This window comes from Candidatus Clostridium helianthi (genome assembly GCF_045310795.1).
GTDB classification, from domain to species: domain Bacteria; phylum Bacillota; class Clostridia; order Clostridiales; family Clostridiaceae; genus Clostridium; species Clostridium helianthi.
The window spans coordinates 1-57671 of record NZ_JBJIAB010000016.1; the positions used below are offsets into that span (position 1 = coordinate 1).

General features: G+C 29.9%; 51 protein-coding genes, 2 pseudogenes and 1 riboswitch (1 of these 54 running past the window's edge). Of the genes and pseudogenes, 15 read left to right on the forward strand and 38 right to left on the reverse strand.

The features are described from left to right. Window positions 1-126: 126 nt before the first annotated feature. Together ACJDTP_RS13315 and ACJDTP_RS13320 are read right to left on the reverse strand one after the other, a co-directional pair. Window positions 127-330: pseudogene (locus ACJDTP_RS13315) on the reverse strand (isochorismatase family protein); the annotation flags it as partial. Between the two features lie 6 nt (window positions 331-336). After that, window positions 337-1593 carry a multidrug efflux MFS transporter gene (locus ACJDTP_RS13320; RefSeq protein ID WP_406761476.1) on the reverse strand — a complete coding sequence of 419 codons (1257 nt, stop codon included), beginning with the start codon at window positions 1591-1593 and terminating at the stop codon, window positions 337-339. A gap of 199 nt (window positions 1594-1792) precedes the next feature. Here ACJDTP_RS13320 and ACJDTP_RS13325 point away from each other — a divergent pair, with 199 nt between their 5' ends. Together ACJDTP_RS13325 and ACJDTP_RS13330 are read left to right on the forward strand one after the other, a co-directional pair. After that, on the forward strand, window positions 1793-2356 hold the full coding sequence (locus tag ACJDTP_RS13325) for a TetR/AcrR family transcriptional regulator (protein WP_173710069.1): 564 nt from the start codon (window positions 1793-1795) through the stop codon (window positions 2354-2356). Between the two features lie 245 nt (window positions 2357-2601). After that, window positions 2602-3132, forward strand: coding sequence for a hypothetical protein (locus tag ACJDTP_RS13330; RefSeq protein WP_077842564.1), 531 nt, complete (start codon window positions 2602-2604; stop codon window positions 3130-3132). A gap of 131 nt (window positions 3133-3263) precedes the next feature. Here ACJDTP_RS13330 and ACJDTP_RS13335 read toward each other — a convergent pair whose 3' ends face one another. The 16 genes from ACJDTP_RS13335 to ACJDTP_RS13410 all read right to left on the reverse strand — a co-directional run bounded on the left by ACJDTP_RS13335 (window position 3264) and on the right by ACJDTP_RS13410 (window position 21777). Next, on the reverse strand, window positions 3264-5276 hold the full coding sequence (locus ACJDTP_RS13335) for a methyl-accepting chemotaxis protein (RefSeq protein WP_406761477.1): 2013 nt from the start codon (window positions 5274-5276) through the stop codon (window positions 3264-3266). Between the two features lie 455 nt (window positions 5277-5731). Next, window positions 5732-7108, reverse strand: a complete 1377-nt coding sequence (locus ACJDTP_RS13340; RefSeq protein WP_406761478.1) for a sensor histidine kinase — start codon at window positions 7106-7108, stop codon at window positions 5732-5734. After that, window positions 7096-7758 (reverse strand): response regulator transcription factor, encoded by a 663-nt coding sequence (locus ACJDTP_RS13345; protein ID WP_406761479.1) that lies wholly within the window; start codon window positions 7756-7758, stop codon window positions 7096-7098. The genes ACJDTP_RS13340 and ACJDTP_RS13345 overlap by 13 nt, the downstream gene beginning before the upstream one ends. Window positions 7759-7821: 63 nt before the next feature. Beyond that, window positions 7822-8601: a lantibiotic immunity ABC transporter MutG family permease subunit gene (locus ACJDTP_RS13350; RefSeq protein ID WP_406761480.1), complete on the reverse strand. Its 780-nt coding sequence runs from the start codon at window positions 8599-8601 to the stop codon at window positions 7822-7824. 4 nt (window positions 8602-8605) lie between these two features. Beyond that, complete coding sequence (locus ACJDTP_RS13355; protein ID WP_406761481.1) at window positions 8606-9355, reverse strand: lantibiotic immunity ABC transporter MutE/EpiE family permease subunit; 750 nt, start codon at window positions 9353-9355, stop codon at window positions 8606-8608. 2 nt (window positions 9356-9357) lie between these two features. Further along, the gene (locus tag ACJDTP_RS13360) at window positions 9358-10062 is read right to left on the reverse strand and encodes a lantibiotic protection ABC transporter ATP-binding protein (RefSeq protein WP_406761482.1); all 705 of its coding nucleotides are present in this window, start codon (window positions 10060-10062) and stop codon (window positions 9358-9360) included. A gap of 212 nt (window positions 10063-10274) precedes the next feature. Next, window positions 10275-10910, reverse strand: a complete 636-nt coding sequence (locus ACJDTP_RS13365; protein ID WP_406761483.1) for a DUF975 family protein — start codon at window positions 10908-10910, stop codon at window positions 10275-10277. Window positions 10911-11302: 392 nt separating this feature from the next. Beyond that, the gene (locus ACJDTP_RS13370; protein ID WP_406761484.1) at window positions 11303-12640 is read right to left on the reverse strand and encodes a hemolysin family protein; all 1338 of its coding nucleotides are present in this window, start codon (window positions 12638-12640) and stop codon (window positions 11303-11305) included. A gap of 339 nt (window positions 12641-12979) precedes the next feature. Continuing rightward, window positions 12980-14203: a thioredoxin-disulfide reductase gene (gene trxB, locus ACJDTP_RS13375; protein ID WP_173710065.1), complete on the reverse strand. Its 1224-nt coding sequence runs from the start codon at window positions 14201-14203 to the stop codon at window positions 12980-12982. Window positions 14204-14210: 7 nt separating this feature from the next. After that, window positions 14211-14537 (reverse strand): thioredoxin family protein, encoded by a 327-nt coding sequence (locus ACJDTP_RS13380; protein WP_406761485.1) that lies wholly within the window; start codon window positions 14535-14537, stop codon window positions 14211-14213. Between the two features lie 242 nt (window positions 14538-14779). Next, complete coding sequence (locus tag ACJDTP_RS13385) at window positions 14780-16828, reverse strand: alkaline phosphatase family protein (RefSeq protein WP_406761486.1); 2049 nt, start codon at window positions 16826-16828, stop codon at window positions 14780-14782. 142 nt (window positions 16829-16970) lie between these two features. Next, on the reverse strand, window positions 16971-17798 hold the full coding sequence (locus ACJDTP_RS13390) for an ABC transporter ATP-binding protein (protein WP_103699292.1): 828 nt from the start codon (window positions 17796-17798) through the stop codon (window positions 16971-16973). Between the two features lie 15 nt (window positions 17799-17813). After that, window positions 17814-18854: a taurine ABC transporter substrate-binding protein gene (locus ACJDTP_RS13395; protein WP_406761487.1), complete on the reverse strand. Its 1041-nt coding sequence runs from the start codon at window positions 18852-18854 to the stop codon at window positions 17814-17816. Between the two features lie 98 nt (window positions 18855-18952). Then, window positions 18953-19762, reverse strand: coding sequence for an ABC transporter permease (locus tag ACJDTP_RS13400; protein ID WP_173710063.1), 810 nt, complete (start codon window positions 19760-19762; stop codon window positions 18953-18955). 611 nt (window positions 19763-20373) lie between these two features. Continuing rightward, on the reverse strand, window positions 20374-20712 hold the full coding sequence (locus ACJDTP_RS13405) for a hypothetical protein (protein ID WP_026888713.1): 339 nt from the start codon (window positions 20710-20712) through the stop codon (window positions 20374-20376). A 417-nt stretch (window positions 20713-21129) separates the two neighbouring features. Then, window positions 21130-21777 carry a TetR/AcrR family transcriptional regulator gene (locus ACJDTP_RS13410; RefSeq protein ID WP_173710062.1) on the reverse strand — a complete coding sequence of 216 codons (648 nt, stop codon included), beginning with the start codon at window positions 21775-21777 and terminating at the stop codon, window positions 21130-21132. A gap of 152 nt (window positions 21778-21929) precedes the next feature. Between ACJDTP_RS13410 and ACJDTP_RS13415 the strand changes: the two genes are divergently transcribed. Next, entirely contained in the window at window positions 21930-23597 is a 1668-nt protein-coding gene (locus tag ACJDTP_RS13415) for an MFS transporter (protein WP_406761488.1), read from the forward strand. Window positions 23598-23975: 378 nt separating this feature from the next. Here ACJDTP_RS13415 and ACJDTP_RS13420 read toward each other — a convergent pair whose 3' ends face one another. Genes ACJDTP_RS13420 through ACJDTP_RS13435 form a run of 4 tightly spaced genes read right to left on the reverse strand, consistent with a single transcriptional unit; the run spans window position 23976 to window position 25743 of the window. After that, window positions 23976-24281: a hypothetical protein gene (locus ACJDTP_RS13420; RefSeq protein ID WP_171771929.1), complete on the reverse strand. Its 306-nt coding sequence runs from the start codon at window positions 24279-24281 to the stop codon at window positions 23976-23978. Beyond that, the gene (locus tag ACJDTP_RS13425; protein ID WP_406761489.1) at window positions 24274-24801 is read right to left on the reverse strand and encodes a hypothetical protein; all 528 of its coding nucleotides are present in this window, start codon (window positions 24799-24801) and stop codon (window positions 24274-24276) included. Before ACJDTP_RS13425 ends, ACJDTP_RS13420 begins: the two co-directional genes overlap by 8 nt. Next, on the reverse strand, window positions 24782-25234 hold the full coding sequence (locus ACJDTP_RS13430) for a hypothetical protein (RefSeq protein WP_406761490.1): 453 nt from the start codon (window positions 25232-25234) through the stop codon (window positions 24782-24784). Before ACJDTP_RS13430 ends, ACJDTP_RS13425 begins: the two co-directional genes overlap by 20 nt. Then, on the reverse strand, window positions 25231-25743 hold the full coding sequence (locus ACJDTP_RS13435) for an RNA polymerase sigma factor (RefSeq protein WP_143329410.1): 513 nt from the start codon (window positions 25741-25743) through the stop codon (window positions 25231-25233). Before ACJDTP_RS13435 ends, ACJDTP_RS13430 begins: the two co-directional genes overlap by 4 nt. A 241-nt stretch (window positions 25744-25984) precedes the next feature. On the opposite strand from ACJDTP_RS13435, the gene ACJDTP_RS13440 reads away from it, so the two are divergent. Continuing rightward, a complete protein-coding gene (locus ACJDTP_RS13440) occupies window positions 25985-27034 on the forward strand; it encodes a galactose ABC transporter substrate-binding protein (RefSeq protein WP_078117437.1) in 1050 nt (349 codons plus the stop codon). Between the two features lie 141 nt (window positions 27035-27175). Here ACJDTP_RS13440 and ACJDTP_RS13445 read toward each other — a convergent pair whose 3' ends face one another. Next, the gene (locus ACJDTP_RS13445) at window positions 27176-27604 is read right to left on the reverse strand and encodes a PTS sugar transporter subunit IIA (protein ID WP_173708321.1); all 429 of its coding nucleotides are present in this window, start codon (window positions 27602-27604) and stop codon (window positions 27176-27178) included. Between the two features lie 109 nt (window positions 27605-27713). Between ACJDTP_RS13445 and ACJDTP_RS13450 the strand changes: the two genes are divergently transcribed. The 4 genes from ACJDTP_RS13450 (at window position 27714) to ACJDTP_RS13465 (ending at window position 32238) form a co-directional block, all read left to right on the forward strand. Continuing rightward, a complete protein-coding gene (locus tag ACJDTP_RS13450) occupies window positions 27714-28628 on the forward strand; it encodes a helix-turn-helix transcriptional regulator (RefSeq protein ID WP_406761491.1) in 915 nt (304 codons plus the stop codon). Between the two features lie 157 nt (window positions 28629-28785). Continuing rightward, window positions 28786-29907 (forward strand): DNA alkylation repair protein, encoded by a 1122-nt coding sequence (locus ACJDTP_RS13455; RefSeq protein ID WP_103697725.1) that lies wholly within the window; start codon window positions 28786-28788, stop codon window positions 29905-29907. 295 nt (window positions 29908-30202) lie between these two features. Further along, window positions 30203-31261: a galactose ABC transporter substrate-binding protein gene (locus tag ACJDTP_RS13460; protein ID WP_406761492.1), complete on the forward strand. Its 1059-nt coding sequence runs from the start codon at window positions 30203-30205 to the stop codon at window positions 31259-31261. Between the two features lie 593 nt (window positions 31262-31854). Beyond that, the gene (locus ACJDTP_RS13465) at window positions 31855-32238 is read left to right on the forward strand and encodes a desulfoferrodoxin (RefSeq protein ID WP_078117432.1); all 384 of its coding nucleotides are present in this window, start codon (window positions 31855-31857) and stop codon (window positions 32236-32238) included. A 271-nt stretch (window positions 32239-32509) separates the two neighbouring features. Here the strand turns inward: ACJDTP_RS13465 and ACJDTP_RS13470 are convergent, their stop codons facing one another. The 4 genes from ACJDTP_RS13470 to ACJDTP_RS13485 all read right to left on the reverse strand — a co-directional run bounded on the left by ACJDTP_RS13470 (window position 32510) and on the right by ACJDTP_RS13485 (window position 38018). Further along, complete coding sequence (locus ACJDTP_RS13470; protein ID WP_078117431.1) at window positions 32510-32926, reverse strand: MaoC family dehydratase; 417 nt, start codon at window positions 32924-32926, stop codon at window positions 32510-32512. 64 nt (window positions 32927-32990) lie between these two features. Further along, window positions 32991-34385, reverse strand: coding sequence for a GntP family permease (locus ACJDTP_RS13475; RefSeq protein WP_078117430.1), 1395 nt, complete (start codon window positions 34383-34385; stop codon window positions 32991-32993). 74 nt (window positions 34386-34459) lie between these two features. Further along, the gene (locus ACJDTP_RS13480) at window positions 34460-36004 is read right to left on the reverse strand and encodes an acyl CoA:acetate/3-ketoacid CoA transferase (protein WP_078117429.1); all 1545 of its coding nucleotides are present in this window, start codon (window positions 36002-36004) and stop codon (window positions 34460-34462) included. Between the two features lie 289 nt (window positions 36005-36293). Then, window positions 36294-38018: a sigma 54-interacting transcriptional regulator gene (locus ACJDTP_RS13485; RefSeq protein ID WP_173710057.1), complete on the reverse strand. Its 1725-nt coding sequence runs from the start codon at window positions 38016-38018 to the stop codon at window positions 36294-36296. Window positions 38019-38402: 384 nt separating this feature from the next. On the opposite strand from ACJDTP_RS13485, the gene ACJDTP_RS13490 reads away from it, so the two are divergent. After that, a complete protein-coding gene (locus ACJDTP_RS13490) occupies window positions 38403-39323 on the forward strand; it encodes a glycoside hydrolase family 18 protein (RefSeq protein WP_406761535.1) in 921 nt (306 codons plus the stop codon). Window positions 39324-39543: 220 nt separating this feature from the next. Here ACJDTP_RS13490 and ACJDTP_RS13495 read toward each other — a convergent pair whose 3' ends face one another. Together ACJDTP_RS13495 and ACJDTP_RS13500 are read right to left on the reverse strand one after the other, a co-directional pair. Next, window positions 39544-40386 (reverse strand): aldo/keto reductase, encoded by an 843-nt coding sequence (locus tag ACJDTP_RS13495; protein WP_406761493.1) that lies wholly within the window; start codon window positions 40384-40386, stop codon window positions 39544-39546. Between the two features lie 44 nt (window positions 40387-40430). Beyond that, window positions 40431-41066: a flavodoxin family protein gene (locus ACJDTP_RS13500; protein ID WP_406761494.1), complete on the reverse strand. Its 636-nt coding sequence runs from the start codon at window positions 41064-41066 to the stop codon at window positions 40431-40433. 354 nt (window positions 41067-41420) lie between these two features. On the opposite strand from ACJDTP_RS13500, the gene ACJDTP_RS13505 reads away from it, so the two are divergent. Both ACJDTP_RS13505 and ACJDTP_RS13510 read left to right on the forward strand, forming a co-directional pair. Beyond that, window positions 41421-41762 carry a winged helix-turn-helix transcriptional regulator gene (locus ACJDTP_RS13505; protein ID WP_406761495.1) on the forward strand — a complete coding sequence of 114 codons (342 nt, stop codon included), beginning with the start codon at window positions 41421-41423 and terminating at the stop codon, window positions 41760-41762. 626 nt (window positions 41763-42388) lie between these two features. Continuing rightward, window positions 42389-44106: pseudogene (locus ACJDTP_RS13510) on the forward strand (methyl-accepting chemotaxis protein). A 410-nt stretch (window positions 44107-44516) separates the two neighbouring features. Here ACJDTP_RS13510 and ACJDTP_RS13515 read toward each other — a convergent pair. The 4 genes from ACJDTP_RS13515 to ACJDTP_RS13530 form a co-directional block, all read right to left on the reverse strand. After that, on the reverse strand, window positions 44517-45362 hold the full coding sequence (locus ACJDTP_RS13515) for a hypothetical protein (protein WP_406761496.1): 846 nt from the start codon (window positions 45360-45362) through the stop codon (window positions 44517-44519). Between the two features lie 240 nt (window positions 45363-45602). Then, complete coding sequence (locus ACJDTP_RS13520) at window positions 45603-47063, reverse strand: sensor histidine kinase (RefSeq protein WP_406761497.1); 1461 nt, start codon at window positions 47061-47063, stop codon at window positions 45603-45605. A 5-nt stretch (window positions 47064-47068) separates the two neighbouring features. Further along, window positions 47069-47725 (reverse strand): response regulator transcription factor, encoded by a 657-nt coding sequence (locus tag ACJDTP_RS13525; protein WP_406761498.1) that lies wholly within the window; start codon window positions 47723-47725, stop codon window positions 47069-47071. 391 nt (window positions 47726-48116) lie between these two features. Next, window positions 48117-48806, reverse strand: coding sequence for a Crp/Fnr family transcriptional regulator (locus ACJDTP_RS13530; RefSeq protein ID WP_206490892.1), 690 nt, complete (start codon window positions 48804-48806; stop codon window positions 48117-48119). A gap of 129 nt (window positions 48807-48935) precedes the next feature. Here ACJDTP_RS13530 and ACJDTP_RS13535 point away from each other — a divergent pair, with 129 nt between their 5' ends. Then, window positions 48936-49628: a YjjG family noncanonical pyrimidine nucleotidase gene (locus tag ACJDTP_RS13535; RefSeq protein WP_406761499.1), complete on the forward strand. Its 693-nt coding sequence runs from the start codon at window positions 48936-48938 to the stop codon at window positions 49626-49628. 262 nt (window positions 49629-49890) lie between these two features. Here the strand turns inward: ACJDTP_RS13535 and ACJDTP_RS13540 are convergent, their stop codons facing one another. After that, on the reverse strand, window positions 49891-50397 hold the full coding sequence (locus ACJDTP_RS13540) for a phage tail protein (RefSeq protein WP_406761500.1): 507 nt from the start codon (window positions 50395-50397) through the stop codon (window positions 49891-49893). A 228-nt stretch (window positions 50398-50625) separates the two neighbouring features. Beyond that, window positions 50626-50797: riboswitch (M-box (ykoK) riboswitch) on the forward strand. A gap of 235 nt (window positions 50798-51032) precedes the next feature. Here ACJDTP_RS13540 and ACJDTP_RS13545 point away from each other — a divergent pair. Further along, window positions 51033-52322, forward strand: coding sequence for a magnesium transporter (locus ACJDTP_RS13545; protein WP_406761501.1), 1290 nt, complete (start codon window positions 51033-51035; stop codon window positions 52320-52322). Continuing rightward, window positions 52319-53560, forward strand: a complete 1242-nt coding sequence (locus ACJDTP_RS13550) for an Nramp family divalent metal transporter (RefSeq protein ID WP_077837690.1) — start codon at window positions 52319-52321, stop codon at window positions 53558-53560. The genes ACJDTP_RS13545 and ACJDTP_RS13550 overlap by 4 nt, the downstream gene beginning before the upstream one ends. A gap of 304 nt (window positions 53561-53864) precedes the next feature. Here ACJDTP_RS13550 and rodA read toward each other — a convergent pair whose 3' ends face one another. The 4 genes from rodA to ACJDTP_RS13570 form a co-directional block, all read right to left on the reverse strand. Continuing rightward, complete coding sequence (gene rodA / locus ACJDTP_RS13555; protein ID WP_406761502.1) at window positions 53865-54983, reverse strand: rod shape-determining protein RodA; 1119 nt, start codon at window positions 54981-54983, stop codon at window positions 53865-53867. A 469-nt stretch (window positions 54984-55452) separates the two neighbouring features. Then, complete coding sequence (locus ACJDTP_RS13560) at window positions 55453-55788, reverse strand: cupin domain-containing protein (RefSeq protein ID WP_078117419.1); 336 nt, start codon at window positions 55786-55788, stop codon at window positions 55453-55455. A 186-nt stretch (window positions 55789-55974) separates the two neighbouring features. Continuing rightward, the gene (locus ACJDTP_RS13565; RefSeq protein WP_406761503.1) at window positions 55975-56613 is read right to left on the reverse strand and encodes an RpiB/LacA/LacB family sugar-phosphate isomerase; all 639 of its coding nucleotides are present in this window, start codon (window positions 56611-56613) and stop codon (window positions 55975-55977) included. Window positions 56614-56628: 15 nt separating this feature from the next. Next, the gene (locus ACJDTP_RS13570) at window positions 56629-57432 is read right to left on the reverse strand and encodes a gluconate 5-dehydrogenase (RefSeq protein ID WP_077841847.1); all 804 of its coding nucleotides are present in this window, start codon (window positions 57430-57432) and stop codon (window positions 56629-56631) included. Window positions 57433-57635: 203 nt separating this feature from the next. On the opposite strand from ACJDTP_RS13570, the gene ACJDTP_RS13575 reads away from it, so the two are divergent. Continuing rightward, window positions 57636-57671 carry the start of an AraC family transcriptional regulator gene (locus ACJDTP_RS13575; RefSeq protein WP_171771947.1) on the forward strand. It continues 822 nt past the right edge of the window, so 36 of the gene's 858 nt are visible here — the first part of the coding sequence; the start codon lies at window positions 57636-57638; the stop codon falls past the right edge of the window.

Sequence of the window (57671 nt, forward strand, 5' to 3'; positions counted from 1 at the left end):
CTCCCGTTAAATACAGAAATCATCTTTTAAATTAGTCTATCTTTTTTTAAATTGTCCTTGACAAAGGGTACATTTTAATATGCATTGTACCTTTTTATAATTTTTTATTTCTAACTATTCTAATGCTTAAATTACCTCTTCGCTTGTTCTAATCCTTCCAATCCTAGGAAAAATATATTTGCAAACATAATCATGTTCCTCTTTTGTCACTGCTGTCATTGCATCTTCTACAAATATTTGATTGTATCCATGCTGGTATACTCCCCTTGCCGTAGTATCTACCCCAATGTTAGTAGAAATACCTCCTAATACTATAGTGTCAATTCCTCTACAAATTTATTTTCCACTGACTTGAAGTTTTCCATTTCCTATCCCCTTTTCATACTTCTCTATTCTATGATTATTATTTATATTAAGCTTATTGTACACTTTAAAATATACTAGCACTGCATTAATTAATAGTAATGCACTCGTTACAAAAAATACGCATTTTATTCCTAAATAACCTGCGATTTGTCCTCCTAGAACTGATCCTGCAAATACGCCTAGATATCCTGCTGCCATACTAAAACCAAATACTCTACCTGTAAGAGATGATGGAGTAATTTTCTTAACCAATATATTAACAGAAGGATTAAGGCCACCAGCTGTGAGTCCTAGTAAAAATCTAAGTCCCATAAGCTCCCAAGTGTTTGTTACAAATGCTTGAGGTATAAATATTATTCCAGCTATTATGAGACATATTAATATAACTTTATGTGCTCCTACTTTATCAGAGAGCCTTCCAAGCCTTGGAGCTGCAATTATATTAGCAAAACCTGATGCAGAAAAAGTTATTCCAGCTATTAATGCAATATGACTCGCTTCCTTAGATAGTTGAGTAACATAAACTGTTACTATTGGCTCTACCGAATACATTGCTACAGATAATATAAAAAAAGTTATAAACAAAGTAATGGTTAAGCCTTTTTCCGGAACTGTATTCCAAACTTCTTTGAAACTTAAAACTTTATTATCTTCACGACTAAAAGATTCCTTTACAAATAATACTGTAGTAATAAATGCAATGAACATAAGCCCGCCTGTTATAAAAAATACATTTTGCAAACCAAAAATTTCTCCTACAAATCCTCCAATTGTAGGTCCAAGTAACGAACCTGCAATATTAGCTGTTGAAATAGTTCCTAAAGCATATCCCGCATGTTCTTTATCTGTTTGAGTTGCAATTAAGGTAGTACAGGCTGTGCTATATCCTGTGATAGCTCCTTGTAACAGCCTAAGTGCTATTAATACATATACATTAGGCGCAAATCCCATACAGCTTATAACTATAGCCATACCAAGACTTGCTCTAAGTAGCATTGGTTTTCGTCCAAATTTGTCAGCAGCATGTCCCCAAATGGGTGAGAAAATAGCTGAAATAATAAACGTACTACCGAAAGCAATTCCAGAAAGCTTCTCTACCGAAGCTGCATCTTGAATTCCTAAATGCTGTATATACAGTGGCAATACTGGCGCTATCTGACTCATGCCTATTCCTGTCACAAACATTCCGAACCAACAAACTTTTAAATTTCTTTTCCACATTTCCATAATAAATTTATTCCTTCTTATAATTAGTTTTGTTATCTCAATACAATAACTTATATATATTGTATTCTAAATATAAGCATAGACTATAAATTATAATTTGTAAACTATATATTATAGTTTACAAATTATTTCCAATTTGATAAAAATAATCTCTCATGTTAAACTATCTTTATTAATCAGAATTGTAAGAGGTGATAAAATGGTTCAGAAACGAAATTTAACTAAGGAAAAAATTATTGAATCTTCTTTTTTATTAGCTGATGAAATTGGACTTAATCAGATTACTTTCCAAAAGATTGCAGAAAAACTGGATATAAAATATCCATCTTTATATAATCATTTTGCCAACATTGAAGATCTTAAAATAAAAATGACCATATACTTTTTAAATAATTTAAATTCAACTTTAATGGAACGATTAATTGGTAAAAGTGGAGAAATTGCTATCAGAGAATTTGCCTATGTGTATCGAGATTTTGCATTTGAAAACAAGAGTGGCTATAAGCTCTACGTGAATATTCCGAGTACTGAAAGTGATGAAGTTAAGCGTCTGGCTAGTGAAACTAATTCAATAATACGTAAAATTTTAGATTTTTATAGTGGTGATAAAATATTTATAATTCATAAAAGTAGGTCTTTAAGAAGTCTATTACATGGATTTGTTTCCTTGAGCTCTCACGGATATTTTCAAAATCCAGTCAACTTAGAAGATAGCTTTAAATTAATGATAGATGACTTTATTTTATCGATATCAGAAAAATAACTAAGAAAATTTTTATCTTAATTCAAAATGTTAACTACATATCTATGTTCCAAATAGTGACTTCTATGTTCAATTATTATTTTACAAAATAAAGCAGCATATCATAATGTAAATTTTGCTGTGCTGCTAATTTTTATATTATAACGTGCTATATTTTGCCTGTTTATAAAATATACTGTAAAAAAACTGGAACATTAACGTATATTTACAATATATTATAATGTAATAGTTTTTTAGGTGATAATATGCAGGAGAATTATAATGCTACCATACATTTTCCAACTGGTAACGATCAATTAGATTTAGAATTGCTTAACATAGAACTACAAACATCCTATGTTGATTTAATAGCGACTTTACTTGGTATCATTTCAGCAGTAAAAGCTAAGCAAATAATAATTCAGAGAATGATTCAGCAACAGCAATCCCCAAGTCAACAAGAACAACAAAATCAACAGGGTCAGCAACAAGACCAACAGCAAAATCAGCAAAATGGTCAGAATCAACAGAAGTCTGATGTACAACACCCAACTCCAAGTGAAATAGCTGCATTTGCAAGCTGTCTTGGTGTATATGTGATTCTTTCTTATACTAGAGTTTCATTTATAAGGCTTAATGAACTATATAGTAACATTCAATCAGGTAAAAGTAACTTTTCTATTACGCCTAACATAAATATAACTACTGGTTTTGTATACTCTTGTATTGGCACTTTGCTAAGAACAGTTGGGGCTATTCAAAGAGTAGAAGAAGAAGCCCAAATAACCATTCTATAATTAAAGTCATAAAATAATCTAGTAATTATTTTATGACTTTAATTATTCTTCTAACCAATATTCAAAAATATATTACCAGAATTTCAAATAAACCTGGCAATATACCTATTATTCTACTTTAACTCCTTACTCTATACATTAAACTTTCCAACTATTTGTTCTAATTTATCCGCAATATTCTTAAGCTCTATTACAGAATATGATATCTTTTCCATGGAATTAGATTGCTCTGAAACAGTAGCTGAAACTTCTTCAATTGAAGCTGCGGACTGCTCTGCTACAGCTGAAATTTCTTGAATGCTGCTTATTGCTGAATCTTTATTTTCATCTATAGACTTTATATTAGAAGTTAACTCTTCTATATTTTCTATAGTATCATCAAATGTACTATTTATAAGTTGGAATGTATTAATAGCTTCTTTGGTAGTTTTGCTTACTTCTGTCATTATAGTTTTTTCTTCATCCATACTTTTCTTAGCTGCATTTATCTCTCTTATAATTTCATTCACAATGCCTTCTATTTCCTTAGTAGAATTTGAAGTCTGTTCTGAAAGTTTTCGTATCTCATCTGCTACAACCGCAAATCCCTTACCTGCTTCCCCTGCTTTTGCTGCCTCAATTGCTGCATTTAATGCAAGAAGATTAGTTTGTTCTGAAATTGCTTGAATTGTATTTATTATTTTGCCTGCAGATCCCGATTTATTAGATAATAAGTCTATATTTCTAATTACTTTTTCCAAAGCTTCATTATTAGCATTGATATTACTCATAAGATCCCTTGAAGCACTAATTCCTTCTTCACTAATATGCTGCGATTTTTTTGAGAACTTTGTTACTAAATCCGCATTATTTGATGAAATGTCTATTTTCTCTCCAAGATGCAATAATTTTTCAGAAGTAAGTTCTGTATTCCTTGCTTGATCTAATGCGCCAACAGAAAGCTGATCTACCGTTTCAGAAATCCCCTGAATTCCCTGAAGCGTTTCATCAGTTGAAGCTGCAATTCCTTCTGAATGATCAAGTAACTCTTTTGATTTTTGCTTAAGAACTTCTATAGTTTCCCTTAACTCTTTTCTTAGTGATGTTACAGCTCTAGCAATAATTCCAATTTCATCTTTATTCTGAAGTAATTTTTCAAATTCATCTTCTTTCTTCATTTCTAAATCTAAGCTAGTAGTTTTATTTATCAAATTAGTCACCAATGAAATCGGTCTGGATATTTTACTTCCAAAATATAAAGCAACCATAGAAAAAATGATCATTAAAAATACAAACATGACAATAAAACTGATAATTAAACCTGTTAGCGGTTTTAAAAATTCAGCATTTGGAACTGCAATACCCATTGTCCATTTTGAAGAAGTAATAGGAGCTGTTGCAAAATATTTATTTATCCCATCATAATCTTTTAGCTTTACCACATTAGCTTTAGAACTATCTTTTCCAACCATGCTACTTAAACTTCCACTCAATACATCTCTAATATTCTTTAGCTTATCTGCACTTGGCTGAAACTCTTTATTTGGATGAATCACAAATTCATCTTTTTCATCTAATAAGAATCCATAACTGTTATTTATAGGTTGTGCCTTCTGAACTTCATTTGAAATATTTTCTATATTTATATCAGTACCTAAAACACCTATGACTGCTCCATCTTTTTTAACTGCTTTTGCAACTGTAACTACTAATTTCTTAGTTTCTGAATCTACATATGGATCAGAATAAATTACAGAGTCACTTTTTAATGCATCTTTATACCAATCTCTCTCTGTACAATTAAAGTCATTATCTGGTAGCCATCCACCTTCATCAACAAAACTTTTATCTTGAAAACCAAAATATATATCCATAATATCGGTATTTGACTCTGCTTTAACTTTCATATATTTCAAAAGGTTTGTACTATCATAATTATTGTTAAATTCGATGTTTTCAGCTGTTTCATTAACAAAGTTTCCTTGATTAGCCATCCATTTGTCTATAGTTTCTGCATATTTTTCAGATAGTACCCTTAGTTTATCCTTTGATTCAACCACAGTGGTTTTATAAAACAGATAATAACTTATCGTCGAAGAACATAATAAACTAAAAAAACAAACTGCTACGACCAAGAGAATAACTTTTGTCTTAATGTTTTTCATTTTAATTCACTTCCTGTTTGATTTTAAAATTTGTATAACAATGTTAAACATAAATATTCCTTATAATCAATACATTATATGTATTGATTGCTTTATCTTTAGTAACATGCAAAAATATCATTAACTTAAGTTACGCTTCTTATATAATTAATATATTTCATATAATTCGCCTTCTTTCTAAAAAACTGTTTTAATTTTAATATATATTCTAGAGTATACTCAAAGTCAATGTATAACTTTTACATATTTGGATTTTACAATAACTTCTCTTTTATAAAATAATCCTTTGTTTATTGTTTTATAAAATCACAAAACCAAGAGCAAAAATCTCCATGTTAACAGAGATCTATACTCTTGGTTCTTATTAGGTTTATAATTAGAAATATTAATTTTACTTAGGTTTAATAGTTGTTTGAATAATAAATAATTTCCTATTATTTAGCTAACTATTTTTATTAATTAAATAAAATAGGTAATTCTATAACAACTTTAGCCCCTCCAAGTTTTTCTGATTTTCCAAGTGAAATATTGCCGTTGTGTTTTTCCATAAATTTTTTTGCAATATATAAACCCATACCATAATGATTTTTAGAATTTCTACTCTTGTCACCTTTGAAAAACTGCTCTGTAGCTAACTGTAATTCCTCTTCTGTAAATCCTCTTCCTGAATCTTCAATGGTGAATCTTATATTATCATTATCTGAATCAACCCCAAATGCTATTTTTCCATTTTCAGAGCAATATTCAACCGCGTTCGAAATAACATTGCTTAAAGTTCGTTTTAAGGCTGATTCATCTGCTATAATAAATCCTGGAATATGTTTAATTTCACCTTTAAGCTCTATTTTTTTATTTATACCCATGGAAGCCCCTTGTTCAATTATATCCTTTATAAATCCTTCTAAATTTATCTTCTTTTTTTCTAATGTTGATTCTTTCTCAGCTTTCATAATTTCTATTAATGATTTAATATAATCTTCTATATTTTTAACCTCGTTTATTATACTATCGTTAAATTCAGCTTGATCTGCTTTTAAATCTAATTCACTTAAAAGCTCAGAGTTTCCCTTAATAATTGTTAATGGTGTCTTTATATCATGAGCCAATGCTGCCATTTGCTCTTTGCGTGCTTCTTCCATCTTCCATTGTTTACTTAGAGAATCATTTAACTCTGTCTTCATTTTATCAAGGGCAGAAATGACTTCATTGATTTCTAATATATTCGAATATTTCACCTCAAATTCTAAGTTTTCCATCTGTATATTTTCTGTAGTCTCTTTTAAAATCTGTAGTTCTTTAGATATTCTTCTTCTAAAACACCTAGATAGAATTATAATTTCAATACTAACCAAAACAACATATATAAAAACAAAACTAAGCTCAGCATTTTGAACATACCTTTTCAAAACAGGGCTAACAAAACTTGCCCCTATGGTGTATTCAACTACACATATTCCATTCTCTCTTGAAATAACTTTGTAATAATATTTCCCTTCACTTCTCTTATCACTTTGCACAAGATTCCAAATATCTATAGCTTTAGTTTCTGATATATTACTATAAAATACATTTCCAATAGAATCATAAACTGCATAATTGCATTCCTCAGGTATAAAGTCTTTTACTTTAATATCCTCTGCTTTTGCTATTTCTTCTCTCTGTTTTTCAATTTTTTGCTCATAGTAGTTTGCTGGTAAAATAAACCCACTATTCAAACCAATTTGAAATAGAATAAAATCAAATATAGCTAAAAGAATTGTAACTATACAAAAGAACATTATATATATTGCGAAAATCTTAGAAATGCTTTTTTGCTTCTTCACTCTTTCCATTTATATCCTATCCCCCAAACAGTTTCTATAGGGTTTATTCCTACCTTCTTAAACTTATTTCTTATATTTTTAATATGTTCCACAATCGCTGTAGTATCGCTACTTCCATCAAAACCAAATACACTTTCATATATTCTCTCCTTGGAAAATACCTGCCCATGATTTAGAGCAAGATATTCGCATATATTATATTCACTTTTTGTAAAAGGTACTAATTCTTCATTATAATAAGCCTCTTTTGAAGTTATATTAAATTTTATATCAGAAATAGAAAAAGCATTTTGTTTTTCCCTATGTTCACGTCTTAAATGTGCAGCTACCCTTGCCCGAAGCTCACCTATACCAAAAGGCTTTGATATATAATCATCTCCACCAATACTTAATCCCATTACAATATCTTGTTCCATAGTTTTTGCTGTCAAAAATATAATTGGGCAATCAACCAGACTACGTATCTCTTTGCACAGAGAAAATCCATCTATCTCTGGCATCATTACGTCAAGTAAAATTAAATCATATTTTACACACTGATCCTTTGATATATCAGTAGGATTAGAAACTATAGTTACATTATGTCCTTCTCTTTCTAACGCACCTTTTATAACCTTTAATATGCCTTGCTCATCATCTATCGCTAGAATATATGCCATTTCCATCCCTCCTACATCTATTATACCAATATTATCAGTTAATCTTTATTATTCTATAAATTATTATAACTTCTCTCCTCTACCTTCAAAAAAGTTAAACCAAATTCCAAGATAAAGCCCAAAAACAATTGTAAGTAAAACACAATTTCTAACCCCAATGGCACTATTACTAAATACGGTATTAATATCAGCCATTTTATTAAAATTATCTATAGAATTAGAAGCTTCTATAAAGAAATTATCACAAAACTTAACCGACCATCCACAAGGTATCCATTGCCATATTCCATCTCCAAGCCCTGTACTGAGCAAAGCTGATAATAAGCTTTCAACTATTCCCATCCCTATTGATGCTCCACTTCCAAACTTAATGCTCAACCATAAGTGAAATAAATAGAAGAAGATTTGAGCTCCAAATATAATAAAAATTATATTTAAGTAAAAATTTAGTGGTAGTGTATTTTGCCTTAAAACAAATTGAAATCCGGCGGAAAAAATGCCAACCGCTACACTAAGTGAAAATAAACCTGTAATAAGTAGAATTAATATTTTACTCAAAAGACACATTCCTTTTCCATATTCTATAGATAGCATTTCTTTAAATTTTCCAGCCATAACCTCCTGTTCTATAACCATAGAGCATACAATCCCTATTACCACTGGAAATGTTATTGATAATACTTCTAAATACCCACTTATTTTATTTACAGAATTCCAATTTGAAAATGAATAATATTTCAAAAAGATTATTGCTCCTATAATCGGTAAACAAATATGAATCCAATAAAAAGGTGTGTGCTTCATTTTTATAAAGTCTGCCTTCAATAAACGAAGAATTTTCATTATATTACTTCGCCTCCTGTCTCTCATACCATTTAGCTGTTAAATAAGTTATCAATATAAATAAAACTATAGAAATTCCGATACCAAGAGGTATACCCCAACTCTTAAGTAGCTCTGGTGTAAAAGTTTGACTTTCTGGTTTAGCTATCAAACCATTTGGTAATAATTTCAGAATCGGACACATTAGTCTAGATGTATACGAAAAGGGATTTATCCACCAAAACTCCTTTACTGCCATAACTATTGAAAATATATTAACTGCTAGGCTTAATACTATAGTTGGAAACAGTCCTATTTTATTTCCCAGAAAAAAGTATAATGGAACCTGCCACATTGAGGTTATAATGATCACTAAAGTTCCGGCTAAACCACTCAACATCGAAATATGTGATATACTATCCATTTTAATAAAGTACACACTTAACTCTCCAGCTATAAAAATAACTATACAAGAAATGGCTATATTCTTTACTCCAACCAATATTTTAGCGATCCATATTTTATCTAAATCTACTGGAAGTGTTATAACTGCTTTATTTTTCATAGAGCCATCAATCCTTGATAAAAGGCAACTGCCTAGCGAGATAACTCCAGGAAGTATTGATGCATACCACCAATTGTAAATATCAACCTGAAAATAATTTGATGCTAAAAATCCCGAAAGAAGAATTACCATAATTGGTGCTATCCATACTAATTTCTTCACCAACGTATGACTTATCTTCATATTTTCTGAAATGAAATATTTAAGCATTACTATTTCTCCCTCCTATATTGTTTAGCGATATCTATAAATAATTTTTCTAAATCTTCACCTTTTTTTAGTTCTCCTTGATATCCTAAAATACCGCCAGATATAATTCCAATATGATCAGCAATCTGTTCTACTTCACTTAACATATGACTGGATAATATTACTGTAATGCCTTTCTTTGGAAAAGATCGTATTAACTCTCTTAATTCTTGTATTCCAAATGGATCGAGTCCGTTAGTTGGCTCATCTAAAATTAAGAGTTTAGGATTATTAAGTAATGCAATAGCAATACCCAATCTCTGCTTCATTCCCATAGAAAATTGTCCTGCTCTCTTTTTGCCTGTATCTTCAAGCTCTACCACATGAAGAACTTCTTCAATTCTTGAGTCTGGTAATCCAAGTACTGTAGTACGAACCTTTAAATTCTCTTTTGCCGTCAAATTTTCATATAAAGGCGCTGATTCTATTAATGACCCAATTTCGCGTAAATCCTTTCTACTCCATTTATGTTCATCAAATAAGATTTCTCCCGAACTTGGTCTAAGCATTCCCGTAACCATCTTTAATAGTGTTGACTTTCCTGCTCCATTTGGACCAAGCAAACCATATATTGAATTCTTTTTAACTAATACTGAAATATCTTTAACTGCTTCTTGCTTTTTAAAGTTTTTACATAAGTTTTTTGTTTCTAAAATAAATTCGTTCATCTTCACTCCTCCTCTTATAATTAAATAATAAGCCTTAATTATAAGGAATTTATAAGGAACTGAAATTTAAGAAGCTGACTTGTATTAAAAAATAAAAAATCCCTCAGTAACGCTTTCGTACGACATTACTGAAGGTAGAATTTCTTTAGTCCTCAATTTAATACATATAATATTTTATAAATATATATTTCTGAACAATAAATTATTGTTCTTTATGCTATTTTATCATTACTATTATAACTATCCTTAAGTTTTAAGTAGTAGGTGGCTACTGTAACGTTCATATAAGGAACTACCCATAATAGCCCGATACATAGTGGAATCATTCCAAGTATTATCCACCCTAAAAAACTTAAAGTAAGAACGAAGTACTCAAATTTATGCCCTTTCATAATAGCTGAGCTCTCTTTTAAACATTGAATTATTGACTTATTATTATCATCAGCTAAAATAAAAAATGATTGTGAAAACATATATATAAATATAATGCCTGGAACTATCAATAAAAATAATCCTATGGTAACAATTATAGTCAATAAAATATATAGGCCTACAGCTTTATGAATTATTGAAAATCCTGAAAATATATCTGTAAATTTAGGGTTACTATCTTTTTCAGCATAGTTTAGAGAAAATCTGCATATACCAACTCCTATTGCCGCACTAACAAATATTGTTACTAAAAATACGATTAAACTTAAACCAAAACTCTCTCTAACAACTCTTAAAATTAAATTAAAAATAATTGGAATTAGAAATCCAGCAACAAAAATTCCTCCAATAGCCAGTCCCCACCTCCCTTTTAGTTGATCTTTGGCAAATCTCTTCAGTTCTGCTCTAGTATTCATAAAAATTCCTCCTTAAATTGAAATACCTTTGATATTTATGCAGGGAGATTTAACATTATGCTATATTTATATTTTAATTTACAGTAATCGCATGAATTTATAAATATACATTAATCTTTTGTATAATTTATATACTTTTTGTAAAAGTTTTCATTCGAGTGATTCATAATTTCAACATAATTATCTATCTTGCAATTAACTTCTATATTAATATTTCATAATTAAGGATATATCACACAATTTGCATTAGATATCAATTATAAAACTGCAAATAAAAAGGCTGTTATAAAATAAATTTTTAGAACAACATAAATAGTCTTTAATAAAAAAACAGTCCTTATATTATTCTATCTTTTATTCTAAAACAGCCACTTTTATTTTATATTACAGCCTTATAATACAGCTAAAATTTCATCATCTTTCTGAATATAAAGCTTTATCTTACTAATTCTTTTTTCCTTTACTTCTTCTATTTTAAAGATCAAGTTTTCATATTCTATCTCTTGTTCATCTGTATTACTAGGAATACGTTCAAGAATTTCAATAATAAAACCACTCATAGTATCATAATTCTCACTTTTAATATCTGTATCGAAGTAATTATTAAAATCATTAATTGAAAGCATACCTGATATCATAAAAGTGTCATTATCCATTTCTTCTATTGATGGCTCATCCTCATCATATTCATCATCTATATTTCCCATGACTTCTTCTATTAAGTCCTCAATAGAAACTATACCTGAAAATCCCCCATACTCATCTACTAATACAGCCATATGCTTTTTAGTACTTTGAAGTTCCTTAAATAACGTATCAATCTTTCTATTTTCTGGAACAAAATACGGTGGATGCAATATGCTTCTTATATTCACGTTTTCAAATCCATATTTTCTTGCTTCACTAAAGAAATCCTTCATATAAAGAATACCAATTATATTATCAGTATCATCTTCGTAAACAGGAACTCTTGAATATCTTTCATCAATCAATTCATCCAAATATTCCATTAATGGATCTTCTATATTAATCATATATACTTCTGTTCTCGGTGTCATTACTTCACATGCTAATTTATCATCAAACTCAAATATGCTATTTATCATTTCTGTTTCAGTCTTATTTATGACTCCATGTTCTAGTCCAGCTTCCACATAAGATCTGATTTCCTCTTTTGATACTTTTTCACCTAAATCCTCTTTATCAAGGCCAATCAGTTTAACTAATATATTAGTTGATGCTGAAAGCAACCTTACAAATGGAACTGCAATTTTAGCTATAATCACTAATGGTTTTATACAGAACATTGCAATAGCTTCTGATTTTTTAAGCGCTATTCTTTTTGGAAAAAGTTCTCCAAATACCAAGGTAATATAAGATAATACAATTGTTACTAATGCCAACGCAACTTGTCCACTATAAGGAACATTAAGTCCCTTTAAATAAAGAGCTACATCCTTTGATAGTCCTGTTGCTGCTGAAGCACTACTAAAAAATCCTGCAAGAGTTATTCCTACCTGTACAGTAGATAAAAAATTAGTAGGCTCTTCCATAAGTTTCAATAAAAGCTTGGCCTTCTTATTTCCTTCTTCCTCAAGAAGCTTTATTTTATTTTTATTTAATGATACTATAGACATTTCTGCTGATGCGAAAAATGCATTGATCAAAGTCAATATGACTATTAAAATTAATTGTGACGTGATACTCGTCTGTTCCGGGTCTAAATCCATAAAAACATTTCCTCCAACATAAAAATTTTTTAATATAATAATATCACAAGAAATATTTAAAGTAAAACTTCAATTAATTCAAATATTCCTTATTTACATATAATATTAAGTGTTATAGTAATTTGATTCACTAATATTTAAATTTTATAAAATATTATATTAATACTGGGAGTTGCGTATGCATTAATTAACTTATTTCCTTATATAAATCTTTTATTATATTCTCTTTAATTAATACTGAAGTCAAGTCCTGCTACTTTTTAGTATTTATACAATACATTTATATTCTTATTTGTTGGTGAAATAAATTCTACTGACTATTACCTTAAAGATGACAAGTTAAGATAATTGACTTTTTAATTGTTCTTTATCCATTGTATACTTTAATCTTTTAATTTCATTACCATGATCTAACACAATTATTTCAGGCACATTTCTAACATTATATTTTCCTATAAGATTTTTCTTTGTTGCTATATTTACTTCTTTAATCCTATAATAATCAACTAATTCCCTATTTACCTCTTCTATCAGTGTTCTAAATTTTAAGTTTTCGTTGACTAAAGCATCTAAAAATAGTAATAATACTCTTTTTTCACTTTTTAGAATACTTTCATTAAAGTCATTTACTTCTTCAATGTAACGTTCAGCCGCCACAGCCGCAGTTGCTCCATCACCAGCAGCAGAAACAACCTGTCTTAAATATTTAACCCTATTATCTCCTATTGCATAAACTCCTTCAAAGCTAGTCTCCATAAGCTCATTTACAGATATATAGCCTCTTGAATCAACTTCAAGACCGCTATTTTTTAGAAAATTAGTTGATGGTACCATACCTACAAAGAGAAATACACCTTGGCAGTTTATCTCTTCTATATTTCCAGTCTTTAAATTCTTAATTTTTACTCCTTCTACATTTTCATTCCCGAAGACTTCCTCTATGGTTGAATTCCAGATAAACTCCATCTTTTCATTATTAAAGGCTTTTTCGCTACTTACTTTATTACAATCTAGAATCCCTTCATCATGAAGCACTATAACAGTCACTTTACGCGCAAACTTTGTAATATACAGACCTTCTTCAATAGCCTGATCACCACTTCCAACTACTACAACATGTTCTCCTTCAAAAAACTCTGCATCACAAGTTGCGCAGTATGCTACTCCATTGCCTTGGAGTCTCTTTTCCCCAGTGATGTTTAATAATCTAGGTTCACTGCCACAAGCTATAATAATAGCCTTAGCTAAGAATTGCTTTCCTTTTTTAGTGGTAATGAGTTTTTCTCTTAAGGACAAATCAGTATCTACAACTTCATCTCTTAGAAACTCAACTCCAAAGCTCTCTGCATGTTTCTTAAAGTTTTTCATAAGTTCTGGTCCGCTAATTTGTTCATAACCTGGATAATTAACTATTTCCCTTGTTGTATTTACAAGACCTCCAACTACTCCTTTATTAATTACCAGAGTTTTAAGTTTGGCTCTTCCTCCGTAAATTGCCGCTGAAAGTCCTGCTGGTCCACCACCTATGATAATTAAATCGTAGGAATTAGTCACATCGTCCATACTTTTATCACTCCTCAAAAACTTCAGCGATTTTTTCTTCAACTGCATCATCTTCCACATGACCAGCTAATTTTCCTTGGTACTCACCGTCTTTAAAAAACAGAATTTGAGGAACACCTTTTAAAGAAAATCTCTGAAATAAATTCTTTTGTTCTTCAACATCAACATAATAAAAATTATACTTACCATCGTATTTTGACTTTAAATCTTCTAAAATTGGTACTACTCCTTGACATACACTGCAACTTTCCCTAGAAAAAATCACTAGACTGGATTCAGCATTGTCATATATAATTTCATCAAATTCATTAGAATCTAAATTTTGTAAAGACATACTATTCACTCCTCTATAATTATTTTAAAACCGTAATTTTAAGAGACTATAATGCTGGACACCTTATAATCAATTTATTAAATAAATTCATTATAATAATAAGCAAAACTTCTATGCGCTTATTATTTAGTTTTCCTTATAAATTTTCTGCCTATTTTAAAAAGCAGCTATCAGAGTTCTTACTTTCCGATAGCCCTAATTTTCTATTAAAAAAGATAAACTTTTTATTTTTTCTAATATACCTAAATATCCTCTGAGAAAATTTGATAAATTGGAGCTCCTTCACACTGTGCTGGATATCGTAAACCTAATAATACAGAAACTGAAGGTGCAACATCAACTTGTCTTATAATACGTTCAGTTGTAAATCCTGACTTAACACCAGAACCTGCCGCTACAAAGATTGGTGAAACTGATGTATCAAAATATCCTTCTGAAGTTGAAAGGCTATCTCCGTGGAGTCTATTATATTTTTCTTCTATAGAGAAGAATATATCACCACATTCTGGTCCATGAGTACCAATCAAGATAGCATCTTTATTTCTAAGGCATATGCCTACAACTCTTTTACCAGTTTTATCATCTCTGTAATTATACAAGTCAGAGATTATTTGTTCTTCTAAATCATACTTATCTTTTGGATCTACAATGCCATGTTTGTCACGGCCTTTTAGATTAATATAAATATAATTACTACGAATCTGGACAGCTCTTGTTTTCTCCCAATCTACTTCTCTTGTTGAATTGCCATCTTTATCTTTTTTCAAAACTGTATAACCAAGCTCTTCCATAACTTTTGTATTTAACCCACCATACTCACCTAAAATTGGAGGTACATTTTCTCCAACCATAAGCCCATGATCGCTTACAAGTAATACAGTCCAGCCCTCATCTAGTAGATGCAGAAATTCACCAATATAATCATCTGTTTGTATATAGAATTTTTCAATAAATTCCTGATATACTTTTTCATCAGTGTAATCCCATGGCTCAAGCGTCTTAGCAAGATGCCATAATTGATGTCCTGCGCAATCAATATTATGAAGATGAGAGAATACTATATCATATTTTTTCTCCTTAATACAATAATTAAGACAATCCGCCTGCCACTTATCGTAAATTGCCCAGGATGGTTCAAAGATTTCCCTCACTAGTTCATCATCTTCTCCACCGATTAAACTAACAGGCGGAACATGTCCAACATTCTCAGTAATATCTTTGTATAAAGATTTTTGATGCCATAATTGATCATTGGAGATGTCAAGAGCATTACTAATCCAAACTCTAACTTTATTGCCTTGTGGATCGAGTTCTAAAATCTTCATTGAACGGCATGCAGGCTTTGTTACTTCTTTCTTTGTAACATCGTCAATGATACCTGTTACCATCTTATCTTTCTCTAGAATTACGATTGGTTCATCTGCCTTCTTATTTTTATAAATTGCTACTTTATCATATTCACCAGCTTCATTTTTGAGAATTAAGGCTGGACGCCTATTTACACCGCTTGAAGTTATTATAGTGAATTCTTTTGCTCCTTCTGGCGCGTTTTTCCATCCCTTTGCATCTTTAAGTGGAGAATTTACAATATCATAAGCTACTTTACTTCCAATAACAATTTCTGTATCATTATCATCCATAACATAGGTACGAATTTCACCACCTTGACGAGCTGTATCTCCCCACCAAAGTTCCATCATTTCATCATCAACTTCATCGTCTAAAGTTCCTTCTAAATCTGTAATTATGCAACCGGCACCTGCTGGCTTTTCCACTCTTGGTGCATAGCGAACCTCTTCAATTTCAGGTGAAGCAACAATAACTTTTTCCCAATCAAGTTGTGCAACTCCCATATTAACAGACCCTGGCTGAGTTCCATCTACAACACTTAAGTTTTCACTATGAGAAGTTGGCGGCCAAGAACTGCCTGGCCAATGCCAAACTAATGTTTTTAAATCAGCTTCTGAAGTAATATTCCAAATCTGTTCAGCAGTACAGTTACGCGAATCCATATTATAAACAACTGCATCAAGATTTTCAGAAGATTGTCTCCAATAGCAAGTAATTCCATGTGTTCCTGGATAAGCACCTGTAGCAAGTGTTGTCCAACAAGGTGGTGTAATTGTTGGAATCGCACCAATTTGTCTCAAGTCTTCTCTCGCTGAACCACGTTCAATCAGCTTTTTTAAATTTGGCATTTTTCCTTCTTTTAAAAATTTTTGACTCACTCTTGGATCCATGCCATCTACGCCTAAGACTAATAATTTTTGAGTAAGTGCTGCTCTTTTCATAATATTTATCTCCCTTCAACAATTCTGCTGTTAATGTACCTTTATCAAGAGGATAATAAATCAAATATTTCTATTACTCTTAATATTGATACTTATTTTTGTGAATAGATCGTGCGCTTTCTTTCATATAGCGTATAATTTGTTAAACTTCATTTTCTAAGTCATTTCCCTGAATCAATTCAATTAACGAGTCTCTAAGCTCTCCAAATTCTTCTGAAGATCTGATTTTTTTAAAGCTATTGTCATCATATTGTTGAAGTGGATTTTTAAAATCACTCACAATTCTTCCCGGATTAGCATTCATTACAATAATCCTGGTTGATAAAAGAATCGCCTCTTCCACATCATGAGTAATAAAGAAAAAGCATTTGTTAGTCTCTTTCCATATCTTCTTTAGATGTTTTTGCATAGCTTCTCTAGTTAGAGCGTCTAATGCACTAAAAGGTTCATCAAGCAGAACTACTTTTGAATCTGCAGCTAATGTTCTTGCAATTGCTGCACGCTGCTTCATTCCTCCGGACAATTGATGAGGAAGCAGTTTTCTAGCTTTTTCTAAACCAACTAAGTTAACATAATGATTTACGATTTCTGCTCTCTCTTTTTTAGGAATCTTCTTCATCTTAAGTCCAAATTCAATATTCTTTTCAACACTTAACCAAGGAAAGATGTTAGGCTGTTGAAAAACAACTCCTACATCTGGATTTGGCTTAGTGTGCGGTGCTCCATTTATAAGTACTTGCCCTGAGATATCTGTATTATATCCAGCAATAGCATTTAATAATGAAGTTTTCCCACATCCAGACGGTCCAAGAACACAAACAAAATCATCATCAAATAATTTAAGCTCAATGTCATTTAAGACATTCGAATACTCTTTTCCATTTTTATATATTAGATTAACATTTTTCAATTCAACAGAACAATTTGCTTTTCTCTCTTCTTGTCTATTTATTTCAACTAGCGATTCCATATTATATCTCCTCTATTAATTATATAAATCGTTTCTTACCGCCTTCTTGAAAGTTTCAATATCTGGTGAAGTAGTAACTGCTTTTTGAGTTAACAAGAAATCACTTGTATCCTTTAAAATTTGTGGTAGTTTACCTTGCTTGTCTGATGTTCCTATATATTGTGCTTGCTCAGACTTATCTAAAACAGAAATTTGATTCATAGCTTGCTTTGTATCCTCAGCGCTTAATCCAAGTTCTTGAGATAATGTTTTTACCACATCATCTGATTGAGTTTTATATGACTTAGTAGCTTCATCTAATATATCAATATATGCCTTAACTACATCTGGATACTTAGCTGCAAAGTCATTATTTACAATACCAAATTCACCAGTAACAGCTCCGCCTTTAGCAACATCTTCAGATGAAAGTATTACTTTTCCACCATCTGAAACTAGCTTTGATTGAGCTGGCTGCCAAATGTAAGCTCCATCAATTTCCCCTCTGCTCCATGCCGCTATAATGTCTTGTGCACTCATATCTAAAATAGTTACATCATTTTCTGAAATATTATTTTGTTTTAATGCAGCAAGTAAGCTATAGTGTGAAGTTGAACCAAATGGAGTTGCAATTTTTTTGCCTTTTATATCTGCTAAAAACTTAATTCCAGATGTATTTTTTGCAACAAGTGCCTCACTTGAACCGATTATATCATGTAAATAATAAATTTTATAAGGAAGGTCATTAACAATTCCAGTTGTTCCTGGAGGTGTACCAATAGTTGCAATATCTATAGATCCACTAGCCATTGCAGCATTTACATCACGCCCAACATCAAATTGAACATACTTAATTGAAACTCCTGGGAATTTTTTTTCAAGTAACTTTTCACCTTTTGCAAGAAGTTCTCCATTTGGAGACTGAAAATATCCCAAACGTATTTCTTTTGGAAGCGCTGAAGCTGAAGCTTGAGTATTCCCTGTTGTACTAGCTGTTTTTGCTCCTGAGCAGCCTGTTATTAAAATACCAACGGATAAAATAGCTGACAGAAGTACTGTATATTTTTTAATTTTCATAAATAACACTCCTTTAAATATCTCTATGTACCTGCTTGTACATTGATTGATTTTATTAATAATCTACTATTACTCAATATAAAGAACTTTCTATTTTTTTATTTTTCTAGCCATGGTGAAGCTTTTCTAATCAAAAATCTCACGAAAGAATCTAATATAATTGCTATAATTCCCATAATTATAACTCCAACATAGACAATATCATTTCTAAGATATTTACTTGCATCTAATACCATCCAGCCTATTCCTGATACAGCTGCAACCATTTCTGCTGCAACTAAAGTTGCATAAGCAACACCAATGGCTGTTCTAAGACTAGTTAATATATCTGGTAAACATGACCTGAAAATAACACTAATAAAAAGATTTATTCCTCTTGCCCCTAATGATTTAGCTCCATTAATTCTATCTAGTGGTACGTTTTGAACGCTAAATATAACCCCAATTAATAAAGGTGCAAATGCATTTAAAAATAATAAAATAATTTTAGATTCATCTCCAATTCCAAACCACAGCACAATTAATGTATAATACGCTAGTGGTGGAAGCGGACGATAGAATTCAATAAACGGATCTATAATCGCCCTTACAATCCTTGAGCTGCCTGCAATAAGTCCTAAAGGAACACCAATTATTATCGCAAAAAAAATAGCAATGAAAAGTCTCTCCATACTTATTGCAATATGAGATAACAAGCTTTCTCCTTTATAACCTTGCTGAACTAATTCAATAAATGCCTGCCATACTTTTTGAGGAGATGGAAGAAATACTTGATTAATCAAGCCTTTGCTCGTGGCAATTTCCCATACAATAAAGAACATGATTACAGAAGTAAAAGAAATGCCAATATAAAAAATTTCACCTCTTTTTCTTTTCACTATTTTCGTAGCTATGTCTTGATTATTCATATAGGTTAATTTCCCTCCCCCATTTCTTTTTACATCTATTTTTCATACATATCCCCCTTCTTTACTTTTCCTATAGAATTACTATGATTTAATTTTAAATATATCTTACTAAACCATCCAAGTATTGTCAATAAAAAAATACCACAAATCATATCAGAAAAGTACGATTTATTTTTCCAAAAAATATATAGTAACTTGAAATATGTTTATATATTAATATAAACCCTGATAATATCACACGGCTCAAGAAGTTCAATTATTGAACAATGTAATACTATCATTGTTCAATGTTCAACACAATAAGTTCATGTATTTTTTTCACATTTATAGTAAAATTATTTTGATATATATTTACACTAACTAAATAAGTAATCCCTTAACGGTACTTATGAAAATTATTTTCACTATTGAATTCCAAATTATGTTTTATCGTAAAAGCAAAAAACACTTAAAGCTCCTATTTTGCTCTAAGCATTTTTTATATTCTAAACATTTTATAACTTACTTTTTTCACAGTAGTAATATATAAAAATTATATAAAATAGAGACAGCACTGTACTACTACCTTGCTCTCTCTATTTCTTAATTTTTATTATAAAAAATCTGTTACTCTAATTACATCTAATGCTATTTATACACCTTACAGCAGCTTCTTTTGCATCTTGGCATCCTTCTTGTGCACCTTCTTGGTATCCTTGACAATACCCTTCTTCACGTCCTGCTTCTACTCCTGCACAATATCCATCTTTGTATCCTTGATTATAAGCATCTTCTAATGCACCAGCTGAAGGGTAATTTCTCCTACAATGACATTGCACATTTTCCCCAAGAGTTCCATTACAATTGCATCGTACATTTTCTCCAAGAGTTCCGTTACAATTATTATTATTACTTACAGCTCCAAGAGTATTAGAATTTCTATATCTTCTTCTATGACATCTGTATCCCATTTCTTTTCCTCCGTAAATTATCAAATTTATAATCTTTTGATTAAACTTCTAATTATATACTATGCTAATTTACTATATTTGTTATTGCTTTTACGATATACTCTCTAATAATTGCTCATAAAATAGAAATTCCGCATTTTCATAAATATTAATAAAAGTTCAACAATAGTTGCGTATAAAAATTTCAACTTTACGTATACTATGAATGGGTTTATTCTTAAACCTAGGCATTCATTCTTTGCCCCTTTATTGGGGCTTTTTTAATATATACAAATAATACTAATAATATAAATTTAATCTATATATAAGTGTATGTAATTCTATGAAGAAAATTTTTCACTATAATAAGAATATCGTTATCTTTATGTTAAAAGATAATATTGACTCCGAAGCCACTCGTGCCAGCAAATTAATATTCTATGTTATCTTTATATAATTTGTACAATCTTTAAACAAGCAATACAGCATATTTACACATTTCTCAATACACAAATCTATGTCCTTAATTTCATCATCAAATTTAATTCTATGGCATACATCATCTGTAATAAAAAGTGAATAATGATAAAATATTTTTTCATCTTCTTTACTTTTAAAAGGTAAAGACAAAGCTTTGAAAATTTCTTTAATTTTATCTTTTCTCTGCTCATCATATTCTTTTCTCAAAGCAGCTACATCTTTATCTAATAGTGTTAATGCTTCCATTTCATCATGAAAAGTTTTAGAAAAGTCATGATAATCTAACATCATCTTTATAAATACTTTAAATAGTTGTTTTACTACTTTAGCATTATCAAATTCCTTATCAGCATTTTCTAACCAATAATCATGACTTGGATAATCAAAACTTTTGTTAATTCTTTCAATTACCTTAAGATAAATTTCCTTCTTATCTTCAAAATAGGCATATACAGAACCTGTTGCTACATTGGCTTCATTAGATATATCTGCTGTTGTAGTATTATAATAACCTTTTTCATTGAATAATTTGTAAGCCGCTTCTAAAATTCTATCGTATTTTTCTAATGCTCTTTTTTGTGTTGGTATTCTTGTCTTTCTTTCCATCTTTATCACCTACATAAATAATAAAAGATAAAAAAATAAAAGTCAATAAAATATGAAATTCATTTCATGTATTGACTTTTAATTTTTTCCAGCGTATTATATGAATATGAACTTTGTTTCATATTTTATAATATAATTTTTTGGAGGATATCATGAATAAAAAACAAAAAGTATTAGCATTTATTTCACTGGCAATAGCTTGCTTCTTAACAGTATTAGATTCAACCATAGTTAATGTATCTTTACCTTCTATGGCTGATTATTTCAACACGGATATAACAGGAATATCATGGGTAAGTACCGCGTACTTAATTCCATTCTCAGCTCTTTTAATAAATTTTTCTAAAATCGCAGATATTTTTGGACGAAAGAAACTCTTTATAATTGGTCTTATAGTATTTGGTAGTTCATCAATACTTTGCGGGCTTTCCACTTCCCTTTCCATGATTATAATTTTTAGAATCATGCAAGGGATAGGCGCTGCAATTCTTGCTCCATTAGCCATTCCTTTAGGTATCGAACTATTTGGTAAAGATGCCATGTCAAAACTTGCTATTGCAATTGGTATGATAATTTCTATAGCTGCTGCTTCTGGTCCTGTTGTTGGCGGAGTCTTAAATGAAGCCTTTGGCTTTAAAGCAATATTCTATGTAAATGTTCCTTTTATAATCGTCTCTTTAATCTTTGGGGCTCAATGTCTTACAGAATGTTATGATAGAACAATTGAAAAGCGAATAGATTTTATTGGCTCCATATTATTAGCTTACGGAACCGGAGCACTAACCTTTTTCCTTGTTAAAGGAAGCTCATATGGCTGGGGCAGTACAAAAATTGTCACTTTAATAATAACCTCAACAATTTCAATTATTGCTTTCCTAATATATGAATTAAGATCAAAAAATCCAATGATAGAATTTAAATTATTCAAAATAAGAAGCTTTACTTCTTCAATAATAATAGTTGGAGTAATATTCTTTGCTTATATGCCTATATCTTATTTAATGAATTTCTATCTAGAAAACCAATTAGGTTATTCTGTTTTAAAATCTGGGCTTATTTTAGGTATAGTAAGTGGTGTTTCATTTCTCACCTCTCCAATCTTTGGAATTATATCTAAGAGGTATGGTGCTAGAATTATTTCATTATTATCCATAATTTTTGTATCTTTAGGTGATCTTATGCTTGTATTTATGAATAATTCAAACAATATGGAGATAATTTATGGAGCATTCATTGTAGTAGGACTTGGTGTTGCTTCAACCTCTCCATTATATAAAAGTGCATTTGACGAGGTTTCAAAAGATAAGAATGGTCTGGCTTCAGGAATACTGAACAGCTTTAGGCAACTAACTGCCTGTTTAGCTATAGCCTTAGTTTCAACATTAAGCAGCTATTACACTACTCAAGCTATAGATAATTCAAAAAACAGAATAATAGAACTTGTTAATAACAATACAGTTCTTGAGGATCAAGTGAAATCTACGATAATTGATAAAATACAAACTGCAGACACCAGCAAAAATACTTCCTTTTCGAAAGATATGGTTGATAAATTAATTAAAGACAAAGAGGATACTGTGTTAGCTTCTGTTCCTGATAAAACGAAGCCAGCTATAGAAGAAAACTTTAATACTCAAACAAAAGAAATCCATAAGGTCTTAGATAACATGACTGTCATAAAAAATGATGAAAGTAATAAAGTTTATAATAAGTGCTTCCTACTCACAGCAATTATCGCAATTTTAGGATTAGCGGCAGTACCTTTTAATAAAATGAAAGAAACTGAACTTGGAAAAACCAAACCAGAATTTGTAGTATGAATATTTCAAAATAACCATTGAAATGACATTAATATTTTCAGTAAAGTAACTCTTATCATATTATAATATAGAAGTTTTATTTTTCAATATAATATTTATTTTTCAGCATTCTGTTGATAATTATACTGCTTAATTCTAATTACAGTAAATAAGCCCAAGACAGTTCGATATGCCTTGGGCTTATTTTTTACCATAGCTATTGACGCTTAGATATATTACTATCTATAGTCAAGTCTTCATTCTAGCTAAAATGATATGCACTCATTTGAATTACTTTTATATAATAAATTTATTATTCACTTTTCATCTATCAACCATCAAATCGTAATAAATATAACTTTAATTTATAAATCGAAATATTCACTCCATAAATTTCGATTAAATTGTTGCTCCAAACTGTGACGAATGAGTAACTATAAATTCCGCGCCTCCCATTCCCATAGCAAAGAAAACTAAAATAATAACTAATATTATTGCGCTAAAATCATACTGCATTTTTTCTTGATTATTTATTATATAAGCTGCGATAATCTCTATTCCAACACTTACTAAGATAAGTGGCCACATTGATACAATTAAAAGAACACTAAGGTTAGTTATAAACAATCTAAGTAAAAACATTATCCCAAATATAACTAAAGCAAGTCCCGAGGTTAGCGTTCCTACCTTACGCCCCTTAATCATCTATCTCACTCTCCATTTTTTTCCCCTTGATAAGTTTTATCCCAAGTGTAACTATTGCTACTCCTATTATTACTTTAGGAATATCTCTCATTAAATCATAAATAATAAAACGGCGTAGTTCATATGGAATATATGGTTCTAAAATACTCATTATATTTTCTATAACTAAATATACACCTAAAAATAAACATATAACTCCTACTGTAAGTTTACGTTTCTCAAATATATCTTTATCTAATTTTGCTAGCTTATCAATAGAAAACAAATACTTATCTTCTAAAAGTAAAAGTTCGTCGTCATTTAAATTCATTCTATTAGTACAATCAAAGAAAGAATAAAACCAAATAAGTGGTGCTACATATAATAGCGGTCCTATGTTAAGCCAAGAAGAAAGAAATATTAAAAAGAAGAATACAGACATAAAAGATACCCCTATTTTCATAAATCCCATATACATATGTCCTGCTCCTGGTAACATCGAAAAAACAAAAGTCAAAAATCTACTTTTTCTCTTGATCATTATTAAAAACCTCCAGTTTAATTATTTTTTCAGAAAAGTTATTAAGATTTACATTAACCGAATCTACAATCCCAGAATCCAATGGTTTAACATGATTTGTCGCTGTATTAACCAAAGAATTTAATCCATTTGAAAAAACCAATATCAATGCCACACTAGCTGCAACTGCAACTTTAACACAATAAAAACGAAACTGAATCTTGCTTTGCCTCTTACTTTTTATTTTAATTTGTACTTTTTCTTGAAAACCTAAAGGAGCTTCTGCAAGTTCATCTTCTTTAAAACTATCAGCAAATTCACCAGCACACATTTGGCAATCACTAATATGTTCTAATATGTCAATCATTTCTTCTTCGCCTAGAATATCAAACTTAAGCATTGTTAATGTTTCTTTAGTCAAATGACCTTCTTTATCAAATAATCTATTATTCACATGAACTCCTCCTTCCATAAATCCTTTAACATTTTTTTTGACCTGTAAAGTTGCGTTTCCAAGGTTTTAATATTCTGGCCCGTTTCCTTTGCCAAATGTGATAGTTTGACATCTTTGCAAAAATAGTTTGTAGCTACAGTTCTATATGGCTCTTTTAGCTTATTGCATAAACTTTGTATTCTCTCTATAGTATTCTTTTTAACTACTGTTTCCTCCGGTGAATCTCCTCTATACTCAAGATCTTGGTACTCATCTTCTGACAAGCTAACTGTTTTTCTCGCCTTACTCTTAAGATAATCCTTACACTTGTTTGCAGCAATTTTAGCAAGCCAAGCCTTAAGGTTATCACCATCAAAGCCTTCCCAATTTTGATATGCTGATAAAAATGTTTGCTGAGCCAAATCTTCAGCATCAAAATAATTTTTTGTGAAGGATAAACAAATAGTGATAATTAACCGTTCATATTGTTTTATGCAATTTGGAAATTGTTCTTTTTCAATATCTATCACCACCTTAATTAATCCTTACATTAAATATAACGATCAATAAATAAAAAACACTTCAACTTTTTTTAAAATTATAAAAAATTTATTAATTTAAATTAAATAACTTTGCTTTCTCACTATAAAATGTCTTATTCTTATAAAACATTTTATAAGAATAAGACTCTTAAAATGAATAAATTTTTTAATACAGGACAACCTAATTACATGTGTATTTCAAATAATTTACTAACTATGGAGGACAACAATGAAGCTTTTTAAAAATGCACTATCTCTTATAATAATTTCAATATTACTCTTGCATAACATTGAAATCTCTGCATACGCTAGCCCAAATGCTAATTCTCAAAATCAAGTTAAAATTGCAGTATTCCTAAGCAATTTTAATTCACCTTTTATTTCAAGTTTAAAAAAAGATTTAGAGGCAGTTGAAAAAGAAAATAAAAATAGAGTCCTGTTTACATTCTTTGATTCAAAAGGTAATGAAACTATTCAAAATCAAAATATTGATGAGTCATTTAATCAGAACTTTAATCTTTTTGTAGTAGACTTGGTTAACTCTAGCACAAATTTTTCGCAAAATGCCCTTAGCAAAATATTCAATCATAATATTCCGCTGATTGTAACACTAATTCCAAGTAACCCCATAATAAATTATATTAGAACTTATAATCGAGCTGTCATAATTGGTGCAGACGATGCCCAATCTGGTTCCCTTCAAGGAAAAATTCTTACTGACACATGGAATTCTAATAAAGAAATCTTAGATAGAAATAAAGATAATGTAATGCAGTATATTATGTTAAAAGGACCCATTGGCGATCCGTCAACACCTTTAAGAAGTAAGTATTGTATTCAAACGCTTAATGATGCGGGTATAAAAACAGAAGAACTCCTATCGTCTACATGCAATTGGAATAAAGATTGTGCAAGAGACGACATACAATCTTCCCTCCTAAATCTATATAGTAGGATTGAGGTTATAATTTCTAATAATGATGCTATGGCTATTGGTGCTATTGAAGCACTTCAAAAATATGGTTTTAACAAAGGCGGCAATTCAAGATGCATTCCAGTTGTTGGTGTAGATGCAATACCAGAATCTAGGAAACTAATAGATCAAGGCTTTATGACAGGTACAGTTATTCAAAATACTCGTGCTTATGCAGATGCCATACACTCTGTAGGATTGAATTTAATTTCTGGTGCTCAACCACTTAGTCATACAAACTATGAATTTGATGGAACTGGTCCTATAATCAAATTGCCTTTTCATGAATATATAAAAAAACAATAATTTTCTATTTTCATAAACTTTATTCTATAAATAATTCCTTATAGGTCATATAAACGTATATACTATCATAAAATTTATAATTAACATTTTAAATGCAAATAGGAGAACTTCCTCCCATTCAGGTTTAGTTCTCCTATTTGCTCATAATATGTCATCATCATCTAAATTCCTGCCTGCTTGTTTCTCCAATTGTTTTATGGCGTTTTTGCCCCCATTTTTTGCAATCTCTAATAGCTCTGAAAGGCTTGATGAAATATCTCTGCTCGCAAAAACTTCTAATAGCATTGGCATATTAACTCCAGTTATTACCTCCATATCTTCCTTTTCTAATGCAATCATACTAGCAGCATTAAATGGACTTCCCCCAAAGAGATCAACCATGACTAGAATTCCTTCTGTACAATTTAATTCTTGTATAAGTTTATTGTATTTCTCTAATAAATTCTCAATTCCCTCTCCTGGCTTAAATGTAACACATCCAATATTCTTTTGTTCTCCATAGATCATTTCTGCAGATTTAACTAACTCTTTAGATAAATCTCCATGAGTTCCTACAATTATTCCTATCATTAAAATTACCCCTTTTAAAGTTTTTTCGGTTAATCTTTCTATATTAATGATATAATATGACATTATGTTGTCAAGTTATATATTATATATTTATATGTGAGGTGATATTATGCAAATTAGCAGATTGTTTCAAATTATATATATTCTACTCAAAAAAAAATCAATAACAGCAAGGGAACTATCAGATCATTTTGAAGTATCTGTCAGAACAATTTATAGAGATATCGACGCTCTATGCCAGGCTGGAATTCCTATATATTCAAGTCAAGGTAAAGGAGGCGGTATTTCATTAGTAGATAAATTCATTTTTGATAAATCACTATTTTCTGAAGTAGAACAGGATAAAATTCTACTTGCTCTACAAAGTCTTTCCGCTGTAGGATACGATGATATTAATGATGTATTATCAAAATTAAGCAATCTTTTTCAGAAAAGTGATATTAATTGGATTGAAGTTGATTTCTCAAACTGGGGTAGTGAGAAAAAACAAAAAAAGATCTTTAATCTAATAAAAGAATCAATACTAAAGCAAAAAGTAATTAATTTCTCATATTTTAGTGCTGACGGTATGAAAAGTAATAGATATGTTGAACCTTTTAAATTGTTATTCAAAGATAAATCTTGGTATCTACACGGATATTGTCTTCAAAGAACAGCGTTTAGAACCTTTAAGATAACTCGTATGAGTGATATTAATATTACAGATGAAAGTTGTATACATCAAGATTTACAAGATCTTATTGATGATTCACCATCAGAAAAATTCAGTGAACTAATTCATCTTAAGCTAAAAGTATCATCAGAAGGTGCCTATAGAGTATATGATGATTTTGATGAAGAAAATATAACTATGAATAAAGATGGCTCTTACTCTATAGACATTTCGATGCCTGAAGGTGAATGGATTTATAATTATCTTCTTTCTTTCGGGGCAATGTTGGAAATTATAGAGCCTATATATATCCGAAACGAAATTATTAACCGTTTAGGCAACATGATAAATAAATATACTTCTAAAACTTGACATAATGTAGTCAAGTTTAGTTTATTAAAATAATAATAAATAAAATTTAACTGTATAAGGATTACGTCATTAAAATATTTTATTATATTTTAAATTCAAATTATAATAAAATATCAAGTTTTTGATACAGTAGTCACAAGGAGATTATGAAATACTTATGAGTGAACCATTAAAAAATATTTATACGTTAGAATTTTTAAATGATTTTGCAAATAAAATACACAATGTTTATGCAGAATTTAATAAGAACGATTTTGTTGCTTCAATTTTAGCTTATCCGTGGGATGAATTACCTTTAAAGGCTCGTATTCATAGAATAGCTGAAATATTAGGTAACTACCTTCCTAATGATTTTGAAAATGCACTAAATATCTTATTCTCTATTAATGAAAGCTGTGTTGGATTCCCATATCTATTCTTTCCTGATTTTGTTGCTACATATGGACGACACGGGGAATATTTTGAGCTTTCCATGAATGCTTTAGAACGCTTCACTCAACAATCATCGTCAGAGTTTGCGATTCGACCCTTTTTATTGAGTGACTCTAACAGTGTAATGAAATATATGATGAAATGGTCATTATCTCCCAATGAGCATATACGGCGTCTTTCAAGTGAAGGTTGTCGGCCACGTCTTCCTTGGGGAATAGCTCTTCCGATGTTTAAAGCCGATCCATTACCTGTTTTTAAAGTGTTAGAAAATTTGAAAGAAGACGACTCTCTTTATGTACGCAAGAGTGTTGCTAACAACCTTAATGACATTTCAAAAGATAACCCTGACGCTGTTTTAGCGATAGCGGAAAATTGGATATGTCATAATCAAAATACTGATTGGATTTTAAGACACGGCTGTCGCACTCTTATTAAAAGAGCTAATCCCAATGCAATGTCACTCTTTGGTTACACTAGCTCTTCAGCTGAAAATCCCATATTTAGAAATGCCTCAATCTCTGCTCAACCTAACCACCTTAAAATTGGAGGCAGTTGTGAGTTGAATTATTCACTGGATATAGACTGGGGTTCCCCAGTACATATCCGCTTGGAATATGGCATTGATTTTATAAAATCAAATGGTAAACCATCACGTAAATTATTTTTTTTATCTGACAAAACATTGTTACCTAATGCACATTTACAAGGTACGCGTATACATAGCTTTGCAGATCTTACTGTCCGAAAGCATCATCCTGGCATTCATAAAATTGTCCTTATGGTTAACGGCATAGAAGCTGCGCAGACTACATTAAATATTTTTGGAGGCAAATATGATTATAAATAATCTACTATTGAAATTAAAAAACAGGGATATCAATAATATTAAACAAACAATGTAATTGTATTATCGGAATATATATTGCATTCAAATAATATTCATATTACATGAATATTTCTACGAAAATTTCATATAATATAGATGTTTTCATGATTTAAACTATCCACTTTTAGCCCCATTATTGGGGCTTTTTTATTTATACAGAAAATTATTTTTAACTTATAGATATCATAAAATTAAGTATAAACTTTTTCTTAAAACGTATAATACATTTATAAGTACACAGGACTGGAGGATTTAAATGAAAATATTAAAAAAGATATTAGCTATAACTGCAATTACTATAATATTTAGCGCTGTGCTTAGAAGCAACTTTTTCAATAATACGGCCGTTGCAGAAAATTCTAAACAAATGTCTACCATTAGAGTTGGCCTGTTTTCGGCAGATCTTAATGATGATTATCTTATATTTCTCCGTAAAAATTTTGAAGATATACAAAACCAACATCCAAACGAAGTCATCTTCACATTTTATGACTCGAAATTCAATCAATCAACTCAAAATGCAGAACTTGATACTAAACTTAATGAAGGAATCGATCTAATATTATTAGATATGGTTAATGTTAATGATATAGGAGACTTAATTAATAAAATATCAAAATATGAGATTCCAGTAATAGTTTTTAATAGAGAACCCCTTACAATGGACGCTATAAAATCATATAAGAAGGCTCTATATGTAGGTACTGATTCAAAACAAGCTGGCGCTTTACAAGGTAAAATTATTACCGATGCTTGGAACAAGCATAAGGATTTAATTGATAAAAATAAAGATAACGTATTACAATACATAATGCTTATTGGCGAAAGACTTAATAAAACATCTATCGATAGATCAGCATATTCTACTTCAACTATTCAGCAAGCTGGAATCAAAACAGAAGAACTTGCGTCGCCTGTTTTGAATTGGGATAGAGAAACAGCACAAAATACTGTAGATGCATTATTTTTGAGGTTTGGAAGTAAGGTGGAAGCAATAATTTCAAATGATGATTCTATGGCAATTGGTGCAACTAAAGCATTACAAAAATATGGCTATAATACTGGAAATAAATCCAAGGTAATTCCTATTGTTGGAGTGGATGGCGTTCCTGAAGCCAAAGAATTAATTTCAAAAGGCTTCATGTTAGGTTCTCCTGTTCAAGATACTAGTATTATGGCTAATGCTATTTATACCATAGGTTCTAATTTAGCTCATGGAATAAATCCTACTGAAGGAACACCATACAAATTAGATGAATCTGGAACTGCTGTTCGTATACCATACGAAGAATATACCGGCCCAATGTTTCAATAAAAAATTAAATATTTAAATAGAATTACATTGAATTGTAAGCAAATGTTAAATAATACTTCAATATAATCTTTAAGTAAAAAGGCTATCTGTTAACAAATAGCCTTTTTACTATGCAAAATTTCTTGCAGATTTATAAACTTAACATTGTTTAATAAAATTACATATTTACTATAATGTTATCTGCTTAATTTAATAATGTTTCTAAACATTCACTTCTTTATCATATTACCTGCTATTTTTAATTCAATAGAGAATTCATATCAATTCATTTTATTAACTAATAATAATTATTGACTAATATGATTGTTATGTATATAATAGTCTTAAAGATAAGACTCTCATTTTTTTCTAATTATGTTAGATAAATTTTAAACAATTTGATGGTTTCAATCTTAAAATATACATAAATAATAATTTTAAGATTCTTAGTCATTAAAAAGACATTTCAGAAATAAATTTAAAGAGTACAAGATTGTTGCAATGACAATTGAACTTGGTTATTTAGAGACAAGTAAAACTTTATATCCAAGATCTTGCAGAAAAATTACGAAGAAATAGTTAAAGATTTATAATTAAATTTAGGAGGTAATAAAATGACTGAATTAAAACAAGTTTATAAATGTGAAGTTTGTGGTAATATTGTGGAGGTTGTTCATAATGCTGGAGGTACACTAGTATGTTGTAATCAGCCAATGAAGCTTAAAGCTGAAAATACTACTGATGGAGCAACAGAAAAACATGTTCCTGTGATTGAAAAAGTTGAAGGTGGAGTTTTAGTAAAGGTAGGCTCTGTAGAACATCCTATGCTTGATAATCACTATATAGAATGGATTGAAATTCATACTGAAAGTAACGTATATAAAAAATTCTTAAAACCTGGTGAAAAGCCTGAGGCTTTCTTTAAGGTAGATGAACCTGTCCTTTTTGCTAGAGAATATTGCAACTTACATGGTTTGTGGGCTGAAAAAAATTCTTAATAAAAAACTTTTTATTTAAATGAATAAAAGTCTGTACTCATTTGATTATTCCTTACATATATTAATCAAATTGTACAGGCTTACTGTTTTGCTTGAAAAACTGTCATTTGGATATTAGCACCTAAAACCTTCTAAGAAAATAATAATATACTTTCATATAATACAAATACGAAGCAGATACATTCGTTATTTTTTTATATTTTTAGTTAATACATAAAAACAGTGTAAACTTCAAATTATTGAAATTCACACTGTTTTTTAAAGCTTGTCTTTATTTAGGAGGCATTATTGTTGCTATGCCTTTAAGCACTTCAACACCATCTTGATTTGTACATGTAGTACTTAATTTTATTCTATTTTTATCTTCAATTCTTTCTATTACTTCCACTTCAGCCTTAATTGTATCTCCTATTTTTACTGGCGCCGTAAATTTTAATTCTTGTCCAAGATAAATTGAACCTGGCCCTGGCAATTGCATTCCTAATACTGCAGATACTAAACCAGCAGTTAACATTCCATGAGCGATTCTACCTTGAAACATTGTTTTTTCTGATTCAACTTGATTTATATGTGCTGGATTCAAATCTCCTGTTATTCCAGCATATAAATATACATCAGTTTCTGTAATAGTCTTTTGAAAATATGCTTTATCTCCAATCTTTATTTCCTTTATAGTCAATCCTTTCACTAGTACTCCCCCTTCTTTGCTATATAATTTTCAGAATATTATTTGTAAGTATTTTCAATTCTAATTAAACAAAATGTAATAAGCTTTGTAATGCTATTAATGCAAATACAGTTCCTGTCTTTATGCAAGTGATTACAAATATATCTTTATATGATTGTTTATGAGTTAACCCTGCAATTCCAAGTAAAGTTATAACTGCACCATTATGAGGTAATGTATCCATACCACCTGAAGCCATAGCAGCAACACGGTGAAGTAATTGTGGATCTATTCCAACACTATTTGCCCAAGTTAAATATTGTTTTCCAAAAGTGTCAAGTGCTATACTCATTCCTCCTGAAGCAGAACCTGTAACTCCTGAAAGAACATTTACTGTAACTGCCTCTGAAAGTAATGGGCTTCCATCTGGGTTAATATTAGTTAAAGCATGAGCTATAGATTGAAATCCTGGTAAAGTTTTAATAACATTACCGAATCCTACTTCTGATGCTGTGTTCATAACTGCTAAAAGTGATCCAATTGCACCAGCATTGATTGCTGCAGCAAAGTTTCCTTTCATACGTTTTGGGTTAATTGATACTGCAAGAGTAATACCAATTACAAGTGCAATCATAAGAGCCCAGTTATTCATTGAACCTACAACACCAGCTTCCGGTATGTTGTATGGAGCTTTAGTTACCCAAGAAACGATATCCCATTTAGGAAATACAACTTTTTGAAGAACTAGAGTCACTATAAGTACCGATGCTAATGGTAATGCTGCTATAAATGGATTCGGTAAGCTGCTGTCTTCAACAATTACAGGCTCTTGCTTATGGTTTGTTCCATACCCTTCTCCTTTTGCCTGAGCTTTGCGCTTACACCATTCTAAGTAAGATACCCCACAAACTAAAACCATAATTGCACCTAGAGTTCCAAATATAGGGGCTGCATATAGATCTGTGTTAAAAAATTTCATTGGTATAGAGTTTTGAATTTGAGGTGTTCCTGGAAGCGCATCCATTGTGAATGTAAAAGCACCAACAGCAATAGTTGCAGGAACAAGTCTCTTTGGTATATCTGCTTCTTTAAATATAGAAGCTGCAAATGGATAAACAGCAAATGCTACAACGAAAAGACTTACTCCACCATAAGTTAGTATAGCTGCTGCTAGTATTACAGATAGCATAGCTCGTTTTTTTCCTAGCTTATCTACTATAAATTTTGCTATTGATTTTGCTGCACCAGATTGCTCCATAACCTTACCAAATACTGCACCTAGTAAGAAGAATGGAAAGTAAACTTTTACATAATTACCCAAGTTAGGTAAGAATATTTCCGTATAAGTTGGCATAATCGCCATTCCTGAAAATATAGCTGCCATAATCGCAAATATAGGTGCGAAAACAATAACTGAAAACCCCTTATAGGCCATAAACATTAAAAGTGCTAAGCTTAATAAAATTCCTATAACTGCCATATACAAAACCTCCGTTATTTTATTATTTTTCTTTTCAAATATTTTATCCGTATCCTATTCACTTATATTAGTTGTTACTTCAACTTCATAGGCTTATCTTTAAAAATTCTTTCATCCATTATTTTCAATTCCTTTGATATTATTGGCTTAAAGTCCATTTGATCAATAATATCCTTTTGTAAGTCTACTCCTGGAGCTATTTCTTCTAATGTCACTCCATCTTTTGTTAATCTGAAAACTGCTCTTTCAGTTATATATAATACCGGTTGATTCACATCTCTAGCGTAATCTCCACTGAATGTGATTTGTTCAACATTCTTAATAAACTTCTTTGACCTTCCCTCATTTTCGATTACTAGCCTACCATCAGCAACATTAATTTTAAGTCCTCCGGCTGTAAATGTGCCACAGAATATAACCTTTTTTGAATTTTGAGTTATATTTATAAATCCTCCACATCCAGCTATCTTAGGACCAAATTTACTTACATTTATATTGCCTTTTTCATCGCATTGAGCTAGTCCTAAAAATGCTACATCTAAGCCACCGCCATCATAAAAATCAAATTGAGATGACTGATCTATAATGCTATCTGGATTTATAGCTGCACCAAAACTTAAACCTCCTGCTGGGATTCCACCAATCGGGCCTGATTCAATAGTTAATCTCATTGTATCTCCTATTCCTTCTTCATTGGCAACCATTGAAATCCCCTCCGGCATACCTATGCCAAGATTAGTTACTGCATTTGGTATGAGTTCCATTGCACAACGCCTTGCTATTATTTTTCTCTCATCCATTGAAAGACATTTGATAGAATCTGCCGGCATTCTTATTTCTCCACTATAAGCAGGATTAAATACTTCAGCAAATGTCTGCATATGGTCTTCACTATTAGCTACAACTATAGAATCTACAAGTATTCCAGGGATTTTTACAAGCTTTGGATCTAAAGTTCCCTTAGATACTATTTTTTCAACCTGAAGAATTACTTTCCCACCAGAATTTTTTGCTGCTTGTGCCATAGATAAACCATCTAGTGTTGCTGCTTCCTTTTGAAGAGTTGCATTTCCATCTTCATCTGCATATGTTGCTCTTAATATGGCTACATCTATAGGAAAAGCTTTGTAGTAGAGATATTCTTTATTATCAATTTCGATAACCTTTACAATATCCTCTGTTGTACATTCATTTAATTTTCCTCCCTCAACTCTTGGATCTACGAAAGTCTTTAAACCAACATGAGTAATTGTACCTGGTTTACCTGCCGCAATATCTCTATAAAGACTAGATATTACTCCTTGTGGAAGATTGTAAGCCTTTATTTTATTTTCAATTGCGAGTTTTTGGATCTTAGGAGCTAATCCCCAATGACCACCTATTACCTTTGAAAGAAGGCCTTCTTGTCCTAAATGATTCAAACCTTTTTCTTTACCATCTCCTTGTCCCGCTGCATAAACAAGAGTTAAATTATTAGGGGCACCTTGTTCTAAGTATATTTCCTTAAGTTTCTTAGAAACCCCTTCTGCATGCCCAGCACCTATAAATCCACCAAATGCAACTGCGTCTCCACTTTTGATTAAGGCGATTGCTTCTTCTACCGACATTATCTTGTTCATCTTTACTCCTCCTTTTCACACTTTTATATACTCCATAAAGCAAGAGTGTAATATTTTATTTATAATTCCTTGTACACTTATTTATATAAGCAATATCCGTGCCAAGATTTCGAGCATGTATTCAACGTAAAATTGCGCTTTTCTACAAGTAATTTCATAAAAAATTCTTGATCATAGAAAGTTTTTGTTCGTTATTTCGTACGATTTTTTAAGTAAACATTTACATAGCGTGCGATTTTCCGTACAATTATTTTGCATAAAAAAAGTAGTTGTTCGTAAGAACGAACAACTATGTTTGTATTTTATATTTTTCTATTTTCTCATATAAACTAGTACGCCCTATATCGAGAATTTTTGCTGCCTTAGTTTTATTACCATCCGCAGCCCTAAGTGCAAGAATAATAGCATTTTTTTCACTTTCAGCAAGAATATCTTGAAGCTTCTTAGGGACCATAGAAACCTTTTTCCCTGTGATTTCTTTTGGTAAATCCTTTACTTCAATAATCTCACTATTTTCCATAATATTTATAGCCCGCTCTAATACATTTTCTAATTCTCTTACATTCCCCTTCCACTCATAGGTTTTAAGATATTGTTCAGCCTCCTTAGAGATTCCTTTAACTTTCTTATCTAAATCAACTGAAAGCTTTTTTATTAAATGATTGGAAATAAGTATTATATCATTTCCTCTTTCTCTTAAAGGTGGAATTTCAATTGTCACGACATTAAGTCTATAATATAAATCTTCACGAAACTTACCTTCTTCAACTAATCTTTCAAGATTTCTATTTGTTGCAGCAATTATTCTAATATTAATCTTTTTACTGGCTACGCCACCAACTTTTTCAACTTCTCTTTCTTGAATAACTCTTAGTAGTTTTACCTGCATGTGGAGAGGCATATCTCCAATCTCATCTAGAAATATAGTCCCTTCATTTGCAATCTCGAATTTCCCTATCTTACCTTCTTTTTTGGCACCTGTAAAAGCTCCAGCCTCATAACCAAATAATTCTGATTCAAGTAAATCACTTGGAATTGCTGCACAATTAACCTTAACAAATGGTCCTTCATGCCTGTTACTTTCTGAATGTATTGCATGTGCAAAGATTTCTTTACCTGTCCCGCTTTCCCCTAAAATAAGAACATTTGAATTTGTATGAGCAGCTTTTTCAACTATAGCTTTGGCCATAACAATCGGTTCACTCTCACCTATAATATTTTCAAGGGAATAATTTGCCTTATTGAACTCTCTAAGCTTTGATTTATAAGTAGCTAATTCCTTTTCTATAACGCTTATTCGCTTATAAAGGCTATTTAATTCTTTTACATTTCTAAATAAAACCTTCCCTACTACCCCAATAATTTCTCCATTTTTTACTATTGGTATTCTTGATGCTATCATATAACTTCCTTTTATCTTATGAAGTTGTGCTACTTCTTCTTTTCCGGTTTCTAATACTATTGGCATTCTAGTATTTTCTATCACTTCATTTACATGCCTACCGATAGCATCCTCCCTCTTAATCCCTAAAAATTCCGTATAAGCGTTACTAATCATAGTAACTATGCCCTGCTTATCAATGATAATCATTCCATCATAAGCAGTTTCAATTACAGTATTTAGTATTTCTTTACTATCTCGCTCTTCCTCAAGCTTATGAATTAACTGATTATAATTTGTCACATTACTAAAAATCAGCATTGATCCCTGTGCATCAGTATTTTCTCCAAAAGGTATAATACTCAAGATCAAATTTAGTTCATTAACTACTATTGGCCTTTTAATTTCCTCTTTTTTAGTTGATAAAAAGTATTCTATATCTGGCTCTGGCATTATTTCGTTAATATTCTTGCCTAAACCACCTTTGCTGTCTATGTCGAAAAGAATACTAGCTGCTTCATTAATAAAAAGTATTTTGTTGTTACTATCAACTGAAACTATTGCATTAAACATATTATCTAATATTACTTCAAGCTTACTAATATAGTTTTTGAATAATGGTTTGTTGCTCATGTAACACCTTCTCTCTTAAATCCTATTTTTAAGTATTTTACTAAAGATTCCATGTAAATACAAGGAATTAAGCAACTATTTTGGAATACTATATTAAGTTTTATATTCCCATTTATAAGCCTTCCACATATACTTTTATTAGATACAAATTAAACTTTAAAAAAATATATATCCACCTTTAAAACTATATTTATATGTTGACTTACCGAAATCGTAAATATTTTTATCCCGAAAAACTATGAAAACTTCACTGAAAGTGCTAAATAATTGCAATACATATGCACTTAAATTAAATATAAATATTTTATAAGCATCTAGAAGGGACTGATTGAAATAAAAAGGATAACTTCATCTTATTATTCCCCTAATATAGCTAAATATAGAATAGTAGGATATATACATGGTATTACCACTAATGTAAATCCAAACAAATTGACCCATATTAATTATGCTTTTGGAAGTATTATAAACAGTGCAATTTTCATTCCTGATGCTCAAAATTTAATGAATTTGGTATCATTAAAATCTCAAAATCCCAAATTAGCAGTTATCCTTTCAATAGGTGGCTGGGGAGCTGAAGGTTTTTCCGATGTAGCCTATTTAGAGTCATCACGGAGTAGTTTAGCAAATAGCTGTCTGGATATTGTAAATTCCTATGGTATAGATGGAATAGACCTTGATTGGGAATATCCTGTTAGCGGCTCTTGTAACCTAATTAAATGTACTCCTAAAGATAAAGAAAATTTCACACTTTTGCTTAAAGCTATACGTAACAAAATTGGAACGAATAAAATACTCAGTATTGCAGCCGGAGCAGATAAATTTTACATTAATAATGTGGAAATTAATGAAATAGTAAATATCTGCGATTATATAAATTTAATGACTTATGATTTTGGTTATAATACTCATAATGCAAATCTTTATCCAACCTCTTCTCCATATGGATCTGGTTTTAGCTGTGATGAATCAGTAAACATATTTTTGCAGGCTGGTGTTCCATCTACGAAGATTAATTTAGGTATTCCTTTTTATGGGTATCATGACCATGAATATCTTTCATATGGAAATCTACTTGAAAATTATATAAATAAAAATGGTTGGACTAGATACTGGGATTATGAAGCAAAAGCTGCTTATTTAAAAAATGATGATTCATTTATTACTTATGAGAATGAAGAATCAATTGACTATAAAATTAAATATATAAAATCAAAAGGCCTTGGCGGCGCAATGTTCTGGGAATATAACCAAGATTACAATGGTATTCTTCTAAATAAATTATGGACAGGTTTAAACGAGTAATCTTGTTTGCATAAAAAATAAGAATAGGATGTACCGTAATTCATCCTATTCTTATAAATATATATCTTTTAAAATACCATTTTATTGAATTTAATTTTTGAAATACTAGTTTGTTAAATTTAGTTTTTAATGTTTTTTAAAATACTAAATTATGAATATTTCATGCGTGAACTTGAAACTACTGAAACATAAATTATCTTAAAATAATGTTTTTAAGCAATTAGAAATCAAAATTATCTGGATCAGGTCCTACCCTAAAATCTTCATTTAATGAATTTATTTTTTCTACTTCTTGGTCAGTTAAATCAAAATCAAATATTTGTGAATTTTCTATTATTCTGCTTTCATTTATAGACTTAGGAATAGTCACAACATCATTTTGAATATCCCAACGTAATATTACTTGTGCAACAGATTTGTTATGACTTTTAGCAATCTCTTTTAATACTTCATTATCAAATAACTTGCCAACCATAAGTGGTGACCATGCTTCAACTTGAATATTATTTTGTTTACAAAACTCTCTCACCTTCATTTGTGTTAAGCGAGGATGAAATTCTATTTGATTTACCATTGGGTTAATTTCTGAATCCTTCATTAAATCTTCAAGATGGCTTACTTGAAAATTACTTACTCCTATCGCCTTTACTTTTCCTTGTTTATATAAGTATTCTAAAGCTCTCCAAGCATCCTTATACTTTCCTGCTACAGGCCAATGTATAAGATATAAATCTAAGTAATCAAGTCCAAGCCTATTTAAACTTTCATCATAAGCCTTTATTGCAGACTCATATCCTAAATCAGCGTTCCAAACCTTAGATGTTATAAATAAATCTTCTCTGGAAATACCAGCTTCTTTTATCCCTTCTGAAATTCCTTTTCCCATACTCACTTCATTGCCATAAACAGCTCCACCATCAATACTTCTATAACCATGTTTTATTGCTGCCCTTACTGCATTAGCTAATTCTGGAGTATCTTCTGCTCTAAAAACACCAAGACCTAATAATGGCATTTTTACGCCATTACTTAAAGTTACTGTTTTATCAAACTTACTTATCATACGATCCTTCTCCTTTTAATAATTTAGTCATCACTCTATCAAACCTATCTTATAAAGTTAGTAAATACTTTATCTTCCCCTTTACTTTCTTCTACGTTAGCTTTCCCAGAATCAGCAAGTTTTAATAACCATGCCATGTTCTTTCCTAAAACTCTCATTATCTGCATTCCTTCTTCATCCTGCACTGCTTCTCCTGGTGCTGTACCGTGAACTACGTTCCAATAATTTGATGTTGGCATTAACATCTCAGAATAATTAAGATAATTATTTAATTGAGTAAATGTTGGAACTCCACCAGACCTTCTAACTGCGACAACACTTGCACCTACTTTGTGTCTAAGCATACCATTATTTACAGATGTAACATAAAACGCACGATCTAAAAATGATTTCATAGTTCCTGCTATAGCAGAATAATGCACTGGAGAGCCTAGAATAATTCCATCAGCTTTTTTCATCTTTTGAATCCAATCGTTAACTTCATCATTCTGCATAACACACTTTTCGTTCATATTTCTAGCACATCCACCACAAGCCATACATCCACGTATAACCTTATTTCCAACATGAACTATTTCTACATCTATATTCTCTTTCTTTAATTCTTCTGCTACAACTTTTATTGCCTCGTAAGTATTTCCATTCTTTTTAGGACTTCCATTAAAAGCAACTACTTTCATAATACATACCTCCATAATATTAAAATCATGATGTGATTATATAACTCAGTAATGTAAGTAACAAGTACGCACTTTTTAGTTAGACAACTTACTTTTTGGTAAGAATTATTGAATAACCTATATGTAAGGCCATAATAAATTTTTCCTAAAATAATAATATCCTAATTATAATTCGCAATATATAATTTATTCTAATAGTCATGTTAAAATAACCATTGTCCTATACAATCTTCCAAATCATTACTAACATATATTTTTCATTTTAGTTAATTGATTTGATATTATCAGACAGGTTGTTTATACTAATATCTAGTAACATTTATTAAATATTAAAAAACGAAAGCGGGTAACTAAATGGTAAATTATAACGGAAGAAGTTATGTGTGCTTATTAGATTTTGCGATGGATTTTATAAGAGGAAAATGGACGGCAGTTTTATTATGTCATTTATATAATGAACCAAAAAGATTCCTAGAGCTTCAACGAATGACTGAAGGAATAAGCCAAAAAGTCTTAAATGAAAAACTTAAAGAATTAGAAAATGATGAACTTGTATGTAAAAAGGTTTATGCAGAAATTCCACCAAAAGTTGAATACTCCCTCACTGATAAAGGAAAAGAGCTTACTAGTATTATTAAGGAAATTGAGTCTTGGTCGGTTAAACACTACCCTGAGTTAGATAATAAATGTATTTAATTCTATTACTTTTATATAAAAAAGATAAAGAAGAACATTTTCTGTTTAGATCTGATTCTTCTTTATTCTTTAAATACATCAATCTTGCCTTTTTATTAATTACTTGAGTGCATAATTTATTCTGATGTCCCTTCTCTGTATCTTCTACTATTATACTTTTTCATATCTTGAGATATATTACTACTTTTTAGTATTATAGTATTTCTAAATATTTATTAGAGATTTTATACTACTGATCAATTATATATCATCCTAATTTAATCATATTAATGTTATTATAAAAACTCATTTAACTTATCTTAAAATCTAAGAAATATTATAACCATACTTGGTTATAATATTAGTTTTTTCTACATTTTTCTTTATTATCTCTAAATTTTTTGATTTTAATTCCGATTATTATAAATATATACGTTCTGCATAATATAATTCATTTTTGATAAGATTATTTGGTTTGCAGCAACTGGTAGTTTAAACCAAATTTCTATGAATTAAAATTGGGGAGTATGTAGACTTTTAATTGAATTAAAACTTTTTTCTCAAAAACAAATTATTTATATTCAACTTTTAATGGAGGTGAGTAAACAGAAGACTTTCACATAAAAAAATAAAGAGGAGTTGATTTAATGATCTGGTTTAAAAATTTAAAGATATCTCATAAACTTATTTCCACTTTTACTTTTATTGCAATTTTAGTATGTATTGTTGGTTTTATTGGATTATATAATATGAATATAATTAATTACAATGCAACTTCCATGCATGATTACAACTTAGCCTCAATAAATAACTTAACTACTTTAAAGCAAAATATTTCTGATATACGTTCAGATTTGCTAAAACTTGCTTATCAAAGAAATGTCAGCGAAAAAGATGCAGTAAAAAAAGACATTAAAGACTTAATTGACAAGAATAATGACCTTATAAAAACATATGAAAGTACTTTAATCTCTGAATCTGAGAAACCTGCATTCTCAAGCCTTAAAGAAAACTTTAATAAATATGTTGATTTATCTAATTCAATAATAAAATACGTAGATGAGAATAATTTTAGTGAAGCTGATGAAAATTATTCTAAAGTTACCGAAACCAGAAAAAATATATATTTGAGTATGGATGAATTGATACAAAATAATGTTAACCAAGCCGATGATTCTTACAAGGAAAATAACTCAACTTTTATAAGATCTTTCTATATAACAATATCTATAATACTTATTAGTTTACTACTAGCCGTCATTTTAGGTTTATCAATTTCATTTATGATTTCAAAACAAGTAAAAAGAGTTTTAGTTTTTGCTGAAGCTATTGGTAGTGGTGATTTAACTAAAACTATAACTGTTGACTCTAAAGACGAAATAGGTAATCTTTCAATGGCACTAAATAATGCAAAAGAAAATATACATAATTTAATTGTTGAAATAATGAACAGCTCAAGTGATATAAGCGCCACAAGTGAAGAACTTTCTGCTACTACTGAAGAAATTTCTTCTAAAATGGAAATTGTGAATGAATCCACAGAACATATATCTAAAGGTGTTCAAGATTTAAGCGCTACCACAGAAGAAGTAACTGCATCAACGGAAGAAATAAGTAGCGCCATAAATTCCATCGCTAAAGATGCAGAAAATTCATTAGTATCAGTAAATGAAATAAAAGAACGTGCTTCTAATATTAGAAATAAATCTTCAAAAAGTATTGAAGAAAGTAATTTAATTTATGATAAAAATCGTTCAAACATTTTAGAAGCAATTGAAAATTCTAAAATTGTATCAGAAGTTAGAATAATGGCAAATTCTATTGGAAGTATAGTATAGCAGAACAGACCAATTTATTGGCCCTAAATGCTGCTATTGAAGCAGCTAGAGCCGGTGAACATGGAAAGGGTTTTGCAGTAGTTGCTGACGAAGTTAGAAAGCTTGCTGAACAATCTTCCAATGCAGTTTATAATATTCAAACTATGGTATCACAAGTTGAAGCTTCTGTAGAAAGTTTATCAAAAAGCGGACAAGATGTTCTTGAATTTATGGCTGACAATGTTAAACCTAATTATGAACTCCTTATGAATACAGGAACTCAATATGAAAAGGACTCTGAATTTATAAGTAATATTATAGATAAATCTGCCTCCTCTTCAAAACAAATGGATGAAGTTATAATGCAGATAAGCGGTGCAATACAAAATATCTCTTCAGTAGCTCAAGAATCTGCTTCAAATACAGAAGAAATATTAAATAGCATTACCGAAGTTACCTTTGCTCTTTCAGATGTTACAAAGTCTGCTCAAAGCCAGGCTGAACTTTCACAAAAACTTAATGAAATGATTCAAAGATTTAAAATATAATACAAAATCAAAATAATTTATGAAAGTTTAAAATTATCTTTGCAAATCTCATATAAAATAGCCTGTACAAATTTTATTTGATAATATAATAAATTGTCAAATAAAATTGGCATAGGCTATTTCTTTTTTGTAATATACATGGAAGCACAGGTTCAAGGCATCTAGGCTCATACTGATGGAATCATTAGTATATCACGGGTGAATTTACTCCATATACCCAAACTAATTATCTGCTGATCGATTCATGATATGCGTTAGCAAAAGTTTTGCTAACGCTTCAGTAAATGGGTATCACAGCATAGGAATAATCAAATCTAATAGAGTTATATATCCTGCTAGCATTAAAACTGGTGTTGATAATTTTCCAGAATATATTAATTCCAAATTAGGACTAGTAGCTTAAGGTTTTCCTATTTAGTGCCAAGCCTAGTTTCATTAATTTCTATACTGTATTCTAAGTCTGCATATGCTTTTATCGAAAAACCGTCTACCTTACCTGTATATGGACTAATAAATATCTCCACTTTTTTAGAAGAATCATTTTCATCTTGATAAAAAAGACGATGTCCATTTTCGCCTGCTACAAGTATACATTTAGGTTTTTCTATATCCCCTAGCTTATGCTGCTTAATAAAATCTTCAGCTGTATCTTTTAATTGTTCTTGAGAAATTGCTAACTTAGGTTTGGATTCATCAAGATATCCTTCACTAATCAATACATTATCTATTTCCTTTGTATTTTCATTAAAATCAAACATATAACATTTATCTTCATTAATTCCAACCCATCCTGCTTGGACCATTCCGTGCTTTAATTTTGCTACCCTATCCTTAAGTCCATTATCGTTTTCTTCAACATAAGCCATTTCTTTATCATATTCTTCCTTAGATATTTCTTTCTTATCATATGAATCTTTTATATCTTTTTTTTCTAGTGGCTTTATTGCATCCAAAGTTTTTTCATTTAATATATCTGCACTAAACTTAAAATCTTCATTTTCTTCAACTGATGATATGTTAAAATACTCTTTTAAAATATCTAAAGATTTCTGCCTATAAGCTTCCTTCTCATCACCAATTACTAGGCCTGTTCCATCATCTTGTGATATTGTTGAAGTATTATCTTTAGTGTAAACAACATTTTGTTTTATAGTATCTGCAAAAGCTCCTTTCATATTAATTTGATTAAATATAGCAAAAGTAGATGCTACTACTCCTACTGTTAACAATACTGCTACTATTTTTTTAGAATGCACAATAATCCCTCCATAATACATTATTTTAATTGTGCGTAAGTACTTACTCCACTCTTTAAGTATAAAATTTGAATGTCCCAAAAGTTTATTATAGTTGTAAAATAGTTGTAAATTCACGTATACTTTACTAATAAACTCAATCAACATTATTGAACTCTCTATTTTTATTTAAGCTGTTTTACCTTCAAACTATCTAAAACTACTTTTCTAAAATATTCACCTAAGTTGAATTCATACTGTTTAATTAACAAGCTTATCATTTATTTCAGTAACAGGATTATTAAAAATTAAAGCAACTTCTGTTCCTATACCTAAATCACTATTTATTTTAATATCTGCATTGTGAACTTCTGCTATCTTTTTACATATAGAAAGACCAATTCCTGCTCCATTATTTTTTCTACTTCTAGCTTTATCAACTACATAAAATGGCTGCCAAAGTTTATCTAAATGTTCTTTAGCTATTCCCAAACCTGAATCTACTACAGATAGGTAAGTTTTATTCTGAAAAATGCATATTTTTATGTATATTTTCGAATTATTTTTAGACGCTTTTATAGCATTTTCAACTAGATTAGATAATGCCATAGTAATTAAATCCTTGTCTATATATAGTACACAATCCTTTCCTTCTATAATTAAATCTATATTTTTGTCCTTCAGTCTAGCGGATTGCAATCTTTTAACCTCATCTATCACATTAAATATTCTTTCAGTAATCAACTCGATTTCTTGAGTCTTTGCATAAATTAAATCCATCATTTTAAAAGCCATCTTTTCAAGTCTTTTTCCTTCTTTATATATGTAATCTGAAGCTTCAACAAACACCTCTTCATTATATTTTGATGTTCTAATCAAATTTGCATATCCAATTATTGAAGTTAAAGGTGTCTTGAGTTCATGAGTAAGATTATTTATAAAGGTTTCCTTCTCAATATTAGATGTTTCAAGTTCGTTTATTTTCTCTTCTACTGTTTGTGCCATCAGATTAAAATTATTCGAAAGCACGCTAAATTCATCTCTTGATTTAATTTTCACCCTTTCTGAATACTGACCAAGAGATATTTTCTGAGTTGAAGCTATTAATGTATTTATTGGTTTTGTTATTAATTTGCTTATAAAAAACATAAAAATAGCAAAAAGAGAACAGATTAAAATATCTAATTTCATAAAAAGAGCATATTGATTTATTTTTTCAGAATATATATTTGAAATATCTTTCGCATAGTGCACTTTTATTGGATAGTCATATACATTAACTAAGCTACTAGCGTACAAATACTGTTTTCCATCTACTGTCCTAATAATATAGTTGGTTTTTCCTTGCGAAAGATTTTCTAGTTCATCCTTTTCATTTGAAAGAGGAAATTTCATGTCTGAAAATAGTATATTATTCCTAGAATCTAAGATTTCTACATCTCCATGCTGTTCTGTTCCACTATTAGCCGCCCTATTATATTCATCCATTAAGGTACCAATCAATATATTTATGTCATAGGTATTATTTGAATAGATTTTCTGCATATATATAGAATTAGCGCTTAATTGTGAAGTTGCAAATTTTTGTTCTGCAAGGCATTTATCAACTTCTTTTTCTAACAGATCATTATGAAGTTTTTGTATCAATATAAATCCGGCTATGTTTAAAGTGAATACAAGTAATAGTAACGAAAATATATATATTTTAAGCCATAACTTCATGTATTTCACTCCTCTAACCTATATCCAATTTTATATACAGTTTTTATGTTATTCGCAATATCAAGCTTTTTTCTTATTTTTTGTATATGAGTATCTATTGTTCTGGTTTCCCCCATATACTCATATCCCCAAATTTTTTCTAATAAATACTCCCTAGATAATGCCATATTTTTATTTTTCAAAAGCAAAAGTATGAGCTCAAATTCCTTTAAGATAAGATCAATTGTCTCATCTCCATTTTTTATAATTCTTTCATCTTCATATATTTTTAGTCTTTTAAATTCTATACAGTTATTATTTTTTGAATATCTTCTTAGTACTATTTCAATTCTTGCTAATAATTCAACTGTTTCAAATGGTTTAACAATATAATCTTCTGCACCAGATTTTAAGCCAGTTATTTTATCAGCAAGTCCATTTTTAGCAGTCAGAAATATTACTGGTACATTTAAACTTTTTATCCTCTTCATTAATTCAAATCCGTCTATACCCGGTAGCATAATATCCAAAAGTATAAGATCAAAAGATTCTTGTTTAATTAAGTTAAAAGCCTCCATTCCATCATATACCTGTTTGCATTGGTAACCAGCCATTCCTAGGCTTATTCGTATTAAATTGGATATAGCTTCGTCATCTTCTACAATTAAAATATTTATCTTCAATTATGTATTTCCCCCTAATAACTAACTTGATATTTTAAAGTAAATTTTTCAATTTAACTTTCATCTCCATTATATAACATAACTTCCAATCAAATTGCAAAATAGTTGTAAAATAAATTCGGACCCAACTGCATATATGAGCTCAAGATAGCTAAATCATGCTTACTTCATAATAGGCCTAAGCCCTTAAACTTTTCACAATGTTTTAAATATTTAAATAAGCTTATTTTATCCCTTAAAATTTTATGATATATTTTGGCACTAAAAAATACTTAGAGTTCGTATTTCTCTAAGTATTATCTATTTATATATATTATTCTAATACGATGCTGGCTTTATTAGATTGTACTTTTACAGTTCTTAATAGAAATCTCTTTTTGATATATTTATATTAAAGAGATTTTACATAAATGTTTTTTGAAAGCTCCTTTAGTTTTTTTATATCTAGTATATTTATCTTCTTATTTTCACACCTTACGATTCCCTGTGCTTCCAATTCTTTAAAAGTTCTATTTAAATGCCTGTAAGTAGTTCCTAAAAATTCAGCAATCTCTAAATAAGATGAATTTAAAATTATGTAACTTTCATCTATTATATGTTCCACCAAATAACTAGATAACCTATTAGCAAGTGGATACACAAAATTATATGAACTATTATTAATAGTTGCATAAAGTTTTTCACTTAAAGAATCTACTAAATGATGTAAAAACTTCGTATTATTAAAATAGTTTTCTCTCAATATATCTGATGGAATTCCTATTAAATAAGTATCTTCTACTGCATTAATATTGCAAAGTATAGGGATGTTTTTTAAAAGTTCTAAATCTCCTACAGTATTAAAATCTCTATAAAATTTTAATAGCATTGATTTACCATTTTCAAAAGGATAAAATACTTTAATTTTCCCATCAACAATTAGATAATAATATTCAAGTTTTTCTTCTGACTTCATTATATATTCTTCTTTTTCATAGAAATGAAGCTGAAAATGTTTTAGTATCGTGTCATCAAATATGCTTTTTATGTTATGCTTCTTAATATAATAATTTAAAAGTTTATTATCTAAAATTTTCTTCATAGACTCTCCTAACATGACTTATGTCATTTTCAAATTCTTATAAATATATTATTTTATTAACAGAACATTGTAAATAAAATTAAATTTTGATTTTTACAAATTTATATGCAATTATACGGAGGACATATTATGAAATATGAAGTTATACTATTTGATGCAGACGACACTTTATTTGATTTCAAAAAATCTGAAAGGGAGGCTTTCAAAAACACTATACTCGAATTTAATATCAATTACGATGAAAATTACCATTTAAAAATATATCAAGATATAAATACTGCTATATGGAAAGAGTTTGAACAAGGCTTAATTACTCAGGAAAAACTTAAGGTAGAAAGATTTAAAAGACTTTCGGATAACCTTAAAATTTCCTTTGATGAGATTGAATTTGCTAAATCATATATGCAAAATTTATCTAACTGCTCCTTTTTATTTGATGGCATCCTAGAGCTTATAGAGCATTTAAGTAAAAGCTATAAACTCTTAATAATTACTAATGGTCTCACAGCTGTACAAGAAAATAGAATCAGAAAGTCAATTATATCAAAACATTTTGAAGATGTAGTTATATCTGAGGAAATCTCTATCTCAAAACCTAATCCAAAAATATTTGAACATGCTCTAGAAAATATATATCACACTAATAAAAATACAGTACTTATGGTTGGAGATAGCTTGACCTCTGATATACAGGGTGGAATAAACTTCGGTATAGATACCTGTTGGTATAATCCAAATAAACTTGAGAATAATTCAAATATAGCACCTAAGTATGAAATATCTAACTTTGACGAACTTAAGCATTTACTAATTAATTCCTAGGATTTATTACTCTTCATTTTAAAATTTAATAGACCTTAAATTTTATGTACTTATGAAATTTAGGATTAAGCTGCCATATCACATGACACATAAGTTCTAAATATTATAATTCATTCTTTATAAATAAAGCAAAATAACACAAAACTTTCATTATTCGAAATGCTGCAATTTTCTTTAAAATAAAGAAGACTAACAGAATAATTCAACTTCAATCTGTTAGTCTTCCAGATCTAAAATATTATATTAAATATTGTTATTTTCCTTAATTCTTACTTGTTGCATTGTTTTCAGATGATTGATTTACTTGATTATTTGCTGTGTTTTGACTATCTGAAATATTTTTGTTATCTGCTTTAGCAGTATTTATATTTTGACCAGTAGTTAAGTATTTTGAAAATATAAATGTTAAAGTGGTAAAATCATATTTTTTATCGTCAATAATAATTGAATCTTGTACTAACTTTCCACTTCCATCAAAATAATACCACATTCCATTATTCTTCAACCATGAATTTGATGCCATAACTCCATTTGTCCAGAAATAATGCCAGCTTCCATTATAGTTCATCCATTGAGTTGTCATAGAACCATCTTCCTGAAAATAGTACCAATCTCCGTTGACTTGTTTCCATCCCTTTGCTTTTATTCCATTCTCTACCCAATACGAATGTTTATATTTATCTTGCTTCCAAGTTGCAGAAGCTGCTACTGGAATAATCCCTATTATTGATATGGCCAGTAATGATGATATTATTAACCTTTTTACCATTTTATCGTCCCCTATCCATTAAATTAATAATACTATTATATCATATTAATATTACATTTTATTCTAATTTTTTGCAATTATAATCAATTCTTACTTTAATGTTTTATAACTTCCATATTGAAAATATAACTGCATAAAATCCACTTACTATGTATATAAAAAAATTTTTCTACTATTGACGGCTTGTACCATGTCGTAGTAAAATTAAGGCGGAAAACAAAAGCTAAATAAAAACTTTGTTAGGTGAGGCTCCTATATAGATACATGCTGCTGCCCGGAAACGTCGAGAGACGCCAATGGGTCAACAGGTATTGCCGGATTAAGGTTCTACTTAATGTAGCCGAAAACCATGTGGTTTTCTATGCTCTATAGTGCTAAAACTCAACGAGTGAAGGTTAATACAACAAATGTACTTTGCGCTATCGCATTCTGTATATTTGTATAATGTTGTGTTTGATTGTTGCGCCCTTCACTTATAGTGAAGGGCTTTTATTATTTTTTAAAGGAGGTGTATCCAGTGGATGACCATGATACGGAAAGTTGTAATATACATTTTTATTTAAATTCAAGCAATAATATTTTTAGGGCATTAATTGGATACTCTCTTTGTGCCCTTAATTGAAAGGGTGAAAAGCATGGAAAAAATAACAAATTTCTTTGTAAGTAAAATTATTCACAAAGAAATTCACAATATTTCTGGCCAAATAATTGGTAAACTAAACGACCTTATTCTTGATTTTAGTCAAGAAAAACCAACTGTAGTATATATACAAATTACAAATTGGAAAAAATCTTTTTATCTATCTGCTGATGCGCTAGAAAAATCTTTTTATCTATCTGCTGATGCGCTAGATATATTCAAAGATGAAAAAGAAAAGTATCATATTAAAATTAATAGCGAGAGCCTCACAATAAAGTTTCCTGGTGAAGATGATATTTTTTTAGTAAGAGATTTCTTAGATAAGCAAATAGTAGACATAAACGGCAAGAAAGTAGAACGTGTCAATGATGTAAGACTCGGAAATATAAATTCCAAATGGCAGCTTGTTGCCGTTGATATAGGAACTAGAGGATTACTCAGACGTCTTGGTGTAGAATATCCTTTCATAATATTAACAGAAGCCTTAAGATATAGATTAAGAAACAAGTTAATTATATGGGATGATGTGCAAACTTTGTCTACTGGGGTAAACAATCTGCAACTTCAAATGCCAGCAAGCAAAATTGAAACTCTGCACGCAGCAGATTTAGCAGATATAATCGAAGATCTTGATACTAAAAGCAGAGATATATTGTTTCACAGCTTAAACAATCAAAAAGCTGCTGAAGTTCTCGAGGAAATCGAAACTGATGTTCAAGTAAATTTATTAAAATCTATGTCTGATGAAAAAGCTTCTGATATACTTGAGATTATGCCTTCTGATGAAATAGCTGATATTTTAGAAGAAATGGATGAAGATAGAGTTGAAAAACTATTAACACACATGGATGAAGAAAGTCAGGACGAAATTAGAGAGCTTATGGAGTATGAAAAAGAAACTGTAGGAAGTATTATGTCAAAAGATTTTCTAACTTTCTTACCTGATGTAACTGTAAGTGATGTATTTAAATGGATTCAAAGCAATGCTCCTGACGAAGATGAAAGTTATTATGTCTATATAACAAATGATAAAGATAATCTTATTGGGGTTATTTCTTTATTCTCACTTATTACTTCAAAGCCAGATACAAAACTTTATAATATAATGACAACTAGGCCAGAAAGTTTAAGGGATACGGATGAAATTGAAGATGCTATAAGCTTAATGCATAAGTATAATCTTGTTTCAATTCCAGTTATTGATGAAGATAATAATTTAGTTGGTGTAGTATCATTAAATGACAGTATCCATGAACATTCACGCTTAAGGAGGGTTGCACTATGAAGAAAGTATTATCTGGTAGATTTAAAAAGCTACTTTTCATTATGACTATTATTGGTCCAGGATTAATTACTGTTAATGCAGGAAATGATGCTGGTGGGATCACAACTTATGCATCTGTTGGTGCATCCTATGGATATAAAATGCTATGGGGATTACTCTTAATCACTTTCAGTCTTGCAGTTATACAGGAAATGAACGCAAGGATGGCAGTAGTAACTGGTAAAGGTTTGTCTGACTTAATTAGAGAAAAATTCGGAGTTAAACTTACTTTCTTTGCAATGACCATTTTACTAATTGCCAATATGGGTGTTGTTTTTGGTGATTTTGCAGGAATTGCAGCAAGCTTAGAATTATTTGATGTAAGCAAATATATATCTATCCCTATTGTTTCTGTAATAATCTGGTTACTTGTTACCAAAGGTTCATATAAAAAAGTAGAAAATATCTTCCTATTGTTTACTCTTGTATTTTTTACTTATATTATATCAGCGTTTTTAACTAAACCTGATTGGGGACACGTAATGAAATCAATGATGACGCCTACCATTGAATTAAATACAGGTTTTCTTCTTACCTTTATAGGAATGATTGGTACAACAATTACCCCTTATATGCAGTTTTACCTCCAATCATCCATAGTAGATAAAAAAATCAGTATATCTGAGTATAAATATGAAAAACTTGATGTTTATTTAGGCGCTTTCTGGGGGAATGCAGTAGCATTTTTCATAATTGTATGTACAGCCGTAACACTTTATAAAGCTGGAATAACAATAACTAGTGCAGAAGAGGCTGCAATTTCTCTAAAGCCACTTGCTGGTGAAGCTGCATTTATACTTTTTGGTGCTGGACTCTTTGGAGCTTCAGTTCTTGCTACTGCTGTTATCCCATTATCTACTTCCTATGCTATATGTGAAGCCTTTGGATGGGAAAGCGGAGTTGATAATGATTATAAGGATGCACCAGCATTCTTTGGAATATATACTGGTATAATTGTTCTTGGAGCATTATTTATACTTCTTCCTGGAATATCGCTTATTCAAATTATACTTGTATCACAGCAAATTGCTGGTTTGCTATCTCCTATAATATTAACATTTATGATAATTTTAATTAATGATAAGCGTATAATGGGTGAATATGTTAATAATAAGACTCAAAATATTGTTTCTTGGGCTACAGTTATATTTATTATAATCTTATCAATAATCTTATTTATATCGCCACTTATTTCATAATTATATGAACTTATAAGATAAAATATATATTATAATCTGTGTTATTTATAGATCTTTATAAATAAAATAGAACAAGGTATGTTATTTAAAGCATACCTTGTTCCATTTTATTAATCACCATAAGTATTACTCATCTTCTTCTGCCTACTTAACTTTATTTATTCGAAATAATATTTATTTTAAAATTTTAATTCATTAAGACTCGTCTAAACTATCAGAGAATGTAAAGATGCTTTTATAACGAGTATATTATATAGAATCTATATATTAATACCACTAAAATAAAATATATAGTCTATGTCTTTTAACTATAAAAGTTAAATCTACTTTTTCTCATCCCAACATTTAATACAATTCCTAACGACATAAAATTTACAAGTATAGAACTTCCGCCATAACTCATAAACGGAAGAGTAATTCCTGCAACTGGCATAAGACCAATAGTCATACCAATATTTTGAAAGATTGAAAATAAAAAGCCAGATGCAGTTCCAACACAGATAAGACGGCCAATAATGTCTTTTGATTCCTTTGCATGCTTAATCATTTTATATATCATAATGCTATATAAAACTATGAGAAAAAGAGCGCCCAAAAGGCCCCATTCTTCTCCAACTGCAGAAAATATAAAATCTGTGTGAACCTCAGGAATGAAGCCACCAGATGCACGAGCTCCTTTTAAAAATCCAGATCCAATTAATCCACCAGCTCCAATGCCTGTTATGGACTGCATTAATTGAAAACCAGCGTTCTGCTGATATGATTCTGGATCCAAGAATACTAATATTCTCTGCCTTTGATATGGCTTTAGTATATCACTAAACCATATGATAAGACTTAGTGGAACAACTGAGAAAAATCCTACGATAAGAACCTTTAAGTTCAATCCAGAAATGAAGTATATTCCTAGCGTAATAAAGAAACAAATAAGAGTCATTCCTAAATTAGGCTGAATTACAATTAGAAACATCGGAATTAAGGCATAGAAAGATAAGATAAGAAAATTTTTTGGATTGTTAATATCACCATCTAGATCATCTAACTTTTTTGCAAGGATTAGTATTAATCCAAACTTTACAAACTCGCCAGGCTCTATAGCTCTATTTCCAATCCTTATCCATGATGATGCACCTTTTACTGCTTTGCTTGTTATATCATTAAATAATAAAAGTCCTACTCCTGCCCAGTAAATTAATTTTGCATAACCACCTATAGTATTATAATCAAATACTAAAATAAAATATACAATTGCTAGTCCAATAATTAGCCACAACATTTGCAGTTCAGCATAATAGAATCCAAACTTTATATGAGTTACACTATAAATGTTTATGATTCCAAAGATTGTAATAACAATAGCTGTTACAAACATAGTAATATCTAATTGTTTTAGAAGCTTATTATTAATCAAATATTTATTCATGTAAAATTTCCTCCTGAAAAGTCGAAACAATTAGTTTATATGATAATTATGTATTAATAAATTGTAATATTAAACCACTTATGCCAAATCTTAATTTTAATTTAATACTTAATTTTCAATATATAATCAAATTTTCACCTAGATTTTCACATTTAAATTTCCAATCACTATATATTGCTAAACTCATAGATACTCTAAGTATACTAATACTAATATATATACACCTGAGTTTTTTGTAACATACCTACTTTCGTTATTCCCTATTAAATTTTACATCTAATAGTTTTAAAATTATGGAACAAAATAGTTGTTAAAACATTATAATAAATAAGACATAGCTATTCCTATTATACTTTTATTTATACTCCCTTTTATTCGAAAAAACTCTAGTAGCACTGCTAGAGCTTTTTATTTAAACAAAAAATTTCTACTATGAGTATTATTATAGTAGAAATTTTAAATGCTCATTTTAATTATTTTTTAAAAAATCTTTTCTTTCTGGTGTAAATACATCATAAACAATAGAGTTATCTTCTAATACCATGCACCCATGGGGAATATTAGATGGCATGAAGATTGTATCCCCTTCTCTAACAATTTCGCTTTTATCTCCAACTATAAATTTAAAAGAACCTTTTAAGACATATGATAGCTGATCATGTACATGAGAATGAGTCTCTACATTATTAGTTGCTTTTTTAAAATGTACTTCTACAGCCATCATTTTTTCATCATGTACTAATACCTTTCTTTTAGTGTTTTCATCTAGAATCTCAAATTCAACATCTTTATTAAAACAAAACATTTTACATATCCTCTCTTGCGTTATAGATAAATCCCATTTAATTATTATGCAGTCATATTATTTCAATTAGCAAAGCAATGAGTATGTTTGTTTACATTCTTAAAATAGTTGAACATTTTGCAAAACATACTCATTATTTTTAATATATTACTCACATATAAATTACAGAAATATATTTATAATCTACTAAGCTAATATATTTTTTATATATTCTTTGATCTTATCACACTTACAGTTATCAAAGAAATATTCTTTAAAATTAGCTCCACTTACAGCACCTTTTAATAGATCTTGATCTATATTCTTTAAAATTGTTAACATATCTGTATGTGTTACTTTTTTAACTTCATCTAGTATTTTTTTATTTCTTTGTTCTGGTACTACTCTATCCTTTGGATATCCTTGACCACTTTCACCTTCAAATAATTTTTCAAAGATGTATTCTAAATTTAATTCAGCTCCCCATCCAAAGCCTTTTGCAAATGGAAGAGAAATTGCATTTCCATCATTTATTTGTGAAAACATATATGCATCAGATGGATCTACTATGTGGCCGCATAAAACGCCTGGGAATGCGTTACATGCAAGCATCGCACCTTCCCCTGTTCCACATCCTGTAATTACATAATCTGCTGCTCCTGAATTTAATAATATCGCAGCCAAGATACCATTTTGAACATATGTTAATTGTGCTTCACCTTCTACGCCATACATTCCATAGTTAAATACTTCATGACCTTTTGGCTCTACAACCTTTTTAAGTGACTCACATATAATTGAATTTTTTGATGCTTGGCTGTTTTCATTTATTAATGCTATTTTCATACTATCGTTCCTCTCCTATTGTGGTTGCTTTCCTATATAAGCTAAGATACCACCATCTACATATAAAATGTGACCATTAACAAAGTCTGATGCATCAGATGCTAAGAATACAGCTGGTCCTGCCAAATCTTCTGCTGTTCCCCAACGTGCTGCTGGTGTCTTTGCAATTATAAATTGATCAAATGGGTGTTTTGAACCATCTGGTTGAACTTCTCTAAGTGGTGCTGTTTGTGGTGTAGCTATATATCCAGGCCCTATACCATTACATTGGATATTGTATTCACCATACTCAGAAGCAATGTTCTTTGTTAACATCTTTAATCCACCTTTTGCTGCTGCATATGCTGAAACTGTCTCTCTACCTAACTCACTCATCATTGAACAAATGTTTATTATCTTTCCATGACCTTTTTTAATCATTCCTGGTATTACTGCTTTAGACACAATAAATGGTGCATTTAAATCTACATCAATAACCTTACGGAAGTCTTCAGCTTTCATTTCAAGCATTGGAATACGTCTGATTATACCTGCATTATTTACAAGAATATCAATTACTCCTACTTCTTTTTCAATTTTTTCAACTAATTCATTTACTTTATCTTCATCAGTTACATCACAAACATAGCCATGAGCTTTTATTCCTAATTCTGCGTAAGAAGCTAGTCCTTTATCTACTAATTCTTGATTAATATCGTTAAATACAATAGTAGCTCCTGCTTCAGCATAAGACTTTGCGATACTAAACCCTATACCATAAGAAGCACCTGTTACTAATGCAATTTTTCCCTTTAATGAAAATCCGTCCATAATTCCCATAATTAAAATCCTCCTCTATGTGTTACATTTTATATTTACAGTATATCACTACATATAATCAATTTCTTGTTATATCCTTTCGAAAATATTGCAAATCTTGAACCATAGATTTATAATGGATGCATTAGATAACTCATTAGATATTAAGCAATGATCCTTTTTAAAGTAAACGTACACCAAAAATGAAAGGAGAAGTTTTATTTATGAAAGAAGAAAATTCTTGTAAAGCTTCCATAAAG

What these genes read in the sequence shown, in the direction of transcription:
- ACJDTP_RS13495 (WP_406761493.1), bottom strand. Translation starts at nt 40,386, where the DNA reads ATGATAAGTAAGTTTGATAAAACAGTAACTTTAAGTAATGGCGTAAAA.
- ACJDTP_RS13355 (WP_406761481.1), bottom strand. Translation starts at nt 9,355, where the DNA reads ATGCTTAAATATTTCATTTCAGAAAATATGAAGATAAGTCATACGTTG.
- ACJDTP_RS13390 (WP_103699292.1), bottom strand. Translation starts at nt 17,798, where the DNA reads ATGGAATCGCTAGTTGAAATAAATAGACAAGAAGAGAGAAAAGCAAAT.
- ACJDTP_RS13340 (WP_406761478.1), bottom strand. Translation starts at nt 7,108, where the DNA reads ATGGAAAGAGTGAAGAAGCAAAAAAGCATTTCTAAGATTTTCGCAATA.
- ACJDTP_RS13550 (WP_077837690.1), top strand. Translation starts at nt 52,319, where the DNA reads ATGAAGAAAGTATTATCTGGTAGATTTAAAAAGCTACTTTTCATTATG.
- ACJDTP_RS13505 (WP_406761495.1), top strand. Translation starts at nt 41,421, where the DNA reads ATGGTAAATTATAACGGAAGAAGTTATGTGTGCTTATTAGATTTTGCG.
- ACJDTP_RS13480 (WP_078117429.1), bottom strand. Translation starts at nt 36,004, where the DNA reads ATGAACAAGATAATGTCGGTAGAAGAAGCAATCGCCTTAATCAAAAGT.
- ACJDTP_RS13405 (WP_026888713.1), bottom strand. Translation starts at nt 20,712, where the DNA reads ATGGGATACAGATGTCATAGAAGAAGATATAGAAATTCTAATACTCTT.
- ACJDTP_RS13370 (WP_406761484.1), bottom strand. Translation starts at nt 12,640, where the DNA reads ATGGATTTAGACCCGGAACAGACGAGTATCACGTCACAATTAATTTTA.
- ACJDTP_RS13545 (WP_406761501.1), top strand. Translation starts at nt 51,033, where the DNA reads ATGGAAAAAATAACAAATTTCTTTGTAAGTAAAATTATTCACAAAGAA.
- ACJDTP_RS13570 (WP_077841847.1), bottom strand. Translation starts at nt 57,432, where the DNA reads ATGGGAATTATGGACGGATTTTCATTAAAGGGAAAAATTGCATTAGTA.
- ACJDTP_RS13335 (WP_406761477.1), bottom strand. Translation starts at nt 5,276, where the DNA reads ATGAAAAACATTAAGACAAAAGTTATTCTCTTGGTCGTAGCAGTTTGT.
- ACJDTP_RS13540 (WP_406761500.1), bottom strand. Translation starts at nt 50,397, where the DNA reads ATGGTAAAAAGGTTAATAATATCATCATTACTGGCCATATCAATAATA.
- ACJDTP_RS13380 (WP_406761485.1), bottom strand. Translation starts at nt 14,537, where the DNA reads ATGTCTTTACAAAATTTAGATTCTAATGAATTTGATGAAATTATATAT.
- ACJDTP_RS13415 (WP_406761488.1), top strand. Translation starts at nt 21,930, where the DNA reads ATGAATAAAAAACAAAAAGTATTAGCATTTATTTCACTGGCAATAGCT.
- ACJDTP_RS13460 (WP_406761492.1), top strand. Translation starts at nt 30,203, where the DNA reads ATGAAAATATTAAAAAAGATATTAGCTATAACTGCAATTACTATAATA.
- ACJDTP_RS13465 (WP_078117432.1), top strand. Translation starts at nt 31,855, where the DNA reads ATGACTGAATTAAAACAAGTTTATAAATGTGAAGTTTGTGGTAATATT.
- ACJDTP_RS13400 (WP_173710063.1), bottom strand. Translation starts at nt 19,762, where the DNA reads ATGAATAATCAAGACATAGCTACGAAAATAGTGAAAAGAAAAAGAGGT.
- ACJDTP_RS13520 (WP_406761497.1), bottom strand. Translation starts at nt 47,063, where the DNA reads ATGAAGTTATGGCTTAAAATATATATATTTTCGTTACTATTACTTGTA.
- ACJDTP_RS13455 (WP_103697725.1), top strand. Translation starts at nt 28,786, where the DNA reads ATGAGTGAACCATTAAAAAATATTTATACGTTAGAATTTTTAAATGAT.
- ACJDTP_RS13445 (WP_173708321.1), bottom strand. Translation starts at nt 27,604, where the DNA reads ATGATAGGAATAATTGTAGGAACTCATGGAGATTTATCTAAAGAGTTA.
- ACJDTP_RS13500 (WP_406761494.1), bottom strand. Translation starts at nt 41,066, where the DNA reads ATGAAAGTAGTTGCTTTTAATGGAAGTCCTAAAAAGAATGGAAATACT.
- ACJDTP_RS13350 (WP_406761480.1), bottom strand. Translation starts at nt 8,601, where the DNA reads ATGAAAATTCTTCGTTTATTGAAGGCAGACTTTATAAAAATGAAGCAC.
- ACJDTP_RS13560 (WP_078117419.1), bottom strand. Translation starts at nt 55,788, where the DNA reads ATGTTTTGTTTTAATAAAGATGTTGAATTTGAGATTCTAGATGAAAAC.
- ACJDTP_RS13535 (WP_406761499.1), top strand. Translation starts at nt 48,936, where the DNA reads ATGAAATATGAAGTTATACTATTTGATGCAGACGACACTTTATTTGAT.
- ACJDTP_RS13320 (WP_406761476.1), bottom strand. Translation starts at nt 1,593, where the DNA reads ATGGAAATGTGGAAAAGAAATTTAAAAGTTTGTTGGTTCGGAATGTTT.
- ACJDTP_RS13365 (WP_406761483.1), bottom strand. Translation starts at nt 10,910, where the DNA reads ATGAATACTAGAGCAGAACTGAAGAGATTTGCCAAAGATCAACTAAAA.
- ACJDTP_RS13395 (WP_406761487.1), bottom strand. Translation starts at nt 18,854, where the DNA reads ATGAAAATTAAAAAATATACAGTACTTCTGTCAGCTATTTTATCCGTT.
- ACJDTP_RS13345 (WP_406761479.1), bottom strand. Translation starts at nt 7,758, where the DNA reads ATGGCATATATTCTAGCGATAGATGATGAGCAAGGCATATTAAAGGTT.
- ACJDTP_RS13440 (WP_078117437.1), top strand. Translation starts at nt 25,985, where the DNA reads ATGAAGCTTTTTAAAAATGCACTATCTCTTATAATAATTTCAATATTA.
- ACJDTP_RS13420 (WP_171771929.1), bottom strand. Translation starts at nt 24,281, where the DNA reads ATGATTAAGGGGCGTAAGGTAGGAACGCTAACCTCGGGACTTGCTTTA.
- ACJDTP_RS13385 (WP_406761486.1), bottom strand. Translation starts at nt 16,828, where the DNA reads ATGAAAAGAGCAGCACTTACTCAAAAATTATTAGTCTTAGGCGTAGAT.
- ACJDTP_RS13425 (WP_406761489.1), bottom strand. Translation starts at nt 24,801, where the DNA reads ATGATCAAGAGAAAAAGTAGATTTTTGACTTTTGTTTTTTCGATGTTA.
- ACJDTP_RS13410 (WP_173710062.1), bottom strand. Translation starts at nt 21,777, where the DNA reads ATGGAAAGAAAGACAAGAATACCAACACAAAAAAGAGCATTAGAAAAA.
- ACJDTP_RS13565 (WP_406761503.1), bottom strand. Translation starts at nt 56,613, where the DNA reads ATGAAAATAGCATTAATAAATGAAAACAGCCAAGCATCAAAAAATTCA.
- ACJDTP_RS13325 (WP_173710069.1), top strand. Translation starts at nt 1,793, where the DNA reads ATGGTTCAGAAACGAAATTTAACTAAGGAAAAAATTATTGAATCTTCT.
- ACJDTP_RS13485 (WP_173710057.1), bottom strand. Translation starts at nt 38,018, where the DNA reads ATGAGCAACAAACCATTATTCAAAAACTATATTAGTAAGCTTGAAGTA.
- ACJDTP_RS13530 (WP_206490892.1), bottom strand. Translation starts at nt 48,806, where the DNA reads ATGAAGAAAATTTTAGATAATAAACTTTTAAATTATTATATTAAGAAG.
- ACJDTP_RS13360 (WP_406761482.1), bottom strand. Translation starts at nt 10,062, where the DNA reads ATGAACGAATTTATTTTAGAAACAAAAAACTTATGTAAAAACTTTAAA.
- trxB (WP_173710065.1), bottom strand. Translation starts at nt 14,203, where the DNA reads ATGGACGATGTGACTAATTCCTACGATTTAATTATCATAGGTGGTGGA.
- ACJDTP_RS13475 (WP_078117430.1), bottom strand. Translation starts at nt 34,385, where the DNA reads ATGGCAGTTATAGGAATTTTATTAAGCTTAGCACTTTTAATGTTTATG.
- ACJDTP_RS13450 (WP_406761491.1), top strand. Translation starts at nt 27,714, where the DNA reads ATGCAAATTAGCAGATTGTTTCAAATTATATATATTCTACTCAAAAAA.
- ACJDTP_RS13330 (WP_077842564.1), top strand. Translation starts at nt 2,602, where the DNA reads ATGCAGGAGAATTATAATGCTACCATACATTTTCCAACTGGTAACGAT.
- rodA (WP_406761502.1), bottom strand. Translation starts at nt 54,983, where the DNA reads ATGAATAAATATTTGATTAATAATAAGCTTCTAAAACAATTAGATATT.